32 protein-coding genes and 1 pseudogene are annotated in these 43,792 nt (G+C 69.2%); 28 read left to right on the forward strand and 5 right to left on the reverse strand.

The window, feature by feature from the left end; all coding sequences use genetic code 11:
- Positions 1–74: 74 nt before the first annotated feature.
- The 3 genes from PLE19_03005 (at position 75) to PLE19_03015 (ending at position 2,129) form a co-directional block, all read left to right on the forward strand.
- The gene (locus tag PLE19_03005) at positions 75–617 is read left to right on the forward strand and encodes an O-acetyl-ADP-ribose deacetylase (GenBank protein HPD13886.1); all 543 of its coding nucleotides are present in this window, start codon (positions 75–77) and stop codon (positions 615–617) included.
- Between the two features lie 770 nt (positions 618–1,387).
- Positions 1,388–1,825, forward strand: a complete 438-nt coding sequence (locus PLE19_03010) for a division/cell wall cluster transcriptional repressor MraZ (protein ID HPD13887.1) — start codon at positions 1,388–1,390, stop codon at positions 1,823–1,825.
- A gap of 52 nt (positions 1,826–1,877) precedes the next feature.
- The gene (locus tag PLE19_03015) at positions 1,878–2,129 is read left to right on the forward strand and encodes a hypothetical protein (protein ID HPD13888.1); all 252 of its coding nucleotides are present in this window, start codon (positions 1,878–1,880) and stop codon (positions 2,127–2,129) included.
- A 9-nt stretch (positions 2,130–2,138) separates the two neighbouring features.
- Here PLE19_03015 and PLE19_03020 read toward each other — a convergent pair whose 3' ends face one another.
- Complete coding sequence (locus PLE19_03020; protein ID HPD13889.1) at positions 2,139–2,846, reverse strand: DUF1080 domain-containing protein; 708 nt, start codon at positions 2,844–2,846, stop codon at positions 2,139–2,141.
- Between the two features lie 91 nt (positions 2,847–2,937).
- The gene (locus tag PLE19_03025; GenBank protein HPD13890.1) at positions 2,938–3,714 is read right to left on the reverse strand and encodes an alpha/beta hydrolase family protein; all 777 of its coding nucleotides are present in this window, start codon (positions 3,712–3,714) and stop codon (positions 2,938–2,940) included.
- 797 nt (positions 3,715–4,511) lie between these two features.
- On the opposite strand from PLE19_03025, the gene PLE19_03030 reads away from it, so the two are divergent.
- The 25 genes and pseudogenes from PLE19_03030 to PLE19_03150 all read left to right on the forward strand — a co-directional run bounded on the left by PLE19_03030 (position 4,512) and on the right by PLE19_03150 (position 36,381).
- Entirely contained in the window at positions 4,512–5,345 is an 834-nt protein-coding gene (locus PLE19_03030; GenBank protein HPD13891.1) for a hypothetical protein, read from the forward strand.
- Between the two features lie 112 nt (positions 5,346–5,457).
- Positions 5,458–8,196: pseudogene (secA, locus tag PLE19_03035) on the forward strand (preprotein translocase subunit SecA).
- A 1,629-nt stretch (positions 8,197–9,825) separates the two neighbouring features.
- A complete protein-coding gene (locus PLE19_03040; protein HPD13892.1) occupies positions 9,826–10,791 on the forward strand; it encodes a hypothetical protein in 966 nt (321 codons plus the stop codon).
- 122 nt (positions 10,792–10,913) lie between these two features.
- Entirely contained in the window at positions 10,914–12,947 is a 2,034-nt protein-coding gene (locus PLE19_03045) for a trypsin-like peptidase domain-containing protein (protein ID HPD13893.1), read from the forward strand.
- Between the two features lie 546 nt (positions 12,948–13,493).
- Positions 13,494–15,347, forward strand: coding sequence for a choice-of-anchor D domain-containing protein (locus tag PLE19_03050; GenBank protein HPD13894.1), 1,854 nt, complete (start codon positions 13,494–13,496; stop codon positions 15,345–15,347).
- An 83-nt stretch (positions 15,348–15,430) separates the two neighbouring features.
- On the forward strand, positions 15,431–16,741 hold the full coding sequence (locus PLE19_03055) for a 3-deoxy-D-manno-octulosonic acid transferase (protein HPD13895.1): 1,311 nt from the start codon (positions 15,431–15,433) through the stop codon (positions 16,739–16,741).
- Complete coding sequence (metK, locus tag PLE19_03060) at positions 16,738–17,904, forward strand: methionine adenosyltransferase (protein ID HPD13896.1); 1,167 nt, start codon at positions 16,738–16,740, stop codon at positions 17,902–17,904. The genes PLE19_03055 and metK overlap by 4 nt, the downstream gene beginning before the upstream one ends.
- A 17-nt stretch (positions 17,905–17,921) precedes the next feature.
- Entirely contained in the window at positions 17,922–19,178 is a 1,257-nt protein-coding gene (ahcY, locus tag PLE19_03065; protein HPD13897.1) for an adenosylhomocysteinase, read from the forward strand.
- A 35-nt stretch (positions 19,179–19,213) separates the two neighbouring features.
- Entirely contained in the window at positions 19,214–19,705 is a 492-nt protein-coding gene (ybaK, locus tag PLE19_03070) for a Cys-tRNA(Pro) deacylase (GenBank protein ID HPD13898.1), read from the forward strand.
- Positions 19,702–20,781, forward strand: a complete 1,080-nt coding sequence (locus PLE19_03075; protein ID HPD13899.1) for a sialate O-acetylesterase — start codon at positions 19,702–19,704, stop codon at positions 20,779–20,781. The genes ybaK and PLE19_03075 overlap by 4 nt, the downstream gene beginning before the upstream one ends.
- Positions 20,782–20,814: 33 nt before the next feature.
- Positions 20,815–21,921: a uroporphyrinogen decarboxylase family protein gene (locus tag PLE19_03080; GenBank protein HPD13900.1), complete on the forward strand. Its 1,107-nt coding sequence runs from the start codon at positions 20,815–20,817 to the stop codon at positions 21,919–21,921.
- Positions 21,922–22,066: 145 nt separating this feature from the next.
- A complete protein-coding gene (locus PLE19_03085) occupies positions 22,067–23,107 on the forward strand; it encodes a zinc-dependent alcohol dehydrogenase family protein (GenBank protein ID HPD13901.1) in 1,041 nt (346 codons plus the stop codon).
- Positions 23,108–23,151: 44 nt separating this feature from the next.
- Complete coding sequence (locus tag PLE19_03090) at positions 23,152–24,369, forward strand: TIGR00300 family protein (GenBank protein HPD13902.1); 1,218 nt, start codon at positions 23,152–23,154, stop codon at positions 24,367–24,369.
- A gap of 11 nt (positions 24,370–24,380) precedes the next feature.
- Complete coding sequence (locus tag PLE19_03095; GenBank protein ID HPD13903.1) at positions 24,381–25,193, forward strand: amidinotransferase; 813 nt, start codon at positions 24,381–24,383, stop codon at positions 25,191–25,193.
- Positions 25,194–25,304: 111 nt separating this feature from the next.
- Positions 25,305–26,465, forward strand: coding sequence for an ADP-forming succinate--CoA ligase subunit beta (gene sucC / locus PLE19_03100; protein HPD13904.1), 1,161 nt, complete (start codon positions 25,305–25,307; stop codon positions 26,463–26,465).
- A gap of 28 nt (positions 26,466–26,493) precedes the next feature.
- Positions 26,494–27,375 (forward strand): succinate--CoA ligase subunit alpha, encoded by an 882-nt coding sequence (gene sucD / locus PLE19_03105; protein ID HPD13905.1) that lies wholly within the window; start codon positions 26,494–26,496, stop codon positions 27,373–27,375.
- Positions 27,372–29,066 carry an FAD-binding protein gene (locus tag PLE19_03110; protein ID HPD13906.1) on the forward strand — a complete coding sequence of 565 codons (1,695 nt, stop codon included), beginning with the start codon at positions 27,372–27,374 and terminating at the stop codon, positions 29,064–29,066. Before sucD ends, PLE19_03110 begins: the two co-directional genes overlap by 4 nt.
- The gene (locus tag PLE19_03115; GenBank protein HPD13907.1) at positions 29,066–29,794 is read left to right on the forward strand and encodes a succinate dehydrogenase/fumarate reductase iron-sulfur subunit; all 729 of its coding nucleotides are present in this window, start codon (positions 29,066–29,068) and stop codon (positions 29,792–29,794) included. Before PLE19_03110 ends, PLE19_03115 begins: the two co-directional genes overlap by 1 nt.
- Before the next feature lie 12 nt (positions 29,795–29,806).
- Positions 29,807–31,072: a 3-isopropylmalate dehydratase large subunit gene (locus PLE19_03120; GenBank protein ID HPD13908.1), complete on the forward strand. Its 1,266-nt coding sequence runs from the start codon at positions 29,807–29,809 to the stop codon at positions 31,070–31,072.
- Between the two features lie 149 nt (positions 31,073–31,221).
- Positions 31,222–31,722 carry a 3-isopropylmalate dehydratase small subunit gene (locus PLE19_03125; GenBank protein ID HPD13909.1) on the forward strand — a complete coding sequence of 167 codons (501 nt, stop codon included), beginning with the start codon at positions 31,222–31,224 and terminating at the stop codon, positions 31,720–31,722.
- Position 31,723: 1 nt separating this feature from the next.
- Complete coding sequence (locus PLE19_03130; GenBank protein ID HPD13910.1) at positions 31,724–32,731, forward strand: isocitrate/isopropylmalate dehydrogenase family protein; 1,008 nt, start codon at positions 31,724–31,726, stop codon at positions 32,729–32,731.
- 4 nt (positions 32,732–32,735) lie between these two features.
- Positions 32,736–33,086, forward strand: coding sequence for a hypothetical protein (locus PLE19_03135; GenBank protein ID HPD13911.1), 351 nt, complete (start codon positions 32,736–32,738; stop codon positions 33,084–33,086).
- A gap of 3 nt (positions 33,087–33,089) precedes the next feature.
- A complete protein-coding gene (locus PLE19_03140) occupies positions 33,090–34,067 on the forward strand; it encodes a thiamine pyrophosphate-dependent dehydrogenase E1 component subunit alpha (protein HPD13912.1) in 978 nt (325 codons plus the stop codon).
- A gap of 4 nt (positions 34,068–34,071) precedes the next feature.
- Complete coding sequence (locus PLE19_03145) at positions 34,072–35,058, forward strand: alpha-ketoacid dehydrogenase subunit beta (protein ID HPD13913.1); 987 nt, start codon at positions 34,072–34,074, stop codon at positions 35,056–35,058.
- A gap of 12 nt (positions 35,059–35,070) precedes the next feature.
- On the forward strand, positions 35,071–36,381 hold the full coding sequence (locus tag PLE19_03150; GenBank protein HPD13914.1) for a dihydrolipoamide acetyltransferase family protein: 1,311 nt from the start codon (positions 35,071–35,073) through the stop codon (positions 36,379–36,381).
- 68 nt (positions 36,382–36,449) lie between these two features.
- On the opposite strand, the gene PLE19_03155 is transcribed toward PLE19_03150, so the two are convergent.
- The 3 genes from PLE19_03155 to PLE19_03165 all read right to left on the reverse strand — a co-directional run bounded on the left by PLE19_03155 (position 36,450) and on the right by PLE19_03165 (position 43,488).
- A complete protein-coding gene (locus tag PLE19_03155) occupies positions 36,450–39,839 on the reverse strand; it encodes a S8 family serine peptidase (protein HPD13915.1) in 3,390 nt (1,129 codons plus the stop codon).
- Positions 39,840–40,036: 197 nt separating this feature from the next.
- Positions 40,037–41,143 carry a citrate/2-methylcitrate synthase gene (locus PLE19_03160; GenBank protein ID HPD13916.1) on the reverse strand — a complete coding sequence of 369 codons (1,107 nt, stop codon included), beginning with the start codon at positions 41,141–41,143 and terminating at the stop codon, positions 40,037–40,039.
- Positions 41,144–41,499: 356 nt separating this feature from the next.
- The gene (locus PLE19_03165; GenBank protein ID HPD13917.1) at positions 41,500–43,488 is read right to left on the reverse strand and encodes a DUF4832 domain-containing protein; all 1,989 of its coding nucleotides are present in this window, start codon (positions 43,486–43,488) and stop codon (positions 41,500–41,502) included.
- Positions 43,489–43,792: the final 304 nt, after the last annotated feature.

A 43,792-nucleotide genomic window follows, 5' to 3' on the forward strand; every position in this document is an offset into this window, starting at 1 on the left:
GCGGCCCGAATCGGCGGCGTCGCAGCCTCACGCGGATTCTTGGACAGGCTCCTAGGTACAGGAGGGACGCTGCCATGACCCAACGCCAGATAGGCCAGACACTTCTGCGACTCGTCCAGGGCGACCTCACGATGCAGGATGTGGATGCCATCGTGAACGCCGCCAACCCCTCGCTGATGGGGGGCGGCGGGGTGGATGGCGCCATCCACAGGGCCGGCGGCCCAGCCATCAAGGACGAGTGCCGCGCCATCATCTCGCGCATCGGCCGCCTCGCCACCGGCAAGGCCGTGATCACCTCGGCAGGCCGCATGCCCGCCAGGCATGTCGTTCACACCGTCGGCCCCGTGTGGCACGGCGGCACCGCGAACGAGGATGAACTGCTGGCCGATGCCTACCGCAACAGCCTCCAGGTCGCCGCCGACAACGGCTGCCGCACCCTGGCCTTCCCGAGCATCAGCACGGGCGCCTACGGCTTCCCCACCGACCGCGCGGCACGGATCGCCCTGCAAACCATGGCCGACGCAATCCCCCACCATCGGTTCGATGAGGTGCGTGTCGTGCTCTTCCTGCCGGGCGACCTCGAGATCTACGCTGCCGCCCTCTCCCAGATCCCTTGAGTCCAGTGCCGGTTTATGCGCTTCTGCGACGTATTTATGATGCTGTAACAGCATGTACTGCTGCCAACAGCAAACAGACCCCATTGGCAACGTGCCGTCACGCCGTCCAGCGACCCTCTCCAGCCCTAAGTGTTTAGCATGAATAAGCCCATCAGGACACGGCGATCCTGGTGCGACTGCCGTTGGGCAGCCTGGGCCGGGTGCCGCGGCACCAGCGAGGGCCGCCCCATAACCCTCTATGCCGCAATGCCTTACGCTCTCCGGCCATTCCCATCCATACTTGCTCATCCCCCAGATGAGCAGATATGGCCGGAGCCGCGAGAATCGCCCATTCTCGCCCATCTACCCATGCTGTATCACTCTCCTCCTCACAGGGTTGATACAGCATGGGCAGGCGGCGCCCGTCAGCCGCTCGGTGCGGCCCTCCCGAGGAACCGCCAGGTTCGCCAGGAGCCGGCATGCCCACACCCAGCCCCGGGCCGGCCCAGCCGGGGTTGCCAAACCCAGAAGAGCCGCAAATCGCTAGAATACCCTCAGAGAGAGGCGGATTGGCCGCCGTGGTTCGACCAAAGGCCCATAACAGCACACGAGATATGGCGCCGTCAAAATATTTGCATACTGTCATAAATTATCCTTGACAATGCCATATAAGTTCGGATAATGGCGCTTCGCATGGAACGACGTTATGCTCGCGCGGGCCCCTTGGCCGACAGCGAGAGCGGATAGACGGGCATCCCCGTGCCCAGCCCGTGCGTCCTGGAGATCCCCGCGTGCGGTTCTTTGGACAGTTTGCCCAGCGCCTCGATGCCGAGCGTAGGGTGATGCTGCCCAAGGCGTTCCGCGCGGCCATCGGGGAATCCGACCTGGAGAGGGGCCTGATGCTGGCGCGGGGCCTCGATGGCTGCATCTGGCTCTTCACGATGGGCGCCTGGGAGGCGGCCGTGGCGGAGCTGGGCCAGCGCGTCTTCGCCAGCACCGAGGCGCGGATGCTCGAGCGCCTGTTCCTCGGCGGAGCCGTGGCGGTGAGCGTGGACAGGCTGGGCCGCATCCCCCTCCCCGAGGGCTTGTGCGCTCGGGCGGGCATCACCGGCGAGGTGTTGCTCATCGGGGCCGCCACGCGGGTGGAGATATGGGATCCCGCGCGCTGGCGGGCGCTGGAGAACGAGGCCTTGGGGCGATACGAGGAGCTGGCCGAGCGGCTCGCCTGAGCCGCCGGCCGCGGGCCAGGCCGCGTATCAAGCCGTCACCGGGGTGAAGGCCATGCCACCAGACGACCCAACGAAGCGCATCGTCTTCGCCGCCTCGCCCGAGCTCATGGCATCGCTCGAAGGCACGGCGGGTGAACTGGGCCTCAGCAAGATTGGGACGATCCGCCTCGCGGTCGCCATCCTCACCGAGATCGTGCAGCAGGCCAGCCGGGGCGGCCGGCTCATCCTGCGCGACCCCGAGGGCCGCGAGCGCGAGCTGTGGCTGCCGCAGATCGCTCCGCGGCGTCCCCCCTCCGCCGGCTGACCCCTCCCCTCAGTCCAGCCGCTTGAGCCAGAGGTCCTTGAACTGCACCTTCATGGGCGGGCCCTGGTGCACCTGGAGGCCCAGCACGCCCTCCGTCAGGCGCTTGGGGTCGTCGTCCTGGAGGTCGGCCATCACCACGCCGTTGATCGTCAGCACCACGCGGCCGCCGCGGCAGAGAATGCGGTAGTCGTTCCACTCCTTGGGCTTGTAGGCCTTGAGGAGTTCGGCGGGGTCGCCGAGCGCCTCGACCTTGCGCGCGCCCTTCTCGTCAATCGCTACCTTCTCGCCGCGGTTGGCCAGGATGCCGCGGCGCAGATACTCCATGATGGTGCCGACCCACTTCGGGTCCTCGGCGAAGTCGGCCTGCATGCCCACGAGCGCGTCGCCCTTGCCCGGCTCGCGCTCCAGGCAGCGGATGTAGATGCCCGAGTTGCCGTTGCGGAGGCGGAACCGGGCCTTCAACTCGAAGTCCTTCAGCTTGCCGCCGGCCCAGACGAGGAACTTGTTTTCGGAGAGCTTCTTCTCGGCGGAAGTGGTGCCGGTGATGGCGCCGTCCTCGACCGTCCAGTGGTCGGGGTCGCCTTGCCAGCCGGTGAGGTCCTTGCCGTTGAACAGGCTCTCGAAGCCGTCGGCGTCCTTGCCGAACGTCACAGGCTCGGCGGCCAGGGCAGCGGCGGCGAGGCCGGCGAGGGTCACGAACAAAGCAGCCCGTCTCACGTGTTGTCCCCTGCAAAGAGGGCGGAGCGCGCTCGCCGGCGCCTCTGTGCCGGCGTTCGGGCAATGACTGTACACCGCGGGGGCGATGGTTTCAAGTGCGGGCTGCTTCCGCGGGCATGAGCCAGGCGAGGACGCGCTGGATCTGCTCGTCCCAGTGCTTCCACTGGTGGTCGCCGGGGCCGTCGGAGTAGGTGAGATCGAGACCGAGCCTCAGCGCATGGTCGCGGAAGGTGAGGTTGGAGGCATAGAGGAAGTCTTCGGTGCCGCACCACTGGAAGAGGCGCGGCTTGGGGCCGTTGGAGCGCGCCAGGACGGTGGCGAGGTGGAGGAGGTCGTTGTCGCTGCCGCGGAGCCGGGCGAGGTCGCCGAAGACGTTGGCCATTTCGGGGCCGCGGTTAGGGTCGTTCTCGAGCAGGCCGGCGATGTCGAGTGCGCCGGACAGGCTGGCCGCGGCGGCGAAGCGTTCGGGGCAACGCAGGGCGAGCTTGAAGGCGCCATAGCCGCCCATCGAGAGGCCGGCGACAAAGGTGTCGTCGCGCCGCGCCGAGAGCGGGAACAGCCCGCGGCAGATGGCGGGCAGTTCCTCGGAGATGAAGGTCCAGTAGCGCAGCCCGTGAGCCATGTCGGTGTAGAAGCTGCGGCCCACGGCGGGCATGACGACGGCGAGGCGGAGATCGGCCACATAGCGCTCGATGCTCGTGCGCCGCTGCCAGATGGTGTGGTCGTCGGAAAGGCCGTGAAGAAGGTAGAGCGTGGGGAAGGGCTCCGGCGTGGCATCGCCTCCGACGGGGCGCTGGGGCAGGATAACGTCCATCGAGCAGCACAGGCCGAGGACGTCCGAGAAGAAGTCGCAGTGGATCAACGCCATGTCAGGCTCCTCCTGGGATGTCGAGACAGACTGGGGTCTGTGCGGAAATCCACGCGGGCTGCGTTGCCGGCGTCAGCGGGGCGGATGCAAGGCGCGGCGACACAGGCGATGCTATGGAGCGCATCGCGGAGGAGCCGCAACGCGGCAGACGCCCCGCTGGCGCCGTAACCCGAAGGGGCGCCGCGTGGATTTCGGCGCAGACCCCAGTGCATTATAGCATGCGAGCCCCCCTCCCGAATGTTTTCCTCGTCCCTACGCTCTGCGTGGGGACGGGGCTCCTGGCCGCTCCGCGGCCTCTTCGTCTTCGGGGAAGATTGGACGCAGGAGCGTCCGGACCTCCGCCCCCACGCGGAGCGTAGGGGCGAGAAGGGTGAGGAAACGTAAGGGCAAGCATGAGAGCCCCCCTCCGAACGCTCCAATACGTTCGGGAGGGAAGACCCCCGGCGCCCGCTCTTCCCGTTACCCTCCCGAAGGCATTGGAACCTTCGGGAGGGAGGCCCCGGGGGCACACGGCGGCCGGAAGGGGGCATGGCGACGACTCCGCGCAGCCCCCTGTGGGCGGCCCAGGAATCGCACCAGAGAGGATGCCACATTCAAGAAAGGCCAGGAATCGCCATACGGCGGGGCTGGGTTGGGGAGTAGTTTTCAGAAGCCGCGCGCAAGTGGCTTGCGTTCAACAACTTCAGACCTCGCAACCGCCTCCGTGCGGGGCGTTGCAGATTGAATTCCCGGCCCGAATCGGCGATAATGGGGCACGAGTGGAACGCAGATGCTCCGCGCCTCGAAAGGGGAATCGGATGCGCACGGTGGGTTTGTGCCTTGGAGCTGCCCTGGCCGCATGCGTGGCGCTGGCCGCCGCAGGCGAAGCGACGGGGAGGATCGCCGGCACCCTCACACCCGCCGGCAAGGCCCTGAAGGTGGGGGCGGTCGAGCGCATCCCCGCCACCATCATGAAGTTGATGGACAGGACGCACTGGGGCAAGGTGGACCCGAAGACGGGCGAGTACTCGGTGGAGGGCCTCGCGCCGCGCAAGTACGACCTGGCGGTCGAGACGGCCGAGGGGCGCATCGAGGGCGTCGAGCTGCGCGTGCTGGGCGAGGAGAACGAGCCGACCTATGACCTGAACCCCGGCACGGGCGAGCTGAAGGTGCAGCGCTTCGACGAGAAGCAGCTCGCGGAGGAAGGCGAGGTGCTCACGCCCGAGGAGCGCCGCCGCCGTCTCAGCAAGGAGCTTCGTCTGGACAAGCTCGAGGACCACCTGAAGAAGCTGCTCACCGTGGCGCAGTTCATGGACACGAACCGCGTGCTCTACATCCACGGCACGCCGAAGCGGGCCGTCGTGCTGATGGAGCTGGCGCGCAAGAGCGCCTTCTACGCCGACAAGGGCGGCGAGGTGATCTGGCGCATCGAGACCTACCCCTACCTCTGGATGGGCGACGTGTGGCACAAGCCCAACAAGGGACTCCAGGTGCTCCAGCGCCTGCGCCTCGACGGCCGCGAGTTCGCCAAGATGGGCTACGTGTACGACCCGGCCCTCGGCGGCATCGAGGTGAAGGCGGGCCAGACCACGAAGTGGGACTACACCCTGCCCGACAAGCTGCCCCCGAGCCTGGGAAAAGTGCCCGAGTGAACGCCGCGCGGAATGCGGGAGGCGTGGGAAGACATGGATCGGGCGGGCCCGACGACACGTCGGGCAGGTCCGACGCATCCGACAGGTTCTCTAGGAGCATGGTTCGGCGGCCATGGCGCAACAAAGCACCAAGCGACTGAGCAGCGACGGCGACGGCGCCGACCGCTTCCTGAACAAGCTCGGCGAGCGCTTCCAGGAGTTCTTCGACGCCGCGCCCGTGGCGATCGCGCGCACGGTGAACAGCGCGCTGAAGTTCTTCCTGCGCGGCAGCCGCATCGAGCGCACGATCCGCGAGCTGGCGCCCGTGCTGGCGCGGATCAACGCCCTGGAGCTCGACATGGTGGCCCTCAGCGACGACGCGCTGCGGGCCAAGACCGACGAGTTCCGCCAGCGCCTGGCCGACGGAGCGAAGCTCGACGACCTGCTGCCCGAGGCCTTCGCCGTGGCCCGCGAGGCGGCCGACCGCCGCATCGGCATGTGCAGCGTGCTCTACCGCCCGCACGGCTTCGACCCCGCCCGCCTGCGCGAGCCCGAGAACCGGCGGCTCTTCGACCAGGCCCGCGCCGCCCTCGACGCCGCGGCCGAGCGCGCCGGCTTCGACCCCGCGACCGCCCCGATATCCCAGCAGGTGATGGCGCTCGGCTCGGAGATCGCCAAGCTGCGCTTCCCGGCCGCCTTCTACGCCGAGCTGCGCGACCTGTTCCCCGACTACCGGCCCCCCTTCCGCATGCGCCCCTTCGACGTGCAGCTCATCGGCGGCATCGTGCTGCACCAGGGCAAGATCGCCGAAATGGTCACCGGCGAGGGCAAGACCCTCGTCGCCACCCTGCCCGCCTACCTCAATGCCGTGGGCGGCGCGCACGTGCACATCGTCACGGTGAACGACTACCTGGCCCGCCGCGACCGCTTCTGGAACGGCCCCCTGTTCGAGGCCCTCGGCCTCAAGGTCGGCGCCATCCAGAGCGAGATGAACTCGGCCCAGCGCCAGCCCGAGTACGCCGCCGACATCACCTACGGCACCAACAACGAATTCGGCTTCGACTACCTGCGCGACAACATGAAGGACGAACTCGAGGAACAGGTCCAGGGTAAGCTCCAGTACGCCATCGTGGACGAGGTGGACAGCATCCTGATTGACGAGGCCCGCACCCCGCTCATCATCAGCGGCCCGGCCGAAGAGTCCAGCGACCGCTACTACATCGCCAACCGCCTCGTGAACACCCTCAAGGGCGTCAACGCGCAGACCCTGCCCCGCGAGGAGGGCCACCGCGAGAGCCTCCTCCAGGCCTACGACTACACCTACAACCTCAAGGACCACTCGGTCTCGCTCACCGAGCGCGGCATCAAGAACGCCCAGCGCTTCCTGGGCATTGACAACCTCTACCACGGGCGGAACATGGACTGGCCGCCCTACATCGAGGCCGCCCTGAAGGCCAAAGAGCTCTACAAGCTGGACGTGGACTACGTGATCCGCGACGGCGAGGTGGTGATCGTGGACGAGTTCACGGGCCGCCTGATGCCCGGCCGCCGCTGGAGCGACGGGCTGCACCAGGCCGTGGAGGCCAAGGAGGCCAGCCGCGGCGCCCGCATCAAAGAGGAAAACCAGACCCTCGCCACCATCACCTTCCAGAACTTCTTCCGCCTCTACGAGAAGCTGGCGGGCATGACCGGCACGGCCCTCACCGAGGCCGCCGAGTTCATGAAAATCTACAAGCTCGATGTCGTCCCCATCCCCACCAACCGCCCCCTGCGCCGCACCGAGTGGCACGACCTCATCTACGGCACCGAGAAGGAGAAGTGGGACGCCATCGTGGAGGAGATCGCCGCCGTGCACCAGGTCGGCCGCCCGATCCTGGTCGGCACCATCTCGATCGAGAAGAGCGAGCACCTGAGCGCGCTGCTCGAGCGCCGCGGCATCAAGCACGAGGTGCTCAACGCCAAGCACCACGAGCGCGAGGCCGGCATCGTGGCCCTGGCCGGCCAGTTCGGCGCCGTGACCGTGGCCACGAACATGGCCGGCCGCGGCACCGACATCGTGCTCGGCCCCTGCACCGCCCACGGCACGCTGGCCCACTGGCAGGCGAGCGGCCTGGCCCCGCGCGAGCTGCCGAAGGAACTCACCCTCAACCCGACCCTGGATCCCGACGAGTACGAGCGCCGCCGCGCCGCCCTCCAGCAGCACCTCGAGCGCCACTGGTTCGAGGCCTGGAACCTGCGGAAGAAGGGCGAGACAGGCGAGGTGGCGGACGGCGAAGTGCACAGCCGCCTCCTGGCCTACTGGAAGGCCCGCGGCATGGCCCCGATGGTGCTGCCGCGGCGCAACGTGGCCGAACTCGGCGGCCTGCACATCGTGGGCACCGAGCGCCACGAGGCCCGCCGCATTGACAACCAGCTCCGCGGCCGCGCCGGCCGCCAGGGCGACCCGGGATCCAGCCGCTTCTTCGTCGCCCTCGACGATGAGCTGATGCGAATCTTCATGGCGGAGTGGGTGCGGCGCTTCATGCTCCGCGCCGGCCTGGGCGAGGGCGAGCCGATCGAGAGCGGCATGGTCAGCCGCGCCATCGAGCGCGCCCAGAAGAAGGTCGAAGAGCACAACTTCGAAATGCGCAAGAACGTGCTCGAGTACGACGAGGTGATGAACGAGCAGCGCAAGCTCATCTACAGCCAGCGCCAGGAGGTGCTCGAGGGCGGCGGGCGGCGCGACCCGGCCGAGACGATCCAGCGCGCCCTCGCGCGCTACCTCGCCCCCGACCTCCAGCCGCCCTCGCCCGAACTGCCCGACCGGGTGTTCGCCCTCCTGGCCGCCCAGACGGCGGCCGTGGGCGTGAAGCTGCGCCGCGACGACTGGGACCGCGCCGACAGCCAGTCCCTCGCCGCCCTGCTGGCCGAGCGCGCCCGCGCCGCGCTGCCCAACGGCCTGGGCGAGCGCGAGGTGCGCGCCTGGGCCGCCCAGGTGCTGGCCGACGGCCGGGCCGACGGCGGCCCCTACCCCGAGCAGTGGGGCCTCGACCGCCTGGAGCGCTGGGCAGCCAAGCTCGGCGCCGACTGCCCGCGCGACGAGCTGGCCGCGGCCGCGCGCAGCGAGCTGGCCGCCTTCGTTGCCGAACAGGCGCGCGGGATGGCCCAGAACCGCTCGCTCGACGACGTGCTCGAACGCTGGTTCCGCCTGGGCTTCACCCAGGACTGCGTGCTGCTGGCCCGCTCGACGCAGTGGGAGCTGGAGAGCTTCCGCAAGTGGCTCGACGGCGTGGGTGTGAGCGTGGAGATCGTGGAGTGGACGCCTGCGACGACGACCTGCGACGCCCTGACGCCGCGCTGGCTGGCGGCGGCGCGCGCGCGGTTCGCCGGCCAGGCCCCGGCCGAGGTGGCCGCCGACCTGGCCGCGCGGGCGGCCGGGGTGTTCCTGGCGTCGCCCCTGTTCGGCCGGCGGCCCGAGCCCGCGCGCCTGGCCGCGTGGGCCGATGAACGGCTGGACCTGCCCCTCGAGCCCGAGGCCATCGAGGCGGCCTTCGAGGCCCGCGTGGCGCCGCGCCTGGCGGCCCTGCTCGCCGAGCGCGTGGGCGCGCGCTTCGCCCGGCTGCCGCTCGCCGAGGCCCGCGAGCAGTGGGCAGGCAGCGTGGCCGACTGGCATCTCCAGGTGCACTTGGCGTTCGCGGCCCACAACCTGGTGGGCCTGGCCACGAGCCTCTCGGGCCGGCTGCGCCTCGGCCTCTCCGCGCTCGAACTCGCGAAGCGCCCGGCGGCCGAGATCGCCGACTTCGTGCTCCGCGAACTGGCCGCACGCCCCCCGCGCGAAGAGCCGGGCGAACACCTCGAAGGTCTCGAGGACATCGTGCTGGCGATGGTCGAGAACTCCGTGCGCCGCCTGGTCGAACAGCGCCTCGGCTCGCGCCTGGGCGCCAGCCCGGTGGAGCAGGGCTTCGTGCCCCTCAGCCTCTGGGCCACCGACCTGGGCATGCGGATCACCGAGAAGCAGTGGCGGGCCGCCGACCTCTACGGGCTGCGCCTGCACTTCCTGCGCCAGGCCGCCGAAGCCTACCCGGCCGCGACGACCGCCGAGTTGCTCGAAACCTTCGTGCCGCGCTTCGTCCGCAAGAGCGTGGGGCTGTTCCTGGACTCCGAGGCGTTCCGCGAACGCCCCACCTACGCGGGGCTGGCGGGCTGGGCGGCCGAGCGCTTCGCCTTCCTGCCGCGTGACACCCAGGTGGAGGCGCAGCTCAAGCGCTTCGCGGCCGACCGCCTCAAGGAGACCCAGCAGCGCCTCATCCAGGCCCTGCTGGAGGAGCACCAGCAGACGGGTGCCGAGCTGGACGCCGCCGCCGGGCGCCTGGTGGGCGCCACGCTCGAACTCTACCAGTCCACCCTCGAGACCGACGAGTCGGACCTCGGCGGCCTGGTGGCCTTCGCACGCGAGGCCTTCGACGTCTCGATCCCCGTCCACCGCCTCGAGGAGCAGGCCGAGGCCGAAGAGCGCGAGCCGATGGCCGTGCTGGTGGAGCTGGCGAAAGGCCGCTACGCGCGGCGCGGCATCGAGAAGCTCGCGGCCGACGTGGTGGGCGGCGCCTTCCGCCTGTGCCTGCCGCCCGAGCAGTTCCCTGCCGAGTGGCGCTGCGACAAGCTGCGCGACTGGTTGCGCAACGTGGGCCTGGCCGACGTGGCGAGCGCGGACGACCTGCGGGACGAGACTCTGGCCGAGATGACCGCCTACTTCGAGAAGGCGGCGGCCACGGCCCTGGCGCCGCGCCTGCCCGAGCAGGTGCGCACCGAGCTGGTGCCCGTGGCCCTCCAGGTCTTCCTCGAGACCACGCTGGCCGAGGAGGGGCGCAACTACATCGGCATCGCCAACGCGATGAATCAGAAGTACGGGGTCGAGGTGGGGCCGCTCGAGCTCAGCAAGATCCCCGGCACCGAGCTCCAGACGCTCCTGCGCGACCTGGTGTTCCAGGCCTACGAGCGCCGCAAGGCCCAACTTGGCGCGCGCCGGATGCTCTGGACCATCCGCCAGCTCCTGCTCCGCATCATTGACACGAAGTGGAAGGACCACCTGTGGTCCATGGACCACCTCCGCGGGGTCATCGGCTTCCGCGGCTACGGCCAGCAGGACCCGAAGGTCGAGTACAAGCGCGAAGGCTACGCGATGTTCGACCTGATGACCAAGAGCATCGAGGACACGGTGACCGACTACCTCCTCAAGGTCGAGTTCAACCTGGGCGAAGAGGAGGTGCGGAGCGTGTGGCGGGCCGACAGCTACATCCACGAGGCCGCCGAGAGCTACAAGCAGCAGCAGGCGGCCGCCGAGGCCCCGCAGGGCGAGCGCCGCGTGGCCCGGCCCGTGGTGGCCGGCAAGGAGCCCGGGCGCAACGACCCGTGCCCCTGCGGCAAGACGCGCCCCGACGGCAAGCCGGTCAAGTACAAGAACTGCTGCGGCCGGCGTCGCGCGGGCTGAACCTGCGCTTGCATTTCCGCCGCCGATTGCGTATCACAAGGGAAAAGGTCGTCCACGGTCGGGGCGCAGAGCGGGCGGCCCGGGCGCCCCAAGACCACCAACACCTCATCGGGGGCACCCTTATGTCCAGCCGAACCCTCTCAGCCATCCTCCTGGCGGTTACACTCTTCCTCGCTCGTTCCGCCACGGCCATGACCGTGACGATCACGGCCGACAAGGCCGACGTGATGGTCGGCAGCAAGGTCGTGGCCACCGTCACTAAGGGCCAGAGCTTCGTCGTCAGCCAGCAGCGCGACGTCTGGTATGGCATCCACATCCAGCAGGGCGACAAGGTCCTCTTCGGCTGGATCCACAGCCGCAACTGCGAGGTCCAGAAGGCCACCACCAAGGCGGGCGAGGACCCGGCCGAGGCCGAGGCCGAGAAGGAGTTCGCCAAGCGCAAGGCCCAGGCCGACAAGCTGGTCGCCGAGGGCAAGTGGGACGAGGCGGTTGCTCTCTTCGACAAGTTCCCCTCCCAGTACTGGAAGACCAAGGCCGGCAAGAAGGCCATGCAGTACGGCGGGGAACTCGACTCGAAGCGCCGCGCCAACCCCGAGGCCGTCGAGGCCGGCGCCGAGCGCGAGTTCCAGAAGCGCAAGGCCGAGGCCGACAAGCTCCTCGCCGCCGGCAAGCTCGATGAGGCGATCCGCGTCATGGAGGGCTTCCCCGCCAGCTACGAGAACTCCAAGTGGTTCCAGGAGGCCAAGAACTACGTCCTCGAACTCAACAAGAAGGCCCACGTGGACATGGCGGAGTTCGAGAAGGCCGTGCTCGTCGCCCTCGACGCCGGCAAGCCCGACGACGCCCTCGCCGCCCTCAAGGCCCTGGAGGAGAAGAACCCCGCCGGCAAGGCCACCTACCTCAAGTTCGCCCGCGCCTTCATCGAGCGCCACCAGAAGGCCGCCGCCAACCCCAACGCCCCCGTCTCCAGCGACGACGGCGCGGCCGATGTCTACGCCGAGGAGGCCGACTTCGCCAAGCAGCTCTCGCGCATCCTCAACTTCCGCGGCCCCGAGGGCATCACCACCTACACCACCATCGTGCGCAACGGCAACGTCATCTCCCAGGTCCAGGCCACGCTGCCCAAGCCCGAGGAGCAGATCCTCATCGGCGAGCAGCTCACCCACGCCTTCCCCTGGTCCCCCAACGTCCGCTACTACCTCGCCAAGCTCTACGCCCGCACGGGCGACACCGACAAGGCCGTTCAGCGCTACGCCGACGTGCGCCAGCTCGACCGCGGCGTGAGCATCCTCACCCTCGACTCCTTCATCGAGGCCGCGCGCGTCCTCTCCCGCGCCAAGCGGCATCCCGAGGCCGTCGGGCTGCTCAAGCAGGCCCTCGCGCGCAAGGCCGACGACTTCATCGCCCTCGCCACCATGGGCCGCGCGCACCTGGCCGCCGGCTCCAAGGCCGAGGCCGTCGCCGCTTTCGAAAAGTCTCTCAAGATCAACCCCAACCAGCCTGAGGTCACGCGCCTCCTGGCCGAGGCCAAGGGCCAGAAATACACCGAGCCGCCCCTCGCCAAGCTCCAGTCTGCCGAACTCTTCAAACAGGTCGAAGAGTCCTGCGTCGTCATCACCGCCACCAACAGCAGCGGCAGCGGCTACGTCATCAGCGCCGACGGCATGGTCGCCACCAACTTCCACGTCATCGCGCCCGGCGGCAAGCTCGGCGTCCGCTTCCGCCGCAAGGGCGAGTTCGTCACCATCCCCGACGTCCAGCTCGTCCTCGCCGACCCCGTCAGCGACATCGCCATCCTCAAGGTGGACGCCCGCGCCTTCCCCCTCAAGCCCCTGCCCCTCGGCACCGCCAAGGACGTGGTGCCCGGCGAAGACATCGTCGTGATCGGCAACCCCGGCATGGCGGGGCAGATTCTCGACTACACCATCACCAAAGGCATCATCAGTAATCGCGACCGCGAGATCAACAAGATCCACTTCTTCCAGACCGACGCCGCCGTCAACCCCGGCAACTCGGGCGGCCCGCTCTTCAACATGAGCGGCCAGGTCATCGGCATGGTCACCCTTGGAACCCACGGCATGCAAGGCACCGGCTTTGCCCTGCACATTGACCAGGTGAAGGCGCACTTCCCCAACTGCTTCCCGGACATGGAGTGACCGAAGGGCGCGGGCCGCCCCTCCCCCCTTGCGAGAAGACAAGACCGCTCCAAGCACCCCAGTGAACCTGCCGGATGTTGATCAGCCGAGTAACATGTTGCCGCCTCGCAACATGACTGTAACCAATTCATGGGCAGACACTTGCAATCACCATCGCTTCTTCCAGGCCGAAGCCACGTTGCCTGGTTGCAACATCATCTCCTCAACCGCTGCGCCGCAGACCATCCTTGACACTGGCGTCTCGGGTGTAAGGCATTATGAGGCAAAGCCTTATCGCATTCCGAAGAACCTGGCAACTGCACGCAGACGCGGCATGCCGTTTGCTCTCGATAGAAGTAGCGCGGGGGTTCGGAGCGGGTTGCAGCGGGGTTGCCGTTCGCGACTGATGGCACCGGGTTGCTTGCCGTCGGTCACGGGCGTCTGCAACAGGAGGGCGAAATGGGAGGTGCGGCCGGGTCCTGCCGGTTCCTTCCTTTGGACCGCCATCAGCGCCGTTCTTCCCCGTCTGGCCACGGGGCTCGGGCGGCGCTTCGGGTTGGCCCCGCAGTGGCGCTGATTGCCGTGTGCCTGTTGGGGGCGGTTGCGCGCCAAGCGCACGCCTGGCCGCTTACGGATATTGCCTGGGACCCTATTCCTTACCAGGACATTGCCGACAGCGACACTCCCACGGAGACGAACGTCGTCGGGGGCACCCTGGGCGGTGTCTTCTACCCCGCACTCTACCACGCTTACGACGGCGCCAACCTGTGCTTCCGCATACGAGTGAACGGGCAGCCAGGGCCCCCCGGCTCTTTCACGGAGTTCAATCAGGTTCAGTGGGCCGTCCTCCTCAACACCGCCGTGCAGGCTCCCGAGGACCCCATGGAATACGGCCTGCTGGTGAGTGCCAAAGGCACCGCTCAGGTGGAGTTGCGGCCCACTGCCAACAACAACTCGGCTCATGCCACCGACTGGGCGGGGAAGGCCAGGTTTGACGATCCCTTCCTGCCCGTCATCGCCTCCATCCCCAATGGCGCCTACGCGCGCTGGAGCGTTGCGGGCGACGGGTCCACGTTCTACGGGGATGCGGACTACTTTGTGGACGTGGCCGTGCCCTACGCCTACTTCCTGGCCATGACGGGCCTGCCGGCGCGCGCGCCGCTTCAGGCCGCGTACGCGACCAGCGCCGACAACAACCTGGGGAACTTCAACAAGGACCTGCCGGACCCGGGCACGAGCTGGCTGCCCAGCCCGCCCGCCTCGCTCCTGCCGGAACTCGCCACGAGTCCCGCCGCACTGGACTTCGGGCACGTGCTGGTGGGCGCCAGCCGCACGCTGCCCGTCACGGTCAGCAATGTCGGCAGCGCGACGCTTGAGAGCATCACCCTCGGAAATCTCACGGGCAGCGGCGATTTCACCACAGGCGTTCTCTCCCCCATTGACTACCTGAGACCCGGCGATTCCTCCACCCAGGGCTTCGCCACCTATGCCCCGCTCGAGCGCGGCGCCGACACAGGGTCCCTCACTGTTTCCAGCCGCAACGCCTACAACGGCGACTTCGTCACCCCCCTGAGCGGCAACGGCGTCGCGCCCCTGAGCAGCCTCAGCGACGCGATGGGCACCGTCTTCGGCCGCATCGGCACCACGATGACCGCCTCAATCGTCATCACCAACAACGGCGACGGCAATCTCTCCGGCCTCGGCGCCGCGAGCAATCTCAACGGCGCTATTCTGGCGCCAGGCTCAGACCCGTTTCCCTTCTCGCCCCCCAGCGACGGCAGCATCAGCCTCAGCGATGGGGCTTCGAGGCAGTACGATTTCACCTACGTCCCCGTCGGCCGCGAGACCGTGACCGCCAACCTGCTGGCCGACCTCGTGAACGGCAGCCCGGACGGCGCGAATCTGCCCCACACTATCCTGTATACCCTCCACGGCACGGCGGTGGGGCCCATCTATGACAGCGTCGTCGCCCCCGGCGGAACAGTGGACTTCGGCATTCAGGTGTGGAAGAGCCCGCCGGTGGACGAGGCGTTCCTCATCCTCAACGTGTCGGGGGACGAGGACGGCGGCAACCACGCCCTAACGGATCTCACGCTGCTCTACTACGAGATCGTCGGCCCCGACCCCACCATGTACCAGCTCATCGGGTTCGAGCCTGGCATGATCCTGGGTAAAGGCCAGACCGCGTCCCTCGAGATCCGGCTCTACCCGGGCATCATCACGGGCCATCTCCAGGCACAGCTCAACATCTACACCGACGAGCGGGGGCCACTGGGCGAGTGGGACGGCCGCCTCTTCAGCTACGACCTCATCGTCGAAATCGTCACGCCGGAGCCCACCACGCTCACCCTCCTGGCCTTCGGCGCCCTGGGCCTCCTTGTGCGACGCCGCCGCCAGGCCCGGAGGCCCTCGCCGCGCTAGAGTCTATGCCAGAAGCCACGCGGGCCGCGGGTTCCTTCTCCCCCATTTGAAGCGCCACGTGCCTTCTGGTAGTATCCTGCCCTATGTCGCTGCTCCTCGATATTGCCTACGGCGCGGGCCTGGTGCTGGGTTCGCCGCTCCTGGCCTACAAGGCGCTCACGAGCGAGAAGTTCCGCACCGGCTACCGCGAGCGGCTCGGCGGCGTGGCGCCCCGCGAGGGCGAGGCACCGTGCGTGTGGGTGCACGCCGTGTCGGTCGGCGAGATGAACCTCATCCGCCCCCTCGTCGCGGGCCTCGCCGAGGCCCACCCCGACTGGGAGATCGCGCTCTCCACCGCCACGAACACGGGCCGGGCCACGGCTGACAAGCTCTACGCCGGCCACAAGGCGTTCTACTACCCGCTCGACTTCTCGTGCACCGTGGCCCGCGCACTGCGGCGAATCCGCCCGAGCCTGATCCTGCTGGTCGAGCTGGAGGTGTGGCCGAACTTCCTGGCCGCCGCGGCGCGCCGGGGCGTGCCCGTGGCCATCGTGAACGGCCGCCTGAGCGAGCGCTCGTTCGGCCGCTACCGCCTCATCCGCCCCTTGATGGCTCGTTGGCTGCGGCGCGTGACGCGCTTCTGCGTGCAATCGGAGGTCTCGGCCGCGCGCCTCAAGGCCCTCGGGGCGCCCTCCGAGCGGGTGATCGTGACGGGGAACATGAAGTTCGACTCGGCGCCCGCCGAAGAGAACGGCCTGAAGGCCGCACTACGAGCGCTGCGCGACGAGTTCGGGCTGGGGCCCGATGAGCCGGTGCTCGTGGGCGGCTGCACGTGGCCGGGCGAGGACGAGGCGCTCGTGGCCATGTACCCGCGCCTCAAGGCCCACTCGCCCGCACTCCGACTGGTGCTGGCCCCCCGCCAAGCCGACCGCTTCGGGCCGGTCGAGCAACTGGTCCGCCGCGCTGGCCTGCCGTGCGTCCGCCGCACCGCCCTCCAAGCAGGGGCGCGGAGCGAGCCTGGGGCTGTGGTGCTGCTCGACACCATGGGCGAGCTGGCGCGCGTCTACGGCCTCGCCACGCTGGTTTTCGTGGGGGGCAGCTTGATTCCGCACGGCGGGCAAAGTACAATTGAGCCTTCTGCCCAGGCCAGGCCGACCCTGTTCGGCCCGCACACGGCGAACTTCCGCGACGTGAACGAGCAACTGCTCGCCCACGGGGCCGCGCGGCGTGTGGCAGATGCAGCGGAGTTGGAGGCGGCGCTCGGCGAGCTGTTGGCCCGCCCCGACGTTGCCGTCGCGATGGGCCAGAAGGCCCGCCAAGTGGTGGATGCCAACCGCGGCGCGACCCGCCGCACCCTCGAGGCGCTGGAACCGTTCCTTCAGGCGCAGGCGAAGAAAGGAATCGCGAGGCCATGAGCGGACGCAAATACCTCTTCACCTCGGAAGCTGTGACCATGGGCCACCCCGACAAGGTGGCCGACCAGATTTCCGACGCCATCCTCGACGCCTACATCGCGGGCGACCCGATGTCGCGCGTGGCGTGCGAAACGCTCGTCACCACCGGCCTCGTCGTCATCGCCGGCGAGATCACGTCGAAGACCATCGTAGACCTCGCCGCCACCGCCCGCCAGACCATCGCCGAGATCGGCTACACCGACCCCAGCATCGGCTTCGACGCCCACTCCTGCGGCGTCATCACCAGCGTCCACCGCCAGTCGCCCGACATCGCCCAGGGCGTGGACGAGACCTCCAGCCACGAGCAGGGCGCCGGCGACCAGGGCATGATGTTCGGCTTCGCCTGCCGGGAGACCAAGGAGCTCATGCCCTCGCCCATCTGCTACGCCCACCGCCTCGTGCTCGGCCTCACGCGCCTGCGCGAAAAGGGCACGCTTGACTACCTGCGCCCCGACGGCAAGACCCAGGTCACCGTCGAGTACGAAAACGACAAGCCCGTCCGCATCCACACCATCGTCATCTCCACCCAGCACCACGAGAAGGCCACCCAGAAGCGCATCAAGGCCGATCTCGAGAAACTGCTCATCCCTAAGACCTTCCCCAAGGGCATGGTGGACAGGGACACGGTGATCCACGTCAACCCCACCGGCCGCTTCGTCATGGGCGGCCCCCACGGCGACACCGGCCTCACGGGGCGCAAGATCATCGTGGACACCTATGGCGGCCGCGGCAGCCACGGCGGCGGCGCCTTCAGCGGCAAAGACCCCAGCAAGGTGGATCGCTCGGCCAGCTACGCCGCCCGCCACATCGCCAAGAACATCGTCGCCGCCGGCCTGGCCGACCGCGCCGAGGTGCAGCTCTCCTACGCCATCGGCGTCGCGCGGCCCGTCAGCATCAACGTCTGCACCGAGGGCACCGGCCGCATCGCCGACGACCAGCTCGAGGCCCTCGTCGCCGAGCACTGGGACCTGCGCCCCCGCGCCATCATTGACTACTTCCAGCTCCGCCGCCCCATCTTCAAGCACACCGCCCGCTACGGCCACCTCGGCCACGCCAACTACGACATCTACACCTGGGAGCGCACCGAGAAGGCCGACGCCCTCCGCAAGGCCGCGGGCCTGTGAGACGCAAAGGAACCGCGATGAAGTACGACATTCGCGACATCAAACTCGCCAATCAAGGCCGCGACAAGGTGGAGTGGGCAGAAGAACAGATGCCCGTGCTGCGCCTCATCCGCGCGCGCTTCGCCAAGGAGAAGCCACTCGAAGGCGTCACCCTCGCCGCCTGCCTGCACGTGACCACCGAAACCGCCAACCTCATGCGCACCCTCCAGGCCGGCGGGGCCAGGCTCTTCCTGTGCGCCTCCAACCCCCTCTCGACCCAGGACGACACGGCCGCCGCTCTCGTCAAGCACTACAAGGTGCCCACCTTTGCCATCCGCGGCGAGGACCGCAAGACCTACTACAAGCACGTCCACGCCTGCCTCGACGCCAAGCCGCATATTTCGATGGACGACGGCTGCGACGTGGTCTCGACCATCCACTCCGAGCGCAAGGACCTGCTGCCTCACATGCTCGGCGGCTCGGAGGAGACGACCACCGGCGTCATCCGCCTGCGCGCCATGGAGGCCGATGGCGTGCTCGCCTATCCCATCGTGGCCGTGAACGACGCCGACACTAAGCACCTGTTCGACAACCGCTACGGCACGGGCCAGAGCACCATTGACGGCATCATCCGCGCGACCAACCGCCTGATGGCCGGCTCGGTGGTCGTGGTAGCGGGCTACGGCTGGTGCGCTCGCGGCGTAGCCACGCGCGCCCGCGGCATGGGCGCTCACGTGGTGATCACCGAGGTGGACCCGCTGCGCGCCCTCGAGGCGGTGATGGACGGCTACCAGGTGATGCCCATGGCCGAGGCCGCGAGGACCGGCGACCTCTTCGTCTCCGTCACCGGCAACCGCACCGTGGTCACCGCCGAGCACTTCAGGAAGATGAAGGATGGCGCATGCGTGTGCAACAGCGGGCACTTCGACATCGAGATTGACATCCCCGCGCTCCGCAAGCTCGCCAAGTCGGTCCGGCGCATCCGCGACAACGTGCAGCAGTTCACCCTGCGCGACGGCCGGCGCATCAACCTGCTGGCCGAGGGGCGCCTCGTCAACCTCGCCGCCGCCGAAGGCCACCCCGCCTGCGTGATGGACATGAGCTTCGCCAACCAGGCCCTCGCCGCCGAGTTCATCGCGAAGAACCATGCGAAGCTCGAAAAGCGCGTCTATGCCGTGCCCAAGGAGATTGACCGCGAGATCGCCCGGCTGAAGCTCAAGGCCATGGGCGTGAGGATTGACACCCTCACCCCCATCCAGCGCAAGTACCTGGCCTCGTGGCAGATGGGCACCTAACTGAATTGCGCCCCGCGGCAGCACGCCAGGCGAGCATGAAGACCAATGCCGCCCGACTCCTCGACCGCCTCGGCATCGCGTACGAGCTGCGCGAGTATCCGGTGGACCCCGCCGACCTGAGCGCGGGAGCCGTGGCGGCCAAGATTGCCATGCCCGCCGAGCGAGTCTTCAAGACCCTTGTCGTTCGAGGCGACCGCACTGGCGTCGCCTTCGCCGTGGTGCCGGGCGATGCGGAGCTGGACCTCAAGGCCCTCGCCCGCCTGTCTGGCGACCGCAAGGCCGAGGTGGTGCCCCTCCGCGAGGTTCAGCCCCTCACCGGCTACATCCGCGGCGGCGTCACCGCCCTCGGAGCCAGAAAGGACTACCCCGCCTTCGTGGCCGAGGAGATCGTCCTCTACGACCGCATCGCCATCTCGGCAGGCGCGCGCGGCACGCAGATTCTCCTCACCCCAGACGACTACCTGCGCGCCACGAGGGGCACTGTCGGCCCCATCGCGCGCGCCAAGAACACAGGAGACGCACAATGAGGATGGGAAGAGCCACCGCCCTTTCGGCCACAGCACTGGCCATCGCGCTCGCTGCCCGAGCGGCCGACGCCCCGGCGCCCGGCCCGTGGCGCGTGTTCGTCCTCTCGGGCCAGTCGAACATGGAAGGCAAGGGCTCGATCAGGCACCTCGAACAGCTCCTGGCCGACGAGAAGACGGCCCCCACCTACCGCCATCTGCGGGCCGGCGACAAGTGGGCCGAACGGCCCGACGTCCTCGTCCGCTACACCAACGGCGACAAGATTGACAGGAAAGGCCCTCTCTCGGTCGGCTACGGCAATCCGCCCGATCGCTTCGGCGTCGAGCTTCAGTTCGGCCACGTCGTCGGCGACCGCCTCAAGGAGCGCGTATTGCTCATCAAGGTCTGCTGGGGAGGCCGCAGCCTGCGGTTCGACTTTCGTCCGCCCAGCTCGGGCCCGGGCGACTTCGACGCCGACTGGTTGGCCAAGGCCGCCAAGCGCGCCGGCTGGCAGGGCGACCCCGCCAAGTTCGTCGGCCACAACTACCGCGACCTCGTCCGCCTCACCCACGAGACGCTGGCCAACCTCAAGACCCACTTCCCCGAGTACGACGGCTCGGGCTACGAGATTTCGGGCTTCGTCTGGTTCCAGGGCTGGAACGACATGCTCGACGCCGCGCACCACAGCGAGTATGGCCCGAACCTGGCGAACCTGCTCCGCGACCTCCGCACCGACCTCGGCGTGCCCGATCTGCCGATGATCGTGGGCGAGCTGGGCATGAGCGGCACCGAGCAGCAGATTCCCCAGCAGTACCGCGCCAAGCACATGAGCTTCCGAGCCCAGCAGGAGAGCGTCTCGAAGATGCCCGAGTTCAAGGACACCGTGCGCTACGTCCCCACGAGCATCTACATGGTGCTCGACGGCCCCGAATTCGACGGCGGCTACCATTACCGCGGGCGCGCCGACGTGTTCTTCCGCATCGGCGACGCAATGGGCCAGGCCATGCTCCCCCTGCTCAAGGACAAGCCCACCGACCAGAGCGCCCAGATCAGGAAGGCCTGGGACGCCGCGAAGCAGAAGTACGGTCTTGGCGGCTGAGCGACTCGAGGACAGCCCTTCCGGCGGCGCACCATGGACTCACGCGATCGCGTTGCTCTCGCTCTCGCCCACCGGGAGCCCGACCGGGTTCCGATAGACTACTGGGCCACGCCCGAGGTGACGGCGCGGCTCTTGCGCCACTTCGGCCTCGCGACCGCCGAGGAACTCCTTCAGCGGCTCGACGTGGACTTCCGCTACATCGAGGGGCCGGCCTACATCGGCCCCACCCCCCGCGTCCGCCCCGACGGCAGCGTGGAGGACCACTGGGGCGTGCCGAGGGTGCGCATCCGCGTCGGCGCGGGCGACCAGGCCACGGCCTACCAGGAAGTCGTCCAATTCCCCCTCGCCGAGGCGAAGTCGGTGGACGACATCCTGGCTTACCCCGCCTGGCCCAGCCCCGAGTGGTTCGACTACCGCCCCGTGCGGCAGCAGGCGGCCGAGGCGCGGCGCACGGGCAAGGTCGTCGTTTTCATGGGCGACCGCCTCAACCGCTGCGCCCAGCTCAAGCCGGCCATGTACCTGCGCGGCGTCGAGCAGATTCTCCTCGACCTGGCGCTCCAGCCCGAGATCGCCCAGGCCCTCTTCGAGCGAATCACGGCCTTCTACCTGGAGTACGCCTGCCGCACATTCGAGGCCGCTGAGGGCGGCCTGGACGTCTTCATGATGGGCGACGACTTCGGCACCCAGACCGGCCCGCTCCTTTCGCCCGCGATGTGGCGGCAGTTCCTCCGCCCCGGCTTCCAGGCCCTGGTGGCCCTGGGCAAGCGCTTCGGCCTCACCGTCGCCCATCACACCTGTGGCGCCGTCGAGCCCCTCCTCTCCGATCTCCTCGCGTGCGGGCTCGACGTGTTGAACCCCCTTCAGCCCGACGCGGCGGGCATGGACCACGCCGCCATCAAGGCCCGCTTCGGCGGCCGCCTGGCCTTCCACGGGGGCATTTCGATCCAGCGAGCCCTCCCCTTCGGCACGCCCGACGACGTGCGGGCCGAGGTCGCCGAGCGCATCCGCACCCTCGCCCCCGGCGGCGGCTATATCCTGTGCACGGCCCACAACCTCCAGCCCGACACGCCGCTGGCGAACCTCGAGGCCCTCTTCGACGCCTACCACGCCCTGGGCCGCTATCCGCAGAGCCTCGGATGAAGGACCAGGCCCCTCGACTCCTGGGCTGCCGCAAGGGACCCGTGGATGGGACGCGAGCACGTGCCCGCTTGCGTTCCAACCGCGGCTGGTCCACAATACGAGGGTGTGCCCGGCCCGCGCAAGGCGGCACCCGCAGGAGACCCGCATGAGGGCGGCTTACTATGAGGCGTTCGCTGCGCCGTTGACGATCCGCGACTTGCCCGACCCGAGCCCTGGTACCGATGGCGCCGTCATCCGCGTCCGAGCCAACGGCATCTGCCGCAGCGACTGGCACGCGTGGATGGGGCACGACCCCGAGGTCAAGCTCCCGCACGTGCCGGGCCACGAGCTGGCCGGCGTGGTCGAGGCCGTGGGCAGCGGAGTCCGCCGCTGGCGGCAGGGCGACAGGGTCACCGTGCCCTTCGTGTGCGCCTGCGGCGAATGCCCCCAGTGCGCCTCGGGCAATCAGCAGGTCTGCGACCACCAGTTCCAGCCGGGATTCACCCACTGGGGCTCGTTCGCACAGTTCGTCGCCATCGGCCGGGCCGACGCCAATCTCGTGCGCCTGCCAGAGGAGCTGGACTTTGTGACGGCGGCCAGCCTCGGGTGCCGCTTCGCCACGGCCTTCCGCGCCCTCGTGGCTCAGGGCCGGGTGCGGCCCGGGCAGTGGGTGGCGGTGCACGGCTGCGGCGGCGTGGGCCTTTCGGCCGTCCTGATCGCCAGCGCGCTGGGGGCTCAGGTGGTGGGGGTGGACATCGCAGAGGAGAAGCTGCGCCTCGCCCGGCACCTGGGCGCGGCCGAAACGGTCAATGCCCTTGATACAACGGACGTGGCCCAGGCCGTGGCGGACCTCACGCGCGGCGGGGCGCACGTGTCGCTCGATGCGCTGGGCAGCCCGGCCACGTGCCACAACTCGATCGCCTGCCTGAGAAAGCGGGGGCGGCACGTGCAGGTCGGCCTCCTCCTCGCCGAGCAGCGCGCGCCGCAGGTGCCGATGGACCTCGTGGTCGCTCGCGAGCTCGAGATCCTCGGCAGCCACGGCATGCAGGCCCACGAATACGGCTGCATGCTGGCGATGATCACCTCTCACAAGCTCGACCCCGCCAGGCTGATCGGCAGGACCGTCACGCTGGAGGAATCGCTGAGGGAACTGGAGACGATGGACACGTTCGCGGGAACGGGGGTCGTCGTCATTGACCGATTCTGAACCACGACACACAAGGCCAGCACGGCGAGGAAAAGGGGCGGCCAATGGCCCAGGAAGTCATCGAATTGCGCGGGCACCTGATCGACTCGCTGATCCTCCCGAGGGTGCTCGATGCGGTGATGGCGCATCGGGGCTGCTTCGAGATCCAGCGCATCCAGGTGGGCGTGCGCCCGGAGGACCCGAGCTTCGCCCGAATCCTGATCGCCCACAAGGACCCGCGCCGGCTCGAGGCGATTCTGCGAGCCGCCATGCGCCAGGGGGCGGAGCCCGTCGAACGCAAGCCCGCACGCCTCGCGCCCGCGCCGGCCGACGGCGTGTTCCCCGACGGCTTCTACGCCACGACCAACCTCGACACCTCGGTGTTCCTCGACGGACGCTGGGTGCGCGTGCGCCACCCCGAGATGGACTCGGGGATTCGCGTCGCCCCAACGCGGCGCCGCGCGGAGACCGTGAAGATGGGCGATGTGGGAAAGGGCGATCTGATCGTCGTGGGTCACGACGGGGTGCGCGTGGTGCCCGCCGAGAGCCGCCGGACGCCCAGCGACTTCGAGTTCATGGCCAGCGACGTTTCGACCGAGAAGCCCAAGGGCGCCCTGATCGGCAAGGTGGCCTCGCTGCTGCGAGCCGAGCGCGCCGCCGGCCGCCCGATCCTGTGGGTCTGCGGCCCGGCGGTCATCCATTCGGGCGCAGGCCCCCTGCTCGAGCGCCTCATCGCGGGCGACTTCGTGCAGACCCTCTTCGCCGGCAACGCGCTGGCGGCCCACGACATCGAGTGCGCGCTCCTCGGCACCTCGCTCGGCGTGTCGCTGCGCGAGGGCGCCGCGACCCGGGCCGGCCACGAGAACCACCTGCGCGCGATCAACTGCATCCGCCGCCTGGGCGGCATCCGCCAGGCCGTGCGGCGGGGCCTGCTCAAGTCGGGAGTGATGTACGCCTGCGTGAAACACGGCGTGGACTTCGTGCTGGCCGGTTCGATTCGCGACGACGGCCCGTTGCCCGAGGTCATCACCGACACCGTGCGCGCGCAGCGCGAGATGCGCCGGCGGGCGCGGAAGACGCGCCTGGCCGTCCTCGTGGCCACGCTCCTGCATTCCGTGGCCACAGGCAACATGCTCCCCGCCGCCACCCGCGTGGTGTGCGTGGACATTCAGCAGGCCGCGGTCACCAAGCTGCTCGACCGAGGCACGTTCCAAACCCTGGGCATCGTCACCGACGTCCAGCCCTTCTTCCGCGAACTGCTGATCGAGCTGGAGCTCGGCTAGGAGCCTGCCTCGTGCGGCCCGCGTTTCTGATGTGCCGACCCACCTTCTATGGAATCCACTATCGGATCAACCCCTGGATGGACCTGCGCCGGCAGGCCAACCGGGCCGTCGCACTGCGGCAGTGGCAGACTCTGCGCGAGGTGCTCGAGCACGAGTTCCGGGCCACGGTCCACCTGTGCCGCGCACGCCCGGGCCTGCCCGACATGACCTTCACGGCCAACGCCGGGCTGGTGCGCGGCCGCGTGTTCGTGCCCAGCCGCTTCCGTTACCCCGAGCGCGCCGGCGAGGAGCCGCACTTCACCCGCTGGTTCCGCCGCCGAGGCTATGCCGTGCGGCCTCTGGCGGGCGACGGCCGCTTCGAGGGGGCCGGCGACACGCTCTTCGTCGGCGACACGTTGTTTGCAGGCTACTACTTCCGCACCGATGTGCTCACCCACACGGCTCTCGGCGAGGCCTTGGGCGTGCGGGTGGTGTCGCTCCAGCTCGTGAACCCGCGCTTCTACCACCTGGACACCTGTTTCGCCCCGCTGGGCCGCGCGGCGGCGCTCTACTACCCCCGAGCGTTCGACGACTATGCGCGGCGCGTGCTCAAAGAGACCGTGGGCGACCTGGTGCCGGTGAACGACGCCGAGGCCCACGAGTTCGGCTGCAACGCGGTGGTGGCCGGGCGCCGAGCCGTTGTCTCCGAGCCTTGCCGGGAACTCGCCCGCGCCCTGAGGCGGCGCGGGTATGCCGTCTATGGGGCGAACTTTTCCGAGTTCATCAAGGCCGGCGGCGCCGCCAAGTGCCTCACCCTTCGTCTCGACGACGCCGGCGCCGGATGAAGCCAACTCTGAGGGACGTGCCAGCGTCGGCGCGTGCTCGTTGATTCCGCGCGCCGCTTGCCCTATAATGCGCGCGAGGCGGCGAGGCGGTTGTGCGCGAGGGAGCGCCGGGTGTACATCCACGAGTACCAAGCGAAGGCGGTGCTGACCCGGCACGGCATTGCCGTGCCCGTGGGGCGCGTGGCCCTCAGCGCCCAGCACGCCGGCGACGCCTACGAGGCGCTGCACCGCGAGCAGGCAGTGGTGAAGGCCCAGATTCACGCGGGCGGCCGCGGCAAGGCGGGCGGAATCCTGCGCGTCGCCAGCCGCTCCGAGGCCGAGGACGCCGCGCGGCGCCTGCTCGGCTCCACGCTCGTCACGAAGCAAACCGGCCCGCGTGGGCGCCGCGTAGACAAGGTGCTGGTCGAGGAGGCCCTCGACGTGGCGCGCGAGTGCTACGTGGGCGTGTGCCTGGACCGCTCTCGCGGCTGCCCCATGGTCATCGCGGCCGCCCGCGGCGGCGTGGAGATCGAGGCGCTCGCGGCCGCCGAGCCGGGCGCCGTGCTGCGCGAATACGGCAACCCGCTCACCGGGCTGATGCCTTTCCAGGCCCGCAAGCTGTTCGCCGGCCTCGGTCTGCCGCGCGAGCACCTGGGCGCCATGACGAAGCTGCTGTTGGCGCTGGCCGGCACCTTCGTAAATTGCGACTGCTCGCTCATCGAGCTGAACCCGCTGGCGCTGTGCGGCGACGGGCGCTTCGTGGCCGCCGATGTGAAGATGACCTTCGACGACAACGCCCTCAGCCGCCACCCGGACTTGGCCGACCTGCGCGACACGGCCCAGGAGGACCCGCGCGAGGTGGAAGCCCAGCGCTTCGACCTCAGCTACGTGGGCATGGACGGTTCGGTGGCCTGCCTGGTAAACGGCGCCGGGCTGGCGATGGCGACGATGGACCTCATTCGCCTGCACGGCGGCGAGCCGGCCAATTTCCTCGACGTGGGCGGCGCGGCCACGGCGGAGAAGGTGGCTGCCGCCTTCCGCATCCTGTGCCAGGACGCCCGTGTGCGGGCGATCCTCGTGAACATCTTCGGCGGCATCGTGCGGTGCGACCTGATCGCCGAGGGCATCCTCGAGGCCGCGAAGCGCACCGAGCTGCGCGTGCCCCTGGTCGTGCGCCTCGAGGGCAACAACGTGGAAAGGGGCCGCCAGGCCCTCGCCGAGTCGGGCCTGGCCATCGTGTCGGCCGCGTCCCTCGACGAGGCGGCCGCCAAGGCCGTGGAGCTGGCACGGTAGGGCGTGCTCACCGGCGCACGGAGACACTATGGGCATCCTCGCCGACTCCTCCACCCGCGCCGTCGTCCAAGGCATCACCGGCCACGCGGGCGCCTTCCACGCGCGGCGGATGGCGGGCTACGGCACGCAAGTCGTCGCCGGCGTCACCCCGGGCAAGGGCGGCGAGACGGTGGAGGGAGTGCCCGTGTTCGACACGATGGCCCAGGCCGTCGCTGCGACTGGCGCGAACGCCTCGGTGATCTTCGTGCCCGCGCCGTTCGCGGCCGACGCGATGATGGAGGCCGCGGACGCGCGGGTGGCGCTCGTCGTGTGCATCACCGAGGGCATTCCCGCCCTGGACATGGCCCGGGCGAGAGCCTATGCGCGCGAACGCGGCGTGCGGGTGATCGGCCCGAACTGCCCCGGCCTGGCCACGCCGCCCGACTGCAAGCTCGGGATCATCCCCGAGCGGATTCTCACGCCCGGCCCAATCGGCGTGGTCTCGCGAAGCGGCACGCTCACCTACGAGGCGATCTGGCAACTCTCGTGCCTGGGCCTCGGCCAGTCCACCGCCGTCGGCATCGGCGGCGACCCGATCGTCGGCAGCTCGTTCGTGGACGTTCTGGAGCTCTTCGAGCGCGATGACCACACGGCGGCCGTGGTGCTGATCGGCGAGATCGGCGGCAGTGCCGAGGAGGAGGTGGCGGAGTTCATCCGTACGCGCATGACCAAGCCTGTGGCCGCTTTCATCGCCGGCCGCACGGCCCCGCCGGGCAAGCGCATGGGGCACGCGGGGGCCATTGTGGCCGGCTCGGCGGGCACGGCGGACGAGAAGATTCGCGCGCTCACCGACGCCGGCGTGCGCGTGGCTGATAACCCCGCCCGCATCGGCGAGACACTCCAAAGCCTGTTGAAAGGGCGCCGACTGTGAAGCTGTGTGAAGGCGTGACGACCCACGATGCGCTCATCATCGGCAGCGGTCTCGCCGGCATGGCGGCCGCCATCGAAGCCCACGACGCGGGGGCCCGCGTGGCCATCCTGTCGAAGGTCCACCCCTTGCGGTCGCATTCCCAGGCGGCGCAGGGCGGCATCAACGCGGCCATCCGCCCCGACGACGACTGGCGCGACCACCGCTTCGACACCATCAAGGGCTCGGCCTGGCTGGCCGACCAGGACGCGGTGACCGTGCTTTGCCGCGAGGCCCCCGACGCCATCTGGTGGCTGGCCGCCTGCGGCGTGCCCTTCAGCCGCACGTCCGACGGGCTCCTCGCCCAGCGGCCCTTCGGCGGCCAGCGGCGCGACCGCACCTGCTACGCCGCCGACAAGACCGGCCACGACCTGCTCCACACCCTCTACGAACAGGTCCAGCGGCGCGGCATCACCGTCTACGAGGAGTTCTGCGTCACCCGCCTCGTTCCGGGCCAGGGCGGCTGGCCGAGCCTGGTGGCGTGGGACGTTTGCGGCGGCGCGGTGCGCGCGTTCGCCGCGCCGGCTATCCTCATCGCCACCGGCGGCGCGGGGCGCGTCTATGGGCAGAGCTCCAACGCGCTCATTAACACCGGCGACGGCGTGGCCATGGCCTGGCGGGCAGGGTTGCCCGTCGAGGACATGGAGTTCTTCCAGATTCACCCCACGGGCCTCCTCAACGGCATCCTGATGACCGAGGGCTGCCGTGGCGAGGGCGCCTACCTGGTGAACGCCAAGGGCGAGCGCTTCATGGAGCGCTACGCCCCGAAGTTCATGGAGCTGGCCCCCCGCGACCAGGTGGCCCGCGCGATCCAGACCGAGATCAACGAGGGCCGCGGCTTCCCGGGCTCGGGCGGCTACGTGCACCTGGACCTCCGCCACCTGGGCGAGGAGAAGATCGCGGCCCGCCTGCCGCAGATTCGCGAGATCGCCATCGCCTTCGGCGGCGTGGACCCTGTGAAGGAGCCGATCCCCGTTCGCCCGACCGTGCACTACACGATGGGCGGCATCGCCACCGACACCGACTGCCGCACCGAATGCCCCGGCCTCTTCGCCGCGGGCGAGGCCGCCTGCGTCAGCGTGCACGGCGCCAACCGCCTGGGCGGCAACTCGCTGCTCGAGGCCGTCGTCTACGGCCGCCGGGCCGGGCGAACCATCGCCGCCGCATCGCGCCCCGGCGGCCCGCCCACTGACGCGGCGGCGCGGGACGAGCACGCCCGCCTCATGGGCATCCTCCGCCGCGAAGGCGGCGAGCGCCCCGTGGCGGTCCGTACCGCGATGGAGGCCGCCATGCGCCGCAGCTTCGGCCTCTTCCGCAACCGCGAACTGATGAGCCAGGGCCTCGACGAAATCCTCGCCCTCCGTGAACGGGCCGAGCGCGTTGCCGTGCAGGACAAGGGGCGCACCTTCAACCACGACCTGTTCCTGGTCCTCCAGCTCGAGGCCATGCTCGACGTGGCCTGGATGTGCGCCGCCGGCGCGATCCGCCGCGAGGAGAGCCGCGGCTGCCACTACCGCAACGACTTCGAGAGGCTCGACAACGAGCGCTTCCTCAAGCACACCCTCGCCCGCCGGGCCCCCGACGGGAGCATGGCCCTGAGTTACAAAGCCGTGACGATTGAAGACATCACCCCTCAAGCGGAGGTGAAGTACTGATGCCAACCGCCACCTTCCGCATCCGCAGGCTCAATCCCGACGTCTCGCCCGAGCCCTTCTGGCAGGAGTTCGAGGCCGAATGGGGCCAGGGTGACGTGGTCCTCCACGCGCTCCACAGCATCCAGGAGACCCAGGACGGCACGCTGGCCTTCCGCTACAGTTGCCGCGGCGCCATCTGCGGCTCGTGCGCGATGCGGATCAACGGCGCGGCGGCCCTCGCGTGCAAGACGCAGATCGCCAGCCTCGACACCACCAGGCCCATCGTGCTCGAGCCGCTGCTCAACAGCCCGGTGCTCAAGGACCTGGTGGTGGACCAGGGGCCGTTCTTCGCGTCGCTGCGCAGCATCCTGCCCTGGCTCGACCCCGGCGGGCGCGACGCGCACGAGCCCTACACGCTCGAGGGACTGATGAGCCGCACCGACCGCGACCAGTTCCAGCGCTCGACCGACTGCATCATGTGCCAGAGCTGCTTCTCCGACTGCCCGAAGCGGCGCGAGGACCCCAGCTTCGTCGGCCCCGCCACGTGCCTGGCCGCCTACAAGCGCATCCACCATCCCCAGGCGCCCGACGTTGCGGAGCGCCTGCGGCGCGCCTGCGAGCCGGGCGGCGTGTTCGCCTGCGACCGCCACGCCAACTGCGTGAAGGTGTGCCCCAAGGACTGCCGCCCGATGCGGGCGATCCTCTTCCTCCAGCGCCAGGCGAAAGAGGCCGGCGTCGCGCCCGAGTAAAGGGGGAATGCCATGGGCAAGACCATTGCCGAAAAGATCCTCAGCGAGCACGCGGGCCACGAGGTCAAGGCTGGCCAGTACGCCGTGGTGAATGTGGATTTCACCTACGTGCAGGACGGCACGGGGCCCCTCACCGTGCGACAACTCGCCGCGATGGGAGTAGAGAAGCTCTTCGACCCGGCCAAGTGCGCGGTCTTCCTCGACCACGCCTCGCCCAGCCCGCGCCTCGAGCTGTCGAACGACCACAAGTTTCTGCGCGACTTCTGCCGCCGCACAGGCGCGATCCTGTCGGACATCGGCAACGGCATCTCGCACACGGTGGCCGCCGAGCGCTATGTGAACCCGGGCGACGTGGTGCTGGGCGCCGACTCGCACACCTGCACCACGGGCGCGCTCGGCGCCTTCGCCACCGGCATGGGCTCCACCGACATCGCCGTGGCCTTCGCCTTCGGTCAGACCTGGATGCGCGTGCCCGAGACCTTCCGCCTCGACTGCACCGGCCGCTTCCACAGGGGCGTGTACGCCAAGGACCTGATGCTCGACATCATCGGCCGCCTGCGGGCGGACGGCGCGACGTACAAGGCCCTCGAGTTCCTCGGCGACGCCATCGAATCGCTCTCGATGGCCGGCCGGATGTCGCTCGCCAACATGGCCGTCGAGTGCGGCGCCAAGGTGGGCCTCGTGCCGCCCGACGAGACGACCCGCCAGTACCTCGAAGCCGCCGGCCGCGGCGACAAGTTCCGCATCCTCCGCGCCGACCCCGATGCCATCTACGAGCGGATCGAGGCCTTCGACGTCAACGCCCTCCGCCCGATGGTCGCCAAGCCGCACTTCGTGGACAACGTGTGCGCCGTCGAGGACGTGAAGGACGAAGTGAAGGTGGACCAGGTGTTCATCGGCACCTCGACGTGCGGGCGGCTGGAGGACTTCCAGATCGCCGCGCGCATTCTGAGGGGAAAAAGGCTCGCGCCCGGCGTGCGCCTCATCGCCACGCCCGGCTCGCGCAAGGTCTACCTGGACGGGTTGGCCGACGGCACATTCGCGACCCTCATGGAGGTCGGCGGCGTGGTGACCGGCCCGGGCTGCGGCGCCTGCGTGGGCGTGCACGAGGGCGTGCTGGCCGACGGCGAGGTGTGCATCTCGACCCAGAACCGCAACTTCCGGGGGCGAATGGGCAACCCCAACGCCTTCATCTACCTGGTGTCGCCGGCCACTGCCGCGGCGTCAGCGGTCACGGGGAGGCTCACTGACCCGAGAGAGTTCTCGGATGCCTTGTGAGAGGATGATTGGATGAATGGATGGTTGGATGAAAGGGAGGAAGAACGGGAGAGCCTGGGCTTCCGCAGCTTGCTCTTCTCATTCATCCACTCCTCCACCCATCCATTCATCCCCTCTCCGCTCGCCTCCGACCTGAACAGGGGCAACCAATGATCATCAAAGGCAAAGCCTGGAAGTTCGGCGACGGAATCAGCACCGACCACATCGCCCCCGGCCGCCTGTTCCACCTGCGGTCCAATCTGCCCGAGCTCGCGAAGCACTGCCTGGAGGACGCGCGGCCCGAGTTCGCCTCGAAGGTTCAGAAGGGCGACTTCGTGGTCGGCGGGCGCAACTTCGGCCAGGGCTCCAGCCGCGAGCACGCGCCCATCGTCATCAAGCTCTGCGGCGTCGGCGCCGTGCTCGCCAAGGGCTTCGCGCGCATCTTCTTCCGAAACTGCGTCAACGTGGGCCTCCCCGCGCTCATTCTGGACACCGACTCGATCAGCGAAGGCGACGAGCTGGAAGTGGACCTCGCCACGGGCGTGGTGAGGAACCTCACGAAGGGGACGGAAACCGCCACGCCACCGCTGCCGGCCGTGATGCGGCACATCATTGCCGATGGCGGCCTGGTCGAACACATCAGGAAGCATGGCAGGCTGAAGCTGGATTGACATGAGCACCACCCCGATCACCCTCATCCCAGGCGACGGCATCGGGCCTGAGGTCATCGAGGCCGCTGTGCGCGTGGTCGAGACCCTGTGCCCCGACGTGCGCTGGGAGCGCTATCCCGCCGGGCAACCGGCCTGCAACGAGACGGGCGAGTTCCTGCCGGAGGCGTTGCTGGACTCCGTGCGCCGCAACCACATCGCGCTCAAGGGGCCGGTCACCACGCCCGTCGGCTGCGGCTTCCGCAGCGTGAATGTGGCGCTGCGCAAGAAGCTGGCGCTCTACGCGGGCGTGCGCCCGGCCAGGAACCGCCCCGGTCTCGCCTCGCGTTACGCGGGCGTGGACATCGTGGTCGTGCGCGAGAACACCGAGGGCCTCTACGCTGGCATCGAGCACGAGCTGCTGCCCGGCATCGTCGAAACCGTCAAGGTCACCACCGAGGTGGCCAGCCGCCGCATCGCGGCCTTCGCGTTCGACTTCGCCCGCCGCTGGGGCCGCCGCCGAGTGACCGTGCTTCACAAGGCCAACATCATGAAGCTCACCGACGGCCTGTTCCTGGCCTGCGCGCGCGAGGCCGCGAAGAGCTATCCCGATGTCGCCTTCGAGGAGCTCCTGCTCGACAACGCCTGCCTCCAGCTCGTCACCGACCCGTCGCGCTTCGACGTGTTGCTCACCGACAGCCTGGTGGGCGACCTCGTGTCGGACCTGTGTGCCGGCCTCGTGGGCGGCATCGGCCTGGCGGCCGGGATGAACGTGGGCGACGGCTGCGCCGTGTTCGAGGCCGTGCACGGTTCCGCACCCGACATCGCGGGCACGGGCCGCGCCAACCCGCTCGCCGCCATCCTCACCGCCGCCCTGATGCTGCGGCACCTGGGCAGAACACGCGAGGCCGAACGCGTGGAGGCGGCCGTGGACGCGATTCTTCCCGACCCGGCGTCGCTGACGCCTGACCTCGGCGGCACGGCTACGACCCGCGAGGTCGCCGACGCCGTCTGCCGGAAGCTCCAGGAGTGAACGAATGGCGCGGTCCGAAATCTATGCCGGCATCTGTGGATTCAGGACCCTGGTGCGCGCGGCCAGCGCCGACGGCCGGCACGTGCGCCTGAAGGTCGAGAGCCAATGCCCCGACGTGCTGCGCATCCGCAAGCGTCTCGAGGCCCTCACGCTCGACGCCTACACCGAGGTCGGCCCGTGCGACCAGCCCGGCGGCGCCAAGAAGTCCCAGATCTCCGACCTGTGCCGCGAACTGCCCCATCTGGCCTGCCCTGTGCCCCCGGGCATCTTCAAGGCCCTCGAGGTGGCGGCCGGCCTGGCCCTGCCGCGCGACGCCAGCATCCGTGTGTTCCGCGACGACGAACAGGAAGGGTGAGCCGTGGAACTCCGCCCAGGCGAACTGCTTGATCTGTACTACTACATGGTCCTCAGCCGCACGTTCGAGGAGCGGGTCTCCACCCTCTACAAGCAGGGGCGCGTGCAGGCGGGCGTGTTCTCCGGCATCGGGCAGGAGGCGATCTGCGTGGGCACCTGCTACGGCCTGGAGGACGAGGACTTCGTGGCCCCGGCGCACCGCGACACGGGCGTCTTCCTCGTCAAGGGCGTGTCGCCGCGGGCCATCATGGCCCAGCTCTACGGCCGCAAGACCGGGCTCTCGGGCGGCAAGGATTCGGCGCTTCACGCGGGCGAGCCCGAGCTGAACGTGTTCGGCACCACCAGCATGCTGGGCGCGCAGATCTGCGTGACCACCGGCGCGGCGCTGGCCTTCAAGATGCGTAAACAGCCGCACGTGGCCGTGAGCTACTTCGGCGAGGGGGCGGCCGCGCGCGGCGACTTTCACGAGGCGCTCAACTTCGCGGGCGTCCACCGCCTCCCCTGCATCTTCGTGTGCGAGAACAACCACTACGCCTACTCCACCCCGCTCCACCTCCAGATGGCCTGCGAGAGCTTGGCCGACCGCGCCCTGGGCTACGGCTTTGCCGGCAAGGTGGTGGACGGCAACGACATCCTGGCCGTGTGGAAGACGATGCGCGAGGCGCTCTATCGCGCGCGCACGGGCGCCGGCGCCACCCTCGTCGAGTGCATGACCTACCGCTGGCACGGCCACAGCGAGCACGATGTGGCCATGTACCGCACCGAGGAGGAGTTCATCGAGTGGAAGAGCCGCGACCCGATCCCCCGCTTCGAGGTCTACCTGCGCGAGAAGCGCCTGCTTACCGATGAAACCCGCCAGCAGGTCGCGGAGCAAGCGAAAGCCGTCGTCGCTGACGCGGTGGACTTCGCGGAGAAGAGCCCTGAACCCACGGCAGAAGACGCAGCCACCAATGTCTTCGGCCCGTCGCAGGCAGCGGAGTAGGCCAATGCCAGAGATCACATACATCCAAGCCATTTCCGACGCTCTCCGCGAGGAGATGGAGCGCGACGAGCGGGTCTTCATCCTTGGCGAGGACGTGGGGGCCTACGGCGGCGCCTTCGGGATCACAAAGGGCTTCGTCGAGAAGTTCGGCTTCTACCGCTGCCTCGACACCCCGATCAGCGAGTCGCTCATCGTCGGCGCCGCGATCGGCGCGGCCCTCCTGGGCTTCCGCCCCGTGGCCGAGATGCAGTTCGCCGACTTCATCTCGTGCGGCTTCGACCAGATCTGCAACCAGGCGGGCACCCTCCGCTACCGCTACGACGGGCGGGTGAGCTGCCCCATCGTCGTGCGCGCGCCCTCGGGCGGCGGCGTGCGCGGCGGGCCCTATCACTCGCAGAACCCCGAGGGCTGGTTCTGCCACACGCCCGGCCTCAAGATCGTCGCTCCCGCCTTCCCCGACGACGCGAAGGGCCTGCTCAAGGCCGCCATCCGCGACGACGACCCCGTGCTCTACTTCGAGAACAAGTACCTCTATCGCCGCATCAAGGGCGAGGTGCCCGAGGGCGACTGGGCGACGCCCCTCGGCCAGGCCCGCCTGGTGCGCGAGGGGCACGACGTGAGCGTGATCGCCTACGGCTCCGCCGTCCACCACGCGCTCGCCGCCGCCGAGGCGCTGGAGAAGGACGGCGTGAGCGCCGAGGTGCTCGACCTCCGCAGCCTCGTGCCCCTCGACAAGCCGGCCGTGCTCAACACCGTGCGGAAGACCAGCCACGCCGTGATCGTGCACGAGGACTGGCTCCGCTGCGGCTTCGGGGCCGAGCTGGCCGCTCTCCTGGCCGAGGAGGCGCTCGACTCGCTCGACGGCCCCATCGTGCGGGTCGGCAGCCAGGACACCCCGATCCCCTTCGCCCCCGTGCTCGAGCAGGCGCACCTGCCGAACCCCGAGAAAATCATCGCCGCCGTCCGCAAAGCCCTTCGGTCCGATACGTGAGGAACCCGCCCCATGCCAACTGACGTCGTGATGCCGCACATGGGCGAATCGGTGGTCGAGGGCAAGGTCCTCGCCTGGCTCAAGCGCCCGGGCGACCCCGTGGAAGCGGACGAGCCCCTGGTCGAGATCGAGACCGACAAGATCACCGTCGAGGTCCCCTCCCCTTCCGCCGGCGTGCTGCTGGAGGCCCTCGCGCGAGAGGGCCAGATGGTCAAGGTCGGCGAGCGGGTCGCCATCGTCGGCGCAAAGGGCGAGAAGCCCGCCGAGGAGCCGGCTCCCGCCCCCAAGCCGACACCACAGGCGCGTCCGGCGCCGGCGGCCCGGCCTGCGCCGCCCCCGAAGCCTGCGGCCCCTGCGCCGCCCGAGCCGCCCAAGCCGGCACCCGAGCCGCCTGCGCTGAAGGAAGCGCCGGCCGCCGGCGCCGCCGAAACGCCGTTGGAGACCGGCGCGCTGGGCGTCTACGCCTCCCCCGCCGTTCGCCGCTTCGCCCGGGAATCCGGGGTGGACCTTCGCACCGTCCAGGGCACGGGCCGTCTCGGCCGCATCACGCGCGAGGACGTGGAGCGCGCGCTCCAGCCCGCCCCGGCCGCCCCCGCGCCGCCCGAGGCAGCTGCCGCGAAGCCGCGGACACCCGACGTGGACCAGGAACTCGTGCCCCTCACGCCCATGCGGCGGGCCATCGCTGAGCACATGGTGCGCAGCAAGACAGTCGCGCCCCACGTCACCACCGTGGCCGAGGCCGACATGACCGCGGTGGCGGCCCTGAAGGACGAGTGGCGCGCCGCCTTCGGCGAGCAGGGCGTCAAGCTCACCTACACCCCCTTCGTCCTCAGCGCCGTCGCCCGCGCCCTGAGGGACCATCCTGAGCTGAACGCCGAGTGGACCGACAAGGGCATTCTGCTGAAGTACCGCATCCACCTGGGCGTGGCCGTGGCCGTGGAGAACGGCCTCGTCGTGCCGGTGATCAAGGACGCCGATCGCCTGTCGCTCGTGGAGTTGGCGCGCGCGGCGCAGACGCTCGCCGAGAAGGCGCGCGCGGGCAAGATCGCCCCGGGCGACCTCTCGGGCGGCACCTTCACGATCACGAACCCGGGCGTCTTCGGCGCCGTGCTCTCCACGCCGATCATCCATCAGCCGCAGGCGGCCATCCTCGCCACCGGCCGCATCGCCGAGGTGCCCGCGGTCATCAACAACGGCATCGCCATCCGCAAGCGGATGTTCCTCTCCCTCTCCTACGATCACCGCATCGTGGATGGGGCGGCTGCCGCACGCTTCCTGCAACGCATCCGGGAGATTCTCGAGAAGGCCGACTTCCAGGCCTGACGCCCCACCCGCGCCGCCCGCACGCGCCGCGCGGCGGGCAGGGCCGGCCGCGCGGCAGAGCCCCCGGGCTACGAAAGCGTGACCGTTGCGCTGGCTTTCACGCTCTCCACCAGCTCGAAGGTGTCCAGGTCGAAGTAGTTCAGGGAGACCTCCACCGTGACCACCTGGGGCAGCGCGGTGCGTCGCAGATGATGTTCGGTGTGGAAAGAGAAGCGGGTGGACGCAGGGTCGCCCTGCTCCCGATAGAAGGGGCCCGCCCCGGCCTCGCCCTTGCCTGTCCAGCCGTTCATCGTGAAGTCCCACACGACGTAGTTCTCGCCGAAGCCGAAGAGCGACAGCACGGGACCGGAAGCCGTGCCCGAGAACCTGACTGCGTAGTCCACCCAGTACTGGTCCTGGTACGTCACCTCGATGATGGGCGGGTCGAGGCTGATGGCCAGGTTGCCCTGCTCGTTGTCGCGGTTGACCAGGGCCACGTCTGCGGGGTCGAGGCCGTTGTAGACGGGGTCGGCGCTCACGGCGGGCAGGAGCACGATGGTGTACGGCTGGTCGCCATCAATGAGGCGGTCGTCCACGCCCGTCACCGTCACGGTCTGGGGCAGGTTCCAGTTCAGGGGCGTGAAAACGAGGGCTTTCTTCGGAGCCAGGCCCTCGGTGGGGTCGGAGCTTGCGAACGAGACCGTGACATTGGCGGTCGGCTGCGAGTTGAGCGCGACGGTGAACGTGGCCTTCCCGCCCGCCTCGGTGGTGACGAGCCCCGTGGTCGGGGCCACGGTGAAGCCGGCGGGCGGCGCGATGGCGTTCGCCACGTCCAGGGCCGCCTGAAGCACATCGGGGTCGCAGGGGTCTTCGATGACGGGGACGGCGATCTGCTGCCCGGGCGCGCCGGGCCTCGGCACGTTGCGCAGCGGCGCCACGTCGGGATGGAAGAGAATCTGGCGAATCTGGTCGAGGGTCAGGTCGGGGCGGCTCGCGCGGATCTGACTCACGAGATATTGCACCTGCGGGGCGGCGAAGGACGTGCCCGGCGTCGCCGCCGGAACGGGCACATAGAGGATGCTTCCCGCGACGGTGGAGTAGTTGGAGTAGCCGGCGATGTTGCCGGAGGCATCCAGGGCGCCCACCTCGATGATCTGCCGCGCGGCCCCGGGGTGCAGGTTCAGCCCGTTGGCCAGCACGGAACTCAGGTCGGTGGAGCCGTTGCCGGCCGCGTGGATGATCAGGGCGTCCGCCACGCCTCTGACGCCCGACTCCAGGATCGCCACAATCTGGCTGCGGTAGACCTCGGCGAGGCTCTGGTTGTAGGTCTTCCAGCCGTCGGCGGGGGCCGGCGGCGGGTTGTCTCTCGCCCATTCCTCGGGCGTGTACTCGCCGTTGCCCCACGAGAGGTTGATGGTGGCGGGCTGGCCCAGCTCGGCGGCGCGCTGGATGACGGCTGCGATGCTCGCGATGTCGCACACGGCAGTCGTTCTCGCCTCCCCGTCCACGAGAATGGACGGGATCGCCACCGTGCTGTTGGCCGCAGTGATCGCGGGGTTCGACTGGTATAGCTCGTAGCCGTTGGTGCGGTAGTAGTTCACCACATCGGCGTGCGTGGCCCCGAGCGCGGGGTTGCTGGTTTCCTTGAAGCTCCCGTCGGGGTTGGTGTCGAGACGGCCGTCGCTTGTCAGGAGAAAGTACGTGAGAGGCTTGCCGTTCTGGTCCCACGACACGGCCATCGGTTTGCCCGCGGCCTCGAGCACGATGTTTCCGGTCTCCATGCCGCTCAACCCGGGGATCACCGCGGAGTCCACGGCCGACCAGTTGGTGGGGATCGTGAGCTCCTGCGGAGCCGTCAGGAGGTTGGGCGAGGCCGAGGTCACGAGGCCTGCCAAGGCGCTGATGAACGCGGCCTCTTGGCCGGGCGTGACCTTGGCCCAGTAGAGGCCCGTGGCCGGGAGCAGGGCGAAGAGGGCGCCTCCCCGGGCCTCCACGATCTTCTCCATCCTGGCCAGCGAGGTCTTCCAGGGATTGACGGCGATCTGGACCTCGCCGGCCTGCGCCAGGGCCTGGAGGGCGTTCCCCTGGAAGTCCTGCCAGCCGACGATCTGCGCGGCGCCGGGCGAGTCCAGGTCCCAGGCGGCATCCTTCAGGGGCCAGGCGCCGGGTTGGGGGCTCACGATCACGTGGAAATCGCCCCAGGCCTGGTCCGCCCCGCCGCTGGGCGCCCACGCGAAGGCTGGGTTGGCGGAGGCGACCGACTTCACGGCCGTGGCGCTGATGCCGAAGAACAGCCCGGAAACGTCGGCCGCGAGGGCCGCGGCCTTCACGCTCCCCACGGCCCCGTTGACGAGCACAAGGCCGTCCCGGAACGTTCCGCTCAGGCTCACCTTGCCGAGGGCAGGCTTGCCCGCGGCCACCCCCTCGCCCGAGACCGTGACGTCGGCCGCGAAGTCGCCGGCAACGCCCAGGGTCTTGTCGCCTCTGGTTGCGATGCTGGCGATGTTCGGGGCGAAGATGTCGGCCAGCCCGATTCGTGCGGCGGAAAGGCTCGCCAGAGAACTGCCGATGTCTATGGTGGTGCCGTCGCCGATCTCGCGAGCCACGATGCTGGACCGCTGGGCGGGCACGCCGCCGGCCAACACGTCGGCGCCGTTCACGAGGTCGCGGACGGCCACCGCCCCGAGGAACCCGCCGAGGTCAATCCCCTCGCCGGCCAGGTTCACGGCCTTGGCGCTGATGCCTCGCAGGGCTTCGGTGCCCTGCGTGCCCCGGATGGCGCCGAGGGTGCACTGGCCGTCGCCGCCCTTGACCGCAATCGTCAGCGCCGACGCCGCGTCGGTGCCGGTCAACACCACGTCGAGCCGCCCGTTGTCAGCCACCAGCTCGCCGAAGCCGGCTCCGCTGAGCGCGAAGGTCACCACCGAACCGTCGGCGTCGGTGGCCGTCAGCCGCACGCCCGTCCTGCCGGCGAATGTGCCGAACCTGTGGGCCAGCGCGATGGGGGCGCTGGTCGCGGCCACGTTGTTCGACGGGTCGTCGCCGGGGATAGCCTGCCCAGGATCAACGTCTGCCAGAACAAAGTAGCTGCCGGGCGGGGCATCGGCCGGAATGACCAGCGAGACGGTGTAGGCCCGCGACATTCCAGGCCCGAGGCTCACCGCCTGCTGGGCGAGCGCCGCAACGGGGACGTCGCTGCTCCCGGGCGTCTTGTCCAGCGTCGCGTCGGCGGAGGCATACAGGTGGATGTCCATGCGGCCGACGGCCGGCTGGTCGCCCTGATTGGTCACCAGGACGGAGAAGGCGACTCGGTCGCCGGGGACCACCTGGGCCGGCGGGGCGATGGCGCTGACGGTTGCCGTGAGGTCTGCGCTGAGGAGGACGCGGGGTTCCAGGGGTTCCAGAGACAGGGTTCTCTTGACGCACGCTGGCGCGCTGGCGGGCGCGCCTTTTTGCCGACGCGGATTGTCGAGTCCCACGCTACACCCTTCGTGTCTGCGCAGAGACCGCCCCACATAGCACCCCGGCTCTCTGCTGTGCCATAGTGGAGTCGTATTATCGGCTTTTCGGCGGGTGGCGTCAAGCGCGTTATCGCGATTGGGTATAGCGTGGTCATTTGCTCTACTAGAATCGCCTGGGCGACGATGGCACGCGCCCAGGCCGCCTGGGCACAGAATCAGCGCGCCTCGACACGGAGCCCGAGGGGGCCTGTGTAGTTGCTCAGGGGCCGGATGAGGCGGTTGTTGGCGTATTGCTCGAGCACGTGCGCGGTCCAGCCCACGACGCGCGAGATGGCGAAGATCGGGGTGAAGAGGTCGTTGGGAATGCCCAGCATGTGATACACGCTGGCCGAGTAGAAGTCCACATTGCAGTCGAGGCCCTTCTCGTTGGCCATGACCTCTTCGATGGTGGCCGAGATGTCGGCCCAGCGGGTCTGCCCGAGCTTCTCGCCGAGCGTGCGGCACCACTGGCGCAGGACGGCGGCGCGCGGGTCGCCGGTCTTGTAGACGCGGTGGCCGAAGCCCATCACCTTCTTCTTGGCGGCGAGGAGGCCCTTGATGTAGTCGGCGGCCTTGGCCGGTTCGCCGATCTGTTCGAGCATCTCCATGACGTGCTGGTTGGCGCCGCCGTGGAGCGGGCCGCGCAGCGCGCCGATGGCGCCCGTGATGGCCGAGTAGAGGTCGGAGAGGGTCGAGGCGATGACGCGGGCCGTGAAGGTGGAGGCGTTGAAGCCGTGGTCCACGTGCAGGATGAGGCAGTCGTCGAAGACCCGCTCGAAGAGGTCGCTGGGGCGCGTGCCGGTGAGCATGTAGAGGAAGTTGCCGGCGTGCGAGAGGCCCGGCTCGGGGCGCACGGGCGGCAGGCCGCGGCGAATCCTGTGGATCGAGGCCACGATGCTGGCCACCTGGGCCGTCAGTTCCTCGGCGATCTCGAGGTTCACCCCCGCCTCGGGGCTCTCGGCCCGCGGGTCGCTGAGGCCGATGATCGAGACGCACGTGCGCAGCACCGACATCGGCGGGGCCGACGCGGGCAGTTCGGTGAGCACGTGGGCCATCTGCTCCGAGAGGGGCCGGTGGGCGGCGAGCGTGCGCTTCAGCGCGTCCAGTTCCGTCGCCGTGGGCAGCGCGCCGCGCCAGATGAGATGCGCCACCTGCTCGAACGTGCAGTTCGCCGCGAGGTCCTGGACCTCGTAGCCGCGGTAGATGAGGTGGCCCCCCTGGCCGTCCACGTGTGAGATCGCCGAATCGGCGGCGATGATCCCCTCGAGTCCTGCCTTCTCCATTGTGCGCCCCCCTTTCCACAAAGGTTGGTTCGGGCACCGGCGTCCGCCGTCGCCTGCACAGTTTCTACCCCTATGGTAGCCGATGGCGCGCGCGGCGGCAACGTTTTTCCGGGCGCGAAACTGTGCTGTTCTCGCCACTCCGGCCGCGAGCCTGTTTGCAGCGGCCGGAACCACGCGGCGTCGGCCAGGGCCTCCAGCGTAGCCGCAGGCGTCCCCGCTTGCGGTGGTTTTCGACAAGCGAGATGCCTACCGCGACGCCAGACCCCACAGGCTGATTCGCGGCCGGCGCCGTATGTTCAACTCGCGTGCACCAGAAGGCATGGGGAGGCTGGACCGGTGCTGTACCGGACGGGCACCTATCTTGCCACCTTGAGCCGGGGGTTGGCGAGGTCGAAGGTGCCCTCGACGCCGCGTGGGAGACTGAAGCGCAGGGTGGTCTCGTCCTTGAACCTGGTCTTGATCTCGAACTCGATGGCGTGCTCTTGCCATTGCTCGGTCAATGGAATCTGGGCTTCCGCGGAGACGCGACGCCAGTCGTCCGCCAGCTCAAGCGTCACAGACTGGCCGGGCGTGCCCCGCACGTGGAAGGCGAAGCGATAGCGGCCGGGGTCGAGCTTGGCGCCATTGCCGAAGGTGTAGTTGAGGCTGGAGCCTTCGCCGAAGTCACCTGTCACGCGGATGACGCGGCTGGCGCCGGGGCCGTCGGGGAGGATTTGTTTCTCCAGGCCGTCGCCCTGCGTTCTCAGGACCCAGTAGCGCCAGGGGTTGATGAGTTCGATGTGCGGATCGGGAGTCCACGGCGCCGCCGCTCTCACCGGCGGCAGGGGCGGCGCCTTCACTGCCAGCAGCCTCTCGGGCACTGTGTAACGGAGGCTGTCATCGAAGGCGGGGTCGTCGAAGGCCACCTGGTCCAAAGCAGCGTCCACCGGTGCCTCGCCGATGCCGATGAGGCCGAGCGGATGCCAGCCGCCGCGGAAGTAGTTCGCGATGGCGAACCGGGCGCTCGGCAACATGCCGCCCTGGCGATCCAGGATGGCGAGGGCGAGGAAGTATGGCCCCTGCCTGATGTCCGCCGGCAGCGTGGCGAATCCTTCGTCGCGATGCGGCGCGGCGGGGCGGCGATAGGCGAAGGCCGCACTGTCCCAGTCCTCGCCGGGCAGCCACTGGCGAATGTCCACACCGGCCAGTGGTGCCGACCAGACGGGTTTCCTCGTCGCGGGATCGAGGAGCGCGACGGCCACGGGCCAGTCGAGATAGAACGGTGCGCTGCCCGTATTCCGCACGGCCAGCCGCACGGTCAGCTTGCCGCCGGGCTGCACGGCGCGCGGGTAGCTCACCGCATCGAGCACGAAACGGTAGCCGAAGGCCTTCTGAAGCTCTGCCGCGCCCGCCAGCACCTCGCGGTCCGAGTCGTCGTAGCCGCTGATCCAGCCGAGGTAGCTCGCGTGATAGCGGCGGATCTTGTCCAGCATGTAGCGGCGGTAGGCTGGCACCTTCATCGTCTCATCGGGCGTGCGTCCGAAGGTCGCCTCTGGCTTCGCGCTCTCGCGTTGCTGCTGCCAGTTGTACTCCACCTCGCCCTCGATGGGAGCGCGTTTCCAGAGGTCGCGGTACACGTGCGTGGCCTGCCAGGGGAACTGCTCCTTGGGGCCTGCGGGCGGCTCGCGGGTGAGGGTGGCAAAGGTGTCGTAGTAGATGCCGAACCCGGCCTGCATGAACTCCGCGTCATGGTGCCGGACGAGCACGGGCTTATGCCTGAACGCCTTCTGGAACGCCTCTGCCAGCAGGCGCCGCTGCTCCGCTGTCGGCGCGGGATTGTGGTGCTCGCCAAAGCGGCCGATGAGGCCCATCTGCACGGCGAAGACACGCGGGTCCTCGTCCCAGGCCTGGCCGAGCTTCGCCACCAGCCGCCTCAGCCGCTCCTGGAACGCCGGGCTGTCGTAGTCGAAGGTCTGCAAGTCGGCGGGCCAGTGCTGCTTTCCCGGAGACCCATCCCAGTCGAGATACACGCGCGGCACGAGCTTGACATTCAGGTCCTCGAAGCGCCTGCCCCTGGCTTGAGTGATCGTGTTCGTATGGGCGATGATGCGCTCCACAGTGTCCTCCGCGCTGACTTCGATGTCATTCCACCTGATATACTGGCGCTTCAGGAGGCCGTAGCCATTCTTCTTGTAGTCGCGGAAGCCTTTGAGGGGGTTGTTGATCGCGCCCTGGAACTCGGGCGGCGCCACCGTGACCCAGCCATTGCGAATGGAGGTGCTGCCGGCCGACGGCGCGTTCGCGGCCTGGGCCGCCGCCCACACGGACCCGACGAAGGCCAGCACAAGTTCCCTGGGCACTCTCACTTGCGGAAGCCCTTCTCGGAGGCGGAGCGTCTGCCGCGGGACGTCCCGGACTTCGCTGAAATGGAGATGACGGCCCGGCGAATCATCTTAGACCACCTCCCTCCTGGGCGCAAGCTCGGCTTCCGGACGACCCCGCCCCACAGCCCCGGTCGCACGCCAATCGCCCGTTCTCGGGCCTCCACCCATACTTGCTCATCGTCCGGACACACCCGGTATGGCCGGAACATCTTTCTCTCGTCCCTACGCTCTGCGTAGGGACGGGCCTCTTGGCCGCTCCGCGGCCTCTTCGTCAGCGAAAAGAACC

It is taken from the genome of Planctomycetota bacterium (assembly GCA_035384565.1).
In the GTDB taxonomy this organism is placed as follows: Bacteria; Planctomycetota; PUPC01; order DSUN01; family DSUN01; genus DAOOIT01.

Bases quoted from the DNA above. Each gene is read 5' to 3' on its own strand.
- PLE19_03005 (HPD13886.1), top strand. From the start codon at position 75: ATGACCCAACGCCAGATAGGCCAGACACTTCTGCGACTCGTCCAGGGC.
- PLE19_03015 (HPD13888.1), top strand. From the start codon at position 1,878: ATGCCACCAGACGACCCAACGAAGCGCATCGTCTTCGCCGCCTCGCCC.
- PLE19_03025 (HPD13890.1), bottom strand. From the start codon at position 3,714: ATGGCGTTGATCCACTGCGACTTCTTCTCGGACGTCCTCGGCCTGTGC.
- PLE19_03030 (HPD13891.1), top strand. From the start codon at position 4,512: ATGCGCACGGTGGGTTTGTGCCTTGGAGCTGCCCTGGCCGCATGCGTG.
- PLE19_03040 (HPD13892.1), top strand. From the start codon at position 9,826: ATGGCCGTGCTGGTGGAGCTGGCGAAAGGCCGCTACGCGCGGCGCGGC.
- PLE19_03045 (HPD13893.1), top strand. From the start codon at position 10,914: ATGTCCAGCCGAACCCTCTCAGCCATCCTCCTGGCGGTTACACTCTTC.
- PLE19_03055 (HPD13895.1), top strand. From the start codon at position 15,431: ATGTCGCTGCTCCTCGATATTGCCTACGGCGCGGGCCTGGTGCTGGGT.
- metK (HPD13896.1), top strand. From the start codon at position 16,738: ATGAGCGGACGCAAATACCTCTTCACCTCGGAAGCTGTGACCATGGGC.
- ahcY (HPD13897.1), top strand. From the start codon at position 17,922: ATGAAGTACGACATTCGCGACATCAAACTCGCCAATCAAGGCCGCGAC.
- ybaK (HPD13898.1), top strand. From the start codon at position 19,214: ATGAAGACCAATGCCGCCCGACTCCTCGACCGCCTCGGCATCGCGTAC.
- PLE19_03075 (HPD13899.1), top strand. From the start codon at position 19,702: ATGAGGATGGGAAGAGCCACCGCCCTTTCGGCCACAGCACTGGCCATC.
- PLE19_03080 (HPD13900.1), top strand. From the start codon at position 20,815: ATGGACTCACGCGATCGCGTTGCTCTCGCTCTCGCCCACCGGGAGCCC.
- PLE19_03085 (HPD13901.1), top strand. From the start codon at position 22,067: ATGAGGGCGGCTTACTATGAGGCGTTCGCTGCGCCGTTGACGATCCGC.
- PLE19_03090 (HPD13902.1), top strand. From the start codon at position 23,152: ATGGCCCAGGAAGTCATCGAATTGCGCGGGCACCTGATCGACTCGCTG.
- sucD (HPD13905.1), top strand. From the start codon at position 26,494: ATGGGCATCCTCGCCGACTCCTCCACCCGCGCCGTCGTCCAAGGCATC.
- PLE19_03115 (HPD13907.1), top strand. From the start codon at position 29,066: ATGCCAACCGCCACCTTCCGCATCCGCAGGCTCAATCCCGACGTCTCG.
- PLE19_03120 (HPD13908.1), top strand. From the start codon at position 29,807: ATGGGCAAGACCATTGCCGAAAAGATCCTCAGCGAGCACGCGGGCCAC.
- PLE19_03125 (HPD13909.1), top strand. From the start codon at position 31,222: ATGATCATCAAAGGCAAAGCCTGGAAGTTCGGCGACGGAATCAGCACC.
- PLE19_03130 (HPD13910.1), top strand. From the start codon at position 31,724: ATGAGCACCACCCCGATCACCCTCATCCCAGGCGACGGCATCGGGCCT.
- PLE19_03135 (HPD13911.1), top strand. From the start codon at position 32,736: ATGGCGCGGTCCGAAATCTATGCCGGCATCTGTGGATTCAGGACCCTG.
- PLE19_03145 (HPD13913.1), top strand. From the start codon at position 34,072: ATGCCAGAGATCACATACATCCAAGCCATTTCCGACGCTCTCCGCGAG.
- PLE19_03150 (HPD13914.1), top strand. From the start codon at position 35,071: ATGCCAACTGACGTCGTGATGCCGCACATGGGCGAATCGGTGGTCGAG.
- PLE19_03160 (HPD13916.1), bottom strand. From the start codon at position 41,143: ATGGAGAAGGCAGGACTCGAGGGGATCATCGCCGCCGATTCGGCGATC.